The organism is Nostoc sp. DedVER02 (assembly GCF_034530675.2).
GTDB lineage: Bacteria > Cyanobacteriota > Cyanobacteriia > Cyanobacteriales > Nostocaceae > Nostoc.
Map to the genome: position 1 here is coordinate 57,672 of NZ_JAVRCP020000018.1, position 57,671 is coordinate 115,342.

A 57,671-nucleotide genomic window follows, 5' to 3' on the forward strand; every position below is an offset into this window, starting at 1 on the left:
AAGGACTCAACGGTAAGTTTAAATGCCAATGCCACTAAGGAAGCATCGGGGTTAGGGTAGACACTCACCGACTCTGCGGTTTTGACCACTTCTCTATCTATCGGAGATGGTAGATAAAACGTAACTGCATCCAATAAGTTTTGCACTCCTTTATTTTTGAATGCCGAACCCAGCAGTACAGGCGTGAATTCTAGACTCAAGGTTGCCTGTCGGATGGTTTGCCAAATTAATGCTTTGGGAATCTCCTCACCCGCCAGTAGCATCTCCGTCATCGGTTCTGAGAACAGCGACAAAGTATCTAGCAACTTCTCTCGTGCCTGTTGCGCCTCATCCCTAAGAGCTTCAGGAATCGACTTTTTGACGTGGTTTTCTCCGTTTTCACCCTCAAAGTAGTCAGCAGTCATTTCTACCAGGTCAATCACTCCCTGGAATTGGTCTTCACTGCCGATAGGATACTGGAGTAATACTGCATTGAGTTGCAAGCGATCGCGTATTCCCTGTACTACACGGAATGGATCTGCCCCCATCCGATCCATTTTGTTGATGAACGCCAAACGCGGCACACGGTAGCGCTTCATTTGCCGATCCACCGTAATGGACTGGGATTGTACACCCGCCACAGCGCACAGTACCATGACCGCCCCATCTAATACCCGCAGGGCGCGTTCAACTTCAATTGTGAAATCTACGTGTCCAGGTGTATCAATCAGGTTAATTTGGGTATCGTACCATTCGCAGGTAGTAGCAGCAGAGGTAATGGTAATGCCATGTAGTTTTTCCTCCGGCATAAAATCCATCGTTGCACCCTTACCGCCTCCCCGCACTTCCTCAATAGCGTGGATTCTGCCCGTGTAGAAGAGAATTCGCTCTGACAGCGTAGTTTTACCAGAGTCGATGTGGGCAGAGATACCAATATTTCGGATGCGTGTTCGGGGAATCATAAAATTTCCTTTTGTTCAAGCGACAAACAACCACCAGTTATGTGGTGATATATTTTGTATTATATATGTAGTATAAATAAAAGACAAGGTTGATAATACAGAAAAACCGTTGATTGTTGCCCTAGCTGACGTTTAAAATAGGTATTCAAGCGGAGGAAATAAAAGCTTGAAATTGATATTGGTAGCTCCCGGCTCTTTGTTGTGTGCAGCCTTTCAACAGAATTTTAATTATTTACCCAATGTAGAAATAGTGAATGACTATTTCGAGTGGTTGCCAGATTTTGATTGTATGGTCAGCCCTGCTAACTCTTTCGGCATGATGGATGATGGAATAGATGCGGCAATTATCCGTTTTTTCGTAAAATCTGAAACCTTGTGCGCTTCGCACATTCCCTTCTAATTTACGCTAACTGCTCCATTTGGAGATATCGCAAGTGGAGCAAGTAGTAATACAGCTGTGTTAAGCATTTCTTCATTCTCTTCCTTTGTGTCCTTTGCGTACTTTGCGGTATGCCTCCGGCACGCTACGCGAACGTTAAAAAATTGACTTTGACAAAGAGTTTTAGCCTTAACCCAAGCGTATTGGAGCAAGTGGCTTACTTTACAACGTATAAAAAAATGACTGGTCAAATTAGCGATCAATTAATTTATAAAAGTCAAATATTCTGTATTGCAGGTGTTGATGGTGTGGGATTATTTGAGCCAACGCAACACGGTTTTTCTCCTCAACTTGGGAGTACAACAGCTTGTTGGCGAGGCTATTATTGCACTTATCAGGTAATAAAAGAGACACTTTGCTTAAAAGAATTAATTATCTCTCTCAGCCTCAAAGAAAAACTTATGATAAAACACGGTAGAGGTAGAGCAAGAGATTTTATAGGTGTCTTCCCTTATCTTAGAGATACACTTTTAGACCATCCTAGTGCTATTTATGACGATCTCAATTATCTCGTGGAATTTACAGGAAGCTTATTAGTAGCCAATAATTTTATTAATAACCTATATGTTCATCTTGGCTTTCAAGCTGCTTATAAATATGAGGAAGTTCATGAACTTATCTTTGAGAGTGGTTATCTAATGCAAAGTATTGACCGCTCCCAAGAAATGGCAGAAATTCGCCAAAAGATTATTCCACCTTTTTATTTATATGACCAATGGCATCTTACATGGAAAGGTAAAAACGGTTCGTAAATAAGATAATCCAAAATCTAAAATTTAATGCCAAATCAACGCTTCTATCACATTGGCTTTGGACAAGATGATTTAGGTTCATCACCTCCCAGCATTGCCCTATTATCTGGCGACCCGGAGCGATCGCGCTTAATTGCCCAAACTTATTTACAAGATGTCCGCGTGTTGTCCGAAAATCGCGGACTCAATAGCTATGTGGGATACTTACCGAATGGTCGCACCATTTTATCAGCTACAAGTGGTATGGGTGCGCCTTCATTAAGTATTGTTGTCAACGAGTTAATCCAAGTAGGAATGCGGCAAATTATTCGCATTGGAACTTGCGGCTCAATTCAACCTTATATACCAGTCGGTAGCGTTGTTATTAGCAGTGCAGCATTGTGTCGCCAAGGTGCAGCTTATGACATTGCACCTGTGGAATATCCAGCCGCAGCCGATCCTTTTCTGACAGTTGCTTTAGTTAAAGCAGCGCGAGAATTAAAAGTTGAACATTACATCGGAATCACAGCATCAGTTGATACTTTTTATGAAGGACAAGAACGCACTGATTCCGCGAATCCAAATTTAATGCGATCGCTGCATGGTATTACAGAAGAATATCGGCGTTTAAACATCTTAAATTATGAGATGGAATGCGGCACATTATTTAAAATGGCAGGTGTGTATAATTTTGCGGCGGCTGCTGTTTGCGGTGTAGTTGCTTCGCGTATTGATAGTGAAAATATCATCTTAGAACAGAGGGATATTGCTGTGGAAAATGCGATCGCAATTGCTGTACATGCAGCAGCAACCTTTGAATAAGGTCAAAAATGTATCTTATCTAACTTCTGAGGATGCCAGATTTAATCTGCTCTAAGTAGTTTTATCATGTCTTTATCTAATCTTTAATTTCCCAATCAGTAATTCTAGGTAAGATATATTGAGTAAAATGCAATTTCATCTTCTGGAGAAACATAAATAAAAAACTTCACTAAATAAATTGAAAGTACAAGTATTGTGTACATAGACTCATCACAAATAATCCAATTTATTTGGAATTTTGTGAAATAAAAGTTTATAATAATTGTGTTTTTTATTAAAAACATGGGCTTGCAATACCAATTATTACAATAAATTTATCTATTAAAAAATATCAGCAAAATTGGAGATCAATATAAGATGAAGAATGCTTGTAGGCGTTGGATTAAAACCGTTAACCTAGCTGCAATGTCTACAACGGGCTACGCCTACGCACTAATTCCGACACTGATATTTTTAGCATCCTCTAATCAGGCAATAGCTAACGATCCAGGAGCATGTTACATGGTAACTTCCTCCGGTAAAACCGTTGGATTAGAAAGGCTTTGTGGCAATATCGCTGCACCTTCAGACGACAAAGTTTTTCGAGTTTCAATCAAACGCCGCTTTGGTGGAACTCCAGTCATTGACGTTACCTTCAATGACAAAAAAACCTTTGAAATGATTGTAGATACGGGTGCTAGTGGAACCATTATTACTCAAAGTATGGCAAATACACTTAAACTCCAGAATACAGGTACAATGCAAGCTCAAATTGCTGATGGTAGCGAAGTAGAATTTCCAACCAGTAAGGTAAAATCTGTAGCAGTAGGTGGAGTTACAGCTAATAATCTTCAAGTAGCGATCGCACCTAAAGCCAGCATCGGCTTACTAGGCCACGATTTCTTCGGTAGCTATGATATTAAGATTCTGGAGAAAGAGGTTGAATTTCATCACCGTTAATCATCACAGGACATTCCGAAATTGGTCTAATATTCGCTGTCGCGCTCGTTCTATAACTACTTCTTCCTCAGCAGATAGCCCATCAAATAACATTTCATATATGAATGGTACACCTAACTCTAACTCCGATAAAAGTGTGCGCTGGCTAAATACATCTTGTGGTTTACCTTCTACAATCAGTCGTCCTTTATCCATAACAAAAACCCAATCTGCCCACCGATAGACTAAATCTAAATCATGGGTTGCCATCAATAAAGTAGTTCCATCTTGATGAATTTTTTTCATCGTTGCTATCAAGTTCCGAGTATGTTTGATATCTAAATAAGCTGTTGGCTCATCCAGCACCAAAAGTTCTGGTCGCAGTACCATCACATCTGCTATAGAAACTCGCTTCTTTTGTCCTAAACTTAGATGATGTACTGGTCTTTCTGCTAAATTAGTCAGCCCAAATTCAATTAATGCTTGTTCTACTCGGTCTTTAATTTCGGCTTCTGGTAAACCCAAATTACACAACCCGTAAGAGATATCTTCTTCAACAATAGAAGCTACTAATTGTTGTTCTGGATCTTGAAATACTAGCCCAACCTTCTGCCGTAAGCTACTCAGATAATTTCGGTTATAAATTAACGGTTCACCGCGCCAACGGACAATACCAGAATTAGGTTTATATAGACCATTAGCTAATAAAAATAGTGTAGTTTTACCACAACCATTTTGTCCAATTAATGCACATCTTTTGCCAGATGGAATCTTTAGTGTTAGACCATTTAAAGCTGATTGTTGTGCTACTGGATAGGTATAATATACCTGCTCAAATTCGAGTAAATATTCCTGCATTCCGCCAAAAGTCCAATGCTATTAATACTACACAGCCGAAAATAGCTTCGATGATATATCGCCCTTGAGGATGATAACGGCGGGGATGCCAAACTCGAAATTCACTCACAAAACCCCGTGATTCCAGTCCGAGAGAGAACTGACTATACCGTTGTAAGGTTCGTTGTAATAGTTGTCCGATTAGTAGCGCTAAACTTTTCATCCCATTAGCAAGAGTGCGGTAGCCACCACGAGAATTTTGTGCTGTCAACAATTCACTAGCTGTATTTAGGAGGATGAAAATAAACCGATACATTAGTAATAACAAATCGCTTAAAAGCACAGGAAATCGTAAGTAACGTAGAGTTTGTAATATCTCCGTGAAAGGGACAGTTAACATGAGAAAATATAAACAAGAAACAGAAGCTAATGCTCTGGTTAAAATTCCCCATGCTTGGATACTGCCACTATGACTGATATAAATATAGAAGTGTCCGAGAGTTAATCCATACCACGAGTCTAATTGCACCTTGGGCAAATCCGTAATTGCTACTCCATTCACCATCAAGGCTGGTAAACTTGTCAAACAAAAAACTATGGTGAACATTAACAAGCGAAAATAAACACCAGCCGGAATTCTTGCATAAATAACTGTCCAAACGCCCAGCCAAAGCGCTATCAAAATTTGCACTAAGGGATGAGTAAAAAGGGAAATTGCAAGAGTAGTAAATGCAAAAATTATTTTATGTTCTGGTGGTAATCTTCGCAGTCGATTAGTGTAAGCTAAAGTGTCTAGTTGCAGGCTCATTCTTCACGTTTTTGTTGAGAACGTCCTTTGTACAAACCAATTGCATAACCAACTACTCCCGCACCTAAAGCTGCTTGGGAAGCAAATAATAAGCTTGCTACTTCACCACTAGGAGGTTCAAACAATGATTTAAACCAGGGTTGATATCCAGGTTGTATTTCAGTAATTGCTTTTTTAGCTTTGTCATCAGAACCAGCAAATTGCCCACCACGCACAAATATTAATGGTGCAACTGCTAAAGCTAAGACAGCTACTACCAACAGCCAGTTACTCAACCCTTTTTTAGATTGACTCATTACCATTTCCTCGCTTGATTAATTGCAACAGTTCCAATTCTTGAGGATTATAAGATTGCAGCCAGTTCCACACCAACACAGTTAGTAATCCTTCACTAATTGCTAAGGGAACTTGAGTTATAGCAAAAATTCCGGCGAACTTGATAAATGACGCAAGAAATCCACCAACGGGGGCAGGAAAAGCTAGGGCGAGTTGAATAGAAGTGATAATGTAGGTGAGTAAATCTGCGATCGCAGCTGCTAGAAATATAGCGATTTTTTGTTTACCACCCAACTTTATTGTTAGATTATATATCCAGTAGGCTGCAAACGGCCCTGCGATCGCCATCGAAAAAGCATTTGCACCTAGCGTAGTTAAGCCGCCATGCGCCAGTAACAAAGCTTGAAATAACAACACCAAGCTACCTAAAACCGTCATGGTGAGAGGGCCAAACAGCACAGCACCTAACCCTGTTCCTGTAGGATGAGAACAGCTACCTGTGACGGAAGGGATTTTCAACGCTGACAACACGAAAGTGAAAGCACCAGCCAAACCCAGTAGTAGTTTTAGTTCCGGGTTCGCTTGAGTAATGCGTGTCAGACTACGCAATCCTAATAAAAAAAATGGTAATGCCACAACCCACCAAAAAACTGCCCACTGGACTGGTAAAAAACCTTCCATAATGTGCATAGCATAAGCGGGTTTGGGGAAACCAACTACCAAGTAAAAACTGATAACTCCCATCAGGGTTAGACTAACTAACGCCTGTTTTTTTCTTTTCATAACCTGTACCTCGCAGATTTATGTAAACGACTTGGTTCCCATCGGCGGGCATCCTGACTCACCTAATTTTGGCTCACAGTTGCGGGACAGCGCCGGATTTACACCGGACTTTCCCCCTTGCGTCCGATGGCTGCTCCCCATCAGAACCGATTGGAGTAACTATATCACTATTGCTCAAGTATCAGTATCGCAAACAAAATAAACTATCAATCTAAATTGTATTTAACCAATAAACCTGAATTTCTCACTTGTGAGAAATCCAAGGAGTGTGGGGGGTAAGACTTCTTCCCCATCCTCCCACACCCTTGTGAGAAATCCGGGATAAAGGGGTCAAGTCCCCATCACCAGAGGGCATGATGGTTTTGTGTTGGTTTTGAAATCCCCATTACAAAACATAATTACGAATTACGAATTACGAATTACGAATTATTTAATATGCCCCCCCACTGGATTGAAGTTTTTAGAGAATACATGGTCTACTAGACAACTAGACTCTTAAATCAATCTGGCTGCAAAGGACACTTCTTAAATATGGAAACAATACCATTTATGGGTGCTTCGTCCTTCGGCTGGCTGTACTGGGTAATACAGCCGCATTTAGCTATGCACATTCCAGATGGCTTCTTAAATTTACCCGTTATTCTTGTCACCTGGATAATTGCTCTTGCCTTAATTACACTATCAATTAAGCGATCGCAGGCAGAATACGAAGAACGAGCCGTACCTTTAATGGGAGTTTGTGCAGCATTTATCTTCGCAGCGCAAATGATCAATTTCCCGATTCCAGGAGGCACTTCTGGACACCTTTTAGGCGGAACACTAGCCGGAGCTTTATTAGGGCCCTGGGCTGGATCGCTAGTTATGGTTGCAGTATTCATCGTGCAAGCTGTTTTATTTCAAGATGGTGGATTAACAGTTTTAGGGGCGAACATCTTTAATATGGGATTAATCGGTACCTTTGCTGGTTATTATCTCTATCGCACAATCAGATTTGCTATTGGGCGCGATACCTTGCGAGGTCTGACAATTGGTGCAGCGATCGCTGCTTGGACAAGCGTAGTAATAGCTTCACTTCTGTGTGCCTCAGAACTAGCTGTATCTGGGACGGTTCCTCTGACAGTAGGTTTGACAGCGATGGCCTCTTGGCATGTCGTAATTGGTATTGGGGAGGCGCTGATTACCGTGGTAGCACTCAGCTTTATTTGGCGGACTCGACCTGACTTATTTTATGATCCACCCCGTCAGATAAAATCACCTATGTCTCGTCCAGTCTCTCGTTATTAAAAGGTGTGATTAAATCAGGATTTAATACTTATGAGTAGCAACCTCTCGCGATCGCGCAACCGGGCTTTTGTTATCGCTGGCTTAGGTATTGCCCTGTTGATTGCAATTTTCCTTTCGCCACTAGCAAGTAAAAACCCAGATGGGCTAGATAGAGTTTCAGAAGACCTGAAGTTTAACAGCAAAGAACTTCAAGATAAACCCGCTCATAAATTACCCTTTTATGGGATTTTTGATGAGTATGCCCTTAGAGGTGTACCTGAAGCGATCGCTACTCCATTAGCTGGATTAATCGGAACATTAGCAACTTTCGGTTTAGCTTGGGGTATTGGCAAACTAGTTGTTCGCGGCTCTAGTTCACCTTCTACACAGTATGACGCTGATTCCGACTTAGATGCGCCAGATTAACAATTTGTAATTAGTATCAAATATACAAGTAGGAACTAAATATCATGCTGCTGCACGTTGGAGCATTTGTGTTAGATGTCGATAGCAAAGAGGCTACTCTCTGGCACAAACTCGCTCCCCGTACCCGAATACTTTGTACCTTGTTGTTTGTATTTGCCAATGTTCTAACACCAGATGGGCATTGGTGGACTTGGGCTATTTATGGATTAGCTTTACTCAGCCTAATATTGCTAAGTAAAGTCACCCTATCAGTACTAGTGAAACGGTTGGCAGTCGAGTTAACGTTTATTAGTGTCGTTCTCTTGGGGACTTTATTTCGGGGTGGTGGCGAGGTGTTATGGTCTTGGGGATCGTTGCAGATTACGACAGTGGGGCTAACTGTTTTAGGTAGTGTCACCCTCAAGGCTCTGTTATCGCTGCTAATACTAAACTTACTGACTTTAACAACTTCGGTAACAGCGCTACTTCATGCCCTGCTGGAATTGAGAACTCCACCACTATTAGTTGCAATTCTGGCATCTATGTATCGCTATATCAGCGTCTTGATTGGGGAGTTTAACGCTATGCGTCGGGCGGCAGAGTCTCGAAATCTGATGAACAGGAATCGCTCGATTCGGTTAATTGTGGGCAACATGATTGGAGCGCTGTTTATCCGCACTTATGATCGCGGAAATCTCGTTTATCAGGCGATGCTCTCACGAGGCTATCAAGGAGTACCACCAATGATGGAAAAAGTCTCGCCAGGGGGACGATCTGATGTTGTAGCTTTAAGCCTGACTGTAATTTTGGCACTGTTGGGTCAGGCTATTTACTGGCGGAATTGAAAAAGAATTCAGAAGTCAGAATTCAGAATTCAGGAGCAGAACCGGAGACGTTTCCGTTGCTTTGGTCAGAATCAATTCATTTGGGGATTCAGACCCGCCAGATCATTGTTGCACCACCAAATTTTCAACTTTGTGGGGGTCTTAAACCCACTTATTCATCCACCACTCGTACAGAATTCATGTCTATTTTCTGAATTCTGACTCCTGACTCCTGAATTCTGTTTGATAACTTTTTTTCACATTATCCCAATGCACCATAATCCAATATCAATTCAAAATCTTAGCTATACCTATCCTGATGGGACTCAAGCTTTAGATAAAATAAATTTGTCTATCAAGGCAACGGAGCGAGTGGCATTAATCGGAGCCAATGGTTCTGGGAAATCCACGCTGTTGTTACATCTAAATGGAATTATCATGCCGCAAGCGGGAGAACTGACCATTGGAGAGTGGTCGCTAAACTCGGAAAATTTGCAAAATATTCGGAATTTTGTGGGTTTGGTGTTTCAGAACCCAGATAATCAGTTATTCATGCCAACAGTTTGGGAAGATGTTGCTTTTGGGCCGTTGAATCTGGGTGTGAAAGGTGAAGAATTGAACCAGCGAATTCTGCAAGCTATGGCAGCAGTTGATATTGATCCCCAATGGTATGGGCAACGCTATACCAATAATTTATCTGGAGGTGAAAAGAAACGGATTGCGATCGCTGGAGTCTTAGCCATGAACCCACAGGTATTAGTATTGGATGAACCCTCTGCTCAGTTAGATCCCCGTTCTCGTCGGCAATTGATTGAATTGTTACAAACCTTACCTCTGACACAACTGATTGCAACCCATGATTTAGATTTAGCTTTGGATTTATGCGATCGCACAGTTGTTCTCAGCCAAGGTCAAATCGTATATGATGGCCCAACTGAACAGGTAATGAGTAATCCAGAGTTTTTAGATGGGCACGCTTTAGAGTCACCACTCTGCTATAGCCGCCCTTACTGTCAGTTAGAACATGCACCTGTTAAAGCATCTCGATACCGTGAATTTGCTTAATTTACCGAAGAGGGGAAAAGGGGAAGGGGAAAGGGGGAAAGGGCGCAGAATTTAGAACTTTTCCCCACAAGGTATAGAGCAAGTGTTTTTAAATATGGAGAACAAAAAAAGAAGATTTTTGAGACACGCAGAAGGTTAAAAATCAGCGTCCATACTTGAAACAAGAGCTTTGAAGTCACTGGTTCCCTTTCCCCTTTCCCCTTTCCCCTTTCCCCTTCTTCCATATTTCGTCTACATGGAGATTTCTATTGATGTCCCTTGCTTGTGCCGATCAACCCATTGATAAAAATCTCAAGGAGATTGTAAAGGAAATTGAAGCGAAAAGTTCTAGCTTATCAGTTTTAGCAGCGCGTCAATTTCGTTATAGCTTGCGCCAAACTCCTGTAGAAGTCAATATCAAGGAACCACGACAATTTAACATACTCGAAGAATTTATTATCCGTGCTGCTATTGAATTTCAACCCCCACCAACGGAGGATGAATTAGCCTCTATACTTGCACTAGATTCTGTATTTATTAAAACTACTACTGCAACTCTTCGTTCATTACAAACTCTATCAGCAACATCGCCAATTACAGTTACTCCTGAAGGTCGCTCATTTTATGAAAAAGGGTCTGTGCCACAGCCTCCATATCCTGTACAACTTAATGCTATTTCAGATCCTTTAAGCAACAGTATTATCTTTCAATTTGAATCCTTAAATGATACAATCGTCAACCTGCCTGATTTGGCAGATTTTATAAATCTTGATTGTAGAATTACTGATATTTCTTCATTACCTCTTGAGCAAATCCAAAAAATTATTCAAGACTCAGATTTAGCACTTCATTTGCCAGAAGAGGGAAAGATTGTCACTTCCTATAAAGTAGTAGCTTCGACTCAAAAAATTTGGCAAAAGATATCAGTCTTCGTTATTTTTGATGCTATTGAAGATAAGTTTAGCATTCAAATAAAAAGTGGCAAGCAAATTTTAGATTCAGCGTCAAATTTCTTAGAAGTGTTATATGCTGAAGGCAAAATCTCTTTAGAAACATTATGTCAACTGTCAACTGAAACTATCAAGTTGGAACGTGAAGCGATTCTGAAACAAAACAATCCTGAAATAGAAGCTAGGCTCGAAAATACTCATCAAAAAGCATTAGGAGCTACTAAAAAAATTAGTGAGCCAATATAGGAATCATATTTGATTTCTGAAAAATTTAAGTATTTGTAGGGTGTGTTAGGCGTAAGCCGTAACGCACCATTCTCAAGGCTTTGGTGTCGTACTATCAATACGGTTCGGTTAAAGAGGAAAGGTTTTGAATACATCCTTTACCCTTTACCTGCAAACCCATTCCCCAGACCACAAGGAAAATGAAAAATGCTTATCAGAACCGTATTGGCCGTACTCTCCGCGCTCACACCCTACGTATCTTTTCAAAAATCACAGGACTTACGCAAGAACCCTCTAAAACTCTTATTCCTTTGTGTCCTACCCTTCGGGAAGCCACTTCGTGTCTATGCGTCCTTTGCGGTTCGTTTTATCATGATTTTGCGTAAGTCCTAAATCAAATACTAGTCCTATAGATAATAATCCAGTTGAAGATGAAAGCCTATTATAAATAATTATAATATCTAATCAATTATATCCTCCTAAAGATTTAGAAGTTATTTATTTTTTATAACTAAAATATGCCTTTTGCTAGAAGGATAATCACTTTTTTATAGTTAGTGTTTATTTGTACTCGAAAATAAGTGAATTAGCATGATAAGTTTGATTTCTAGGACGATTGCTGAGATCAGTTCCTTACTTAAAGGACTTCAGGTAAAAGGTTTTGTGGCTGTTGTCCTAGTTGGTTTTCTAGTGCTGACAACGAATGTTACTTCTGGGCAAAATGACAAAGGCTTAAAAGAGAGAGTTCGTGAACAGATAGAGCAAAATGATGCTCAAAGACCCAAAACAACAGGACAGTGGAATAAAGAAGCTCGGGAAACGGAAGGCTCTCTTGGGAAAAGACTTCAGAAGATTGGAGGAGAGTCAGCAGAAGCCTTTAAAGAATTTGGCTCTGGCTATGTAGAGGGCGCTCAGAAAACTGCTGGTGATGTAGGAGATAGCGCAGTACAGACAGGCAGAAATATCTCTAACCAAGTTGGACGCTAAATGCGTTTCAATATTCTATTGCTATTAGCGCACCCATCCCTTCTAGGGGTGGGATTTCTAGGATAATAGATCAAGACCAAAGATAGATGATTTGAAAATAAATTTCCCGTGGGGTAGTACAGATGTGCTGCCCTAGCAATGTATTTGTATTAACTTTAAAGTGAAATAATATAAGTCAGTCCTAAAAATACTAGGTTTTTAGTAGGGTAGAACAGTTAGCTGTGCTACCCTACTGCGTGTTGTATCTAAAAGAAAATTGCTAATTTTGAGAAGCGTAGGCATAGATATCGCCTCCACCTTGTTGGATACAAAATCTAGATGAATATCAGATAATAAATAGTTTTAAGTAATATCTCAGTAATTTGGCAATAAATAAAGTGAACTATTGAGAGTTGTCATTTTTTATCTACAAATAGTCAAAAACACTTGATGTATAAGCATCAACGGCTTTCACTAGAGCGAGAAAAAATGACAATAAATATAGTTATGTTAGTTATGTTTATTTATACCCAATTAGATAATTTTTATTTATTTTTTATGTATTATTTTTTACAATTTGCCGAAATTAAATAACACGTAAGTAACTGTTGAATAACTGTTAGAAAACATGAAACAATGAGGAGATAGCTAAGGCAGTAAAGAAAAAAGCACACAGATAATTAGCGATATGAAGCAATCTAAGAGTACTCGGAAGCGGGGACTTGTCCTGACAATCGCTGGACTGAAGCGTTTACAAGCAGCGATTTTGGTGATGGAGAAGGCTCAAAACAATGGCACTCACTTCACTTTAGAAGATTTAGGCGATCGCATGAATGTTTCGACTAAAACCCTAAACCGATTGTGGTCGTTGAATACAGGCGTGGATCAAAAAACCCTGAAACTGTGCTTTGCCGCCTTTAACCTAGAATTGCACAAGGAAGACTATGCAATTTTGAGTGAGCCGAACAATACTGAAAGTTCTCAAACTAAACCAGTAAACTTAGATATAGATATAGAACGAGTATCACCGTCTTTACCCTTAGATTTATTTGTTACTCAGGAATATAATCACCTTGAAAACCTGTGGTCATACCCAGACGGCCCCGTACCTCTAGATTCACCCTTCTATGTCGAACGTTCTCCCATTGAGGAACTAGCTTATCGAGAAATAATTCAACCAGGCTGTGTGATCCGAATTCGAGCGCCAAGAGAGATGGGTAAAAGTTCTCTTGTGCTGCGCTTATTAGCCTTTGCTCAGATGCAAGGTTATCGCTCGGTAAATCTGAATTGCAAGCAAATCGATGCAAGTTGTCTGACAAGCCTAAATAAGCTTTTGCGTTCTTTTTGCTGGCAAATGGCAACAGAATTAGGCATAGACCCCAAGCTAGATGAAAACTGGGATGAGGAAATAGGTTGTAAGTTGAGTTGCAACTTATACTTGCAATCTTATTTACTCAAGCAGAGTACAAGTCCAGTAGTATTAGTGTTAAATGAGGTTGACCGCTTTTTTGAATATCCTGAAATTGCTCAGGAGTTCTTTGGTTTGTTGCGTTCTTGGTATGAAGAAGCACGACAGGATACCAACTCGCGTAAACTAAGGCTACTGGTTGTTTACTCCACAGAAGTGTATGTCTCTCTGGATATCAACCGTTCCCCATTTAATATTGGACTACCGATTCGTCTACCAGAATTTACTAAGCATCAAGTCGAATATTTGGCCCAACGGCATGGGCTAGACTGGACTTCTGGTAACGAGGTTACGCAACTGATGTCCCTTGTCGGCGGACATCCAGCCCTAATTCGGATTGCTCTGTATTATCTCTGCTGTCAAAAAATTACTTTACAAGAACTGATAGAGGAAGCGATCGCTAACGGTGGTATTTATCGTTATCATTTATGGCGACACTGGGCAATGTTGCAAGAAAATTCCAGTTTGGTAAAAGCGTATCTTGAAGTTGTTACCGCAAAGCAAAGCGTTTCTCTCAATCCTATTGATGCTCATAAGCTCGAAAGCTTGGGGTTGATCGCTTATGAAGGCGATCGCATCCTACCTCGTTGCCAACTCTACGGTGCTTACTTTAAAAAACAACTTAACATTGCTGAATTTGGATATAAGTAGAACGAGGTGAAAAAACTAAACTATATAAAGATAAGTAAATACATAGAATTTTTCTATAAAGGTAACAGGATATGGGCAGCCGTTTAACGGTATTTTTGACTAGAAAGTAAGATAAAACTCTTTTTAACCTGAGAACAGCAGATGTACCCCAGAAGGTAAAAGACAGAGCAGAGGTAATTAGACTGAGGGCACATGGTTGGTATGTAGAGAAGATAGCAGCACACTGTAACTGGACTGCCCAACAGTAAGAGAAGTGTTGCATAGATGGGAACATTTTGGCTTAGAGGGGCTTTGGGAGAAACCAGGGCGGGGAGGAAAATCAAGGTGGGCGGAAGCTGACATAGTTTTCTTAGAAGAATGTTTGGAGCTTGAGCCACGTACATATAACACTGTTCAGTTAGCTCAAAAATTAGAACAAGAACGTTCCGTAAAATTAAGTCCTGACAGGTTTTGACAGGTACTTAAAAAAAGGGGGTCATTTGGAAACGAACTTTAGATTTGCCATAAGAGAAAACAAGATCTGGTAGTACAGCAAATCAAACAAGCAGACCTAGAAATGCTGGAATTGTCTGCTGCATCTGGCGAAATAGATTTAAAGTATTTGGATGAATCAAGATTTTGTGCTTGGAGCCAACCAAGTTACAGTTATTACTTTCGAGGACAGCAAAAACGTTTAGAGCAGAGTAAACGTCGGGGTCGAAGGCTAAGTATTATTGGGTTTCTTCAACCCCTAATTAGTTTTGTGTATGGTTTGGTGATTGGCGGCGTTTCACGCAAATCTTATACAGGACTTACGCAGCTGGCACAGTGCGATCGCTTTAATAGTACACAAGTATTACTTTGACGCAGTTCTGAAAGCTTTGTATTCGGAATAAAAATGGTATTAGTGAAGTACTATTGAAATATTTATGAGAAAATCAGTATCTTAGTGTATTAAATAGGATTTGTTTGCGGTAATGAGATTTACTAAACTTAATTACTGCCAATACTTGCTAAGTAGCCAAATCAATTATACAATCACAAATTTGGCAGAGCATTTAGAGCAGATAAGTCATGATAAAATCAACCGTTATTTAACGAATGAAAAATTAACACCTCGGATTCTTTGGGATAATGTTAAAGATTTAATATAAATAAATAATAACGCTTACTTAATTTTTGATGACACAGTAATTGACAAACGATACGCTGTAGAGATAGAACCAAGTAAACGCCAATATAGTGGCAATGAACATGGTGTAATTAAAGGTATTGGGCTAGTAAATTGTATATATGTCAATTATGAAGTCGGAAAATTTTGGGTAGTTGATTATCGGATTTATGACCCAGATAAAGATGGGAAAACAAAGATAGACCATGTGATAGAGATGCTGCAAAACCTTTTTTATCATAAGGGTTTACCGTTCCAAGCCGTCTTGATGGACACTTGGTATGCAACAAATAAATTGATGTTATATATTGATGGGTTAGGGAAATATTATTATTGCCCTCTGAAACGTAATCGACTTGTTAATGATACCGCAGGTGAAAAAGATTATCAAAGAATTGAATTATTATCTTGGGATAAAGAGGAGTTGAAATCAGGTAAAATAGTTAAGATAAAAAAGTTCCCTCAAGCTAAAAAAGTGAAGCTTTTCCGGGTCACTGTCTCCACCGACAGAACGGATTTTATCGCTACAAACGATTTATCTCAAAATTCTACGGACGTTGTACAAAAAGTGTATAAGGTGCGATGGAAGGTTGAGGAGTTTCATAGAGAATTAAAACAATTGACTGGTATTGAATCGTGTCAATGTCGCAAGGGTCGTATTCAAAGAAATCATGAAAGCCTCGCGCTATTTTAGTCTGGCTTCTGCACCCGAATTGTATAATAGTCGGTCATTATGTGAAAATAATAACACCTTATTCTCGCTCTACTGCCCCAAGAGCTTTGAGTGTGTTCTTCTGAGGTGTTGTTAAACCGATTGCGTTTTTTATATTCATACCTTCATAGGGTCTATAAATTCTGATTGTTTTTACACATTCACCTGTTTCAACATCCCAAAGCCAGATAATATCCAATTGATATACCCATTCACTGTTCTCAAACATTGTCCTGTGCCGATATCCCATCACTTCATGCTTTGGTTTTCATTAATACTCAGTAAGGTTTGACCATCTGGATTAACAGTAACTAACCAAATGCGTGAAGCATCTCGCTCGCCTATAGGTGAATCACTATCTTCATACAAAGTTTGCAGACATTTGCCTGTCAGGACATCCCATGTTTTAACAGTTTTATCCTCACTCCCCGTAACCAGTGTTTTACCATCTGGACTGAAAGCAACTGCCCACACGTGACTGTTATAACCTGGTAGCGTATTTATGCACTCACCAGTAGCTAAATCCCAAAATTTTACAGTTGTGCGATCGCTTCCTGTGGCCAATGTTTGTCCGTCTGGGCTAAGAGCAATGGATAACATCCAATTAATGGGGATTTCTAATACTCGCACGCAAGAACCCGTGTTGACATCCCACAATCTTACAGTTTGGTCGTCGCTCCCAGTAACCAAAGTTTGTCCATTCAAGGTGAAAGTAATAAAAATTACCCGATTGCTATGTCCTAATAAAGTTTGCAGACATTGCCCAGTATGCACATTCCACAACTGCACCGTTTGGTCATTGCTACCACTAGCTAAAATTTCTCCATCTGGGCTAAAAGCCAGCGATTGCACCCAACTTGTATGACCTCGCAGAGTTAAGAGACATTGCCCAGTGTGGACGTTCCACAACCTTACCGTTTGGTCATTGCTACCACTGGCTAAAATTTCTCCATCAGGACTAAAAGCTAGCGATTGCACCCAACTTGTGTGACCAATGTATGTAATAATTTGTTTGATGTTTGTAACAGACCACAAGCAAATTTCATGATCAATGCTTGTTGCCATTAATTTCCCGTCTGGGCTAAAAGTTGCTGATAATACACCTCCTAAAGTTCGAGTTAAAGCAGACTTACTCAAATCTGCATTGGTAAAGTTAACTCGATGCAAGTTCATATCTTGTAAGTAAGCTTGCCAAACTGTTAACTTAGAAAAGTCATAGCCGCTCAGGTCAATATGAAGCTGCCAAAGTAAATTAAGAATATTGCCCCCCGCGTATCCTGGTTTTTGAGGAGTGTAAGATTTTAGCTTTAATAAAATTTGATTCAAAGAGTTCTGCACATTTTCTAGAGTACCAAACAGGTTGAGTAATTGCTCTGCAATAGGCTTCAGAATCAGCCGGATTTGTGCATTTCTCACATAATCTTTGGCTTGAGATTTAATTAATGCAATGTAGTATTGGTGGGATATTTCCTGTTTCCCACATTTGTGCGATCGCAAATAGCCTCGATTAGACGCTAACCTTAGTAACATATCTGCTTCGATATCCGCTGTTGCTGTCACAAATTTAGCGTTGCCGTAACCTCTGTCATAAGCAGCAAGTGGTCTTTTTTCTAACTGCCGACTCACTCCAGAAATGGTTGTGCTTCTGTTTTTACCTTCTCTACCAGCAGATTCATCAGTTTTCTTCTCTTGGGACGGCTGTCATGCAGTGCGGCATAAATACTCGGCCAAGACCGCCGAAACACTGGATTTTCGGATAAGCTGACAAATGAATCATTATTCAAATTACTACAAAAGGGGGATGAAGGGGCTGCCGACGGCAGCCCCTTCATCCCCCTTTAAAATGATTATCATTATTGTTGGTGGAATAGTTTATTTTCTGGAAGTCCCTTAATGGAAGCTTCTGCTGTATTTGATAACTTAATAAAAATTTGTCTAAATTGGACCCAATAGAAGTTGATTCAACGGAAATTCCATAATAAAGTGTATAGAAATAGTTCAGCAGTGAATGAAAAGCGATGCAATCAGGGAGATCAAAGTCAAGCTGTCAGAGCTTAATTTCTTTTCAGAACTGTCCGATTAAGTGCATTCATTGCTAAGTTTAATTAATTTTCATGAAGCCCATCGATCGCTCTATACCTTTATACTTTGATTTAGAAACAGCAATTAATGTAATCGATTGGCTAGTTTTTGTTAAAACAGGTAAGCATTTAAGCACCTTGCAGGTGGAAATCATCCAGGGAGTCTGGATTGGAAGAACCTATGAAGATATCTCTGCGGCTACTTGCTGGTCTGAGCCTCATATCAAAGCGATTGGGGCTGCTTTATGGGAACTGATGTCTGAGATACTTAATGAACGGGTGAGCAAGAAAAACTTTCGCTCTGTTATTGAGCGTCGCTACAAAGATTTGTCTTGTCTAAAGTCAGTTGAATTCTCTGCTTTGTTTGATACTGTGACATCTGAATCGCTGCCTTTAGAATTTCCTGATGGGCCTGTCAAACTTACCTCAATTTTATATTGCGATCGCCCGCCGATTGAATCTTGCTGTTATGAAGCGATCGCTCAACCTGGATCGCTGCTGCGTATCCGCGCACCCAAGCAAATGGGTAAAACTTCTTTGCTCTACCGCATCTTGAACCGCGCACAACAACAAGAATATTCTACTATTTTGCTGAATCTGCAACTAGTAGACAGTGCCATTCTGCAAGACCTCGATCGCTTTCTGCAATGGTTTTGTGCCAGAGTTACCCATGCGCTGAAACTTCCTTTGCAGTTAGCCGAATATTGGGACGATATATTTGGCAGTAAAACCAGTTGTAAAGACTACTTTGAAAATTACCTGCTACCGCAATGTCAGCAACCACTGGTGCTAGCATTGGATGAAGTCGATACCCTATTTGCCTATCCAGAAACCGCCGACGGCTTTTTTTCCCTGCTGCGAGCCTGGTATGAAGATGCCAAGAACAGCGAACTTTGGCCAACCCTGCGGCTGATTCTGGTGCATTCTACGGAAGCCTATGTTCCCCTTCATATCAACCAATCACCGTTTAATGTCGGCATTCCTATCGAACTGCCAGAGTTTAACGCCGCGCAGGTGAAAACTTTAGCTGATTGGCATCAGCTCAACTGGACAAACGCCGAGGTCGAACAACTAATGTTTCAGGTAGGAGGACACCCTTATCTAGTGCGCTTGGCACTTTATCATATCGTTCGCACGCGCATAAGCTTAGACGAACTGTTAGACTCAGCCCTTACTACGAGCAGCCCATTTTACCATCATTTGCAACGCCAGTTATCTACCTTGGAACAGCAACCCTCTTTAGTCACTGCCCTCAAAGCCATAATAAAAGCACAGCAGCCAGTTCGCCTCAACTCATTAGAACTCTTTCATTTAAATCGTATGGGGTTGATTGAGGTGCAGTCAGGGCAGGTGAAAATCCGGTGTGAATTATATCGTCGGTGCTTAGTTAATTGCGGTGATGGTGTTTAGTAGTTTAACAAACCAAAATTACTGTGTAGACCCAGCACGGGAGCAGGGGGGAATGAAGGTACTCTCTCCTCTGCCCCTCTGCCCCTCTGCTAGCCACCACGTAAAGTTGTCTTGGCAAACTACTATTCGAGGAGGCGAGTAACTTAGTGTCCAGTCCATCTGTTTATCAATATCAAGCAGGTGGCAGCCTTCCTGTGACTGCGCCCAGCTATGTAAAACGACAAGCGGATGATGAGTTATTTCAGGCATTGCTCAAGGGAGAGTTTTGTTATGTCCTGAATGCGAGACAGATGGGGAAGTCTAGCCTGCGTGTCCGGATTATGGATCGCCTGCAAGCTCAAGGGATGCGAACGGGTACGATCGACATGACTACCATTGGTAGCCAACAAATGACATCCGAACAGTGGTATGCCTCAGTCTTACAAAGTATTGTCAGCAGTTTTCGACTGAAGGTAAATTTGCGAACCTGGTGGCGAGAGCGATCGCATCTCTCCCCTGTAAAACGCTTTGATGATTTTTTCACCGCAATTTTACTGACTGAGATTCAGCAACCTGTAGTCATTTTTATCGATGAAATTGATAGTGTCCTGGGGTTAGACTTTCCCATTGATGACTTTTTTGCCTTGATTCGCGCCTGTTATAACAAGCGGGTGGAAGAACCGATTTACCAACGGCTCACCTTCACGCTATTGGGTGTAGCCACACCCAGCGATTTAATTGCAGACAAAAGCCGGACACCGTTTAATATCGGTCAGGCAATTGATTTACAAGGATTTCGCTTGTCTGAAGCCTTACCCTTGCTTCCCGGTTTGCAAGAAACAGTCAACCAACCGGAAATTATGCTGCGTCACATCATAGAGTGGACAAATGGACAACCATTTTTAACCCAAAAGCTTTGCCAATTGGTGCTGAATGCTTGGCAAAATGGCACGATCGCTATTCCTAGTGGAGAGGAAGCCAGTTGGCTAGAAAACCTAGTGCGATCGCGCTTAATCGACTACTGGGAACTCCAAGATGAGCCAGAACATTTGCGAACCATCGCTCATCGCCTACTTTATGACGAACAGCGTGCAGGACGATTATTAGGGTTGTATCAACAGATTTTAGATGTATGCAGTCTCCCTGTTCCTATCGATAATAGCCCCGAACAAACGGAGTTACTACTATCCGGCTTAGTCGTCAAAGAGCAAGGCTACTTGCGAGTTCGCAACCAGATATATGCAGAGGTATTTAACGCAGTCTGGGTTGAACAGCAATTAACAAATCTGCGTCCTTATGCAGTTAATTTAAAAGCATGGCTGAGTTCCGAACGATTAGATGAATCGCGCCTGCTGAAAGGACAAGCTTTAAGAGATGCCGAGGTTTGGGCTGAGGGCAAACGGATTGGCGATCGCGATTATCAGTTTTTAGCTGCCTCCCATGCCTTAGAAAAACGGGAACAACAGCAAGCCCTAGAAGCCGCCCGTACCAGGGAAATCGAAGCCCGCTTAGTGCAAGAGAAAAAAACGGCTCGACTGCAACGATACTTCTTAGGAATAATCAGTTTGGCACTCATCGCGGTATTAGGCTTAGGGTTAACGGCTTTCTGGCAATATCGCACTGCAAAAGTAAGTGAAATTCAAGCCCTCTCCCGGAGTTCTGAAGCTTTATTTGCCTCCGATCGACGCTTAGATGCTTTAATAGAAGCACTACGAGCAAAACAGCAATTGCGGCGGTTAAGCCACGTCAATGCTGCCACGATCGCTCAAGTAGAAGAAGTTCTGCGGCAAGCGGTTTACGGAGCAGTGGAATTTAACCGCTTGGTTGGGCATCAGGAGTACGTGTACAGTGTGGTTTTTAGTCCAGATGGGCAACAAATTGCCACAGGTAGCCGCGACAAAACCATCAAACTTTGGGCGAGGGATGGCAGATTATTGAAGACTTTAAATACCAGTGATTGGGTTTTTGATGTGGTTTTCAGCCCTAACGGTCAATTTTTAGCTGCATCAACTCAAGCAGGAGAAGTGAAATTCTGGAGACGGGACGGACGGTTGCTTTGGACTTGGAAACAGCAACCGGATTTACACAAGCAGATTCTCTTATTCAAGCTCATCTTTAGCCCCGATGGTCAGTCAATTGCGGTGACAAGTGACGATCGCACCGTCAAACTTTTGGATCTGAACGGTCGCTTGGTTCGCAGCCTCAAAGGGCATCAGGATGCGATCTGGAGCCTGGATTGGAGCCAAGATGGACAGACAATAGACCTTTTGCAAGAGGTGGGAAAAGGGAAAAGGTTAAAGGGGAAAGAGAAAATAACAAACCTTTCCCCCTTTCCCCTTCTCCTTTTCCCGACTTCTGCAAGAAGTCTAATTGCTTCTGCTAGCGAAGATCGCACCGTCAAGCTTTGGAGTAGCGATGGCAGCTTAATCAAAACTTTAGTAGGGCATCAGGGAGCAGTTTATGTGGTGAGATGGAGCCAAGATGGTCAACTGCTAGCATCTGGAGATATGCAAGGAGCGATCAAACTCTGGCATCGAGACGGCCGCCTAATGCAGACTTTGGCGGCACATAATACTGACATTTTTGGCATTAGCTTTAGTCCAGATGGACAACTGCTCGTTTCTGCAAGTGCCGATCAAACAGTGAAGGTGTGGCGGCGGGATGGTACGTTTTTATTAACACTGAAACAGGGAGATGCTGCTTGGAGAGTGGCGTTTAGCCCGGATGGGAAGCAGTTTGCCTCTTCTGGCTCTAATAATTTAGTCAAACTTTGGCAATTGCAAAACCCAGCGCTAACCCGTCTTTTGGGACATCGGGCCCAGGTTTTGCAGGTGGCGTTTAGCCCCGATAGCGATCGCGTTGCTTCAGCCAGTTGGGATCGGACAGTGAAACTGTGGACGCGGGACGGTCGCCTACTCACCACCTTTCGAGGACATAATGCGATCGCCAGTGGAGTTGCTTTTCATCCCGACGGTCAACGTTTGGCATCCAGCGATGGCAATGGCATTATTCACCTCTGGCAAGCCAATGGTAAGCAGTTAAAGACATTTTCCCTCGTTCAGCCAACTGGAACCATCGAGCCAAACGAAAACGGACAGCCATCAGCTGAAGCTAGTACCGTTGACTTTAGTCCTGATGGTCAACTATTGGCAGCCAGCAACACAACACAAAATATAGCTCGGATTTGGAAGTTAGACGGTAGCCTAGTTACTACCCTAACCGGACATCAAAATGCTATCAGCCACATCCGCTTTAGTCCCGATGGACGGCAGATTGCCACCAGCAGTTATGATGGCACTATTAAACTCTGGCATTTGGATGGCAGTTTGATTCGCACTTTTACAGGGCATAAAGCCGAAGTACAGGATCTCGCCTTTAGCCCAGATGGCAAACTCATTGTATCAGGAAGCCACGATCGCACCGTTAAACTCTGGACAGTGGAGGGGAAACTACTTCGCACCTTTAGCGGTCATAGCAGCAAAGTCTACGCAATTGCTTTCAGTCCCGATGGTAAAACCATAGCATCCGGGAGCCGCGATCGTACTATCAAGCTTTGGAAATCAGATGGCACCTTGTTGGCAACCCTCAAAGCCCATCAAGACGTTATTTTTGGGTTAGCCTTTAGCCAAGATGGGCGGTGGCTAACATCTGGTAGTTGGGATAAGAGTGCGATTATCTGGAATTTGCAACAAGCAATTGATATCAATCGAGTAGAACAGATTGGTTGCGATTGGGTGCGAGATTATTTACGAACCAATCCAGAAGCAAAACAAGACGCGGCTTTGTGCAAAAAGTAAATTTTACGTTTTTTGGATCGCACCCATCTGTGCCGAAACAGGAACTATGCCATTTGTTGGGTTGTGGAAATTCAATGCCGCAAAAGTTGTATCTTCAGCTAAAAAATAATCATTCGTAATATTTTTTACTGGGTTGCTGCTGCCTTTAGCGGCGATTCAGATGCCTTTGTCAAGAATCCAATGCTATCAGACAACTCTGGGAATTCGATCCTCAATTCTTTAGTTCAGCAGATAGCGATCGCCGATGTACTTTTGTCAATGAGATCCCACTCTAAAATAGGCAGATTAATACTAAATCATACTTTTTAGTTGCCAGCCGTCGAAAAAGTAGGCAACAAAATGAAAAATATCATACTTACAAATTAAGCATCAATACTTTTTGCTATAGATTAGTCTGAGGTTTTTCTATATATTTAGTAGAACTTACGTAATTCTCCTGATAGATCCATGCCAAACATATACTAACCATCTAACTGCTGGTTTTCAGTCGTTGCCTTTGTTAACAATGCCCTGCTACCCCTATCAACAAAGCTATGTCTTTACTCAATTCAACAGGCTATGAATTTAACTAGATTAGCCTGAGATTTGTAGACTAAAGCAATCTTTCAGTACTAGCAAATAATTTCCTAAGAATTAAACATACAAAAATACTTAGTCATCTTTCTTAAGAATTATTTCTGAAAAAAATGAGGGTTCTTATCGATAAACCCTAGTACCAGTGAATAAAAGCTTTCGCGCTTATTAATATAGTCAAGCCTAATACATCAGTGTCAATGCCAAGAGACACAATAGATATTCGTGCATCTTCTTGGCTAATTTTAGCTTGCTGAGGAAAAATTACTATGTCTTCTATATCTGTTAAACTCGCTACAGTATTTGACCTTTTAGCTGATTTTGCTAACTCGAAAGATTTCTGGCACAACTTTAATACCATTTTTGGCAGCCAATACAACTTCGCCCTTGGCGAAAATTTAAGAAGCAGATGGCAAAACCGCGACTTTAGCCAACTACCGCCCATCCAAATCTTAGACAGTGGCATGGACGGAATCGCTGGAGCCTATGCCAGTTCTACTAATACCATCTATCTATCTCAATCTTTTTTAGACACGGCCTCCTCGTCTGAAATTGTAGCTGTGCTTCTAGAAGAAATTGGCCACAGCATTGACGCTCAAATTAACACCAAAGACAGCAAAGGGGATGAAGGCGAATTATTTTCTGACCTAGTGCGCGGTGTCTCCCTAACTTCAGAGCAAATTCAAGCTATTCAAACTCAAAATGACTCTGCCACAATTACTGTACAAGGTCAGCCTGTATCCGTAGAGACTGCTGTTTCGCTTGGTGTTGGCATCCGTAACTTTGTGGCGCAAACAGGCAGTGCTAATCCTCTGGGTACGGTTGATGTGGGCGACTTTAGTAAACCCATCTTCGCCGATATCAATGGTGATGGTCGCTTGGATGTAATTGTCGGCAAGAGTAACGGAACCATCGCTTCATTCCAAAACTATCCCAGTGGTACTGGGTTTGCCTATGCCGAACAAGGAGCTACTAGCAGAAATATAACTACATTTGTCCCAGTCCAAAACACAGGCTTAACCTTTCCTCTAGTTGTCACTGTAAATGCTAATCCCTTTAATGGTATCGATGTGGGAGATTTGAGCAGTCCCGCCCTAGTCGATATTGACGGAGATGGCGACCTAGACCTGATTGTAGGTTCGGCAGATGGCACACTCAAATACTACAAAAATACAGGCTCTGCCACCAGCCCGATCTATACAGCCCAAACCGGAACAGGCAACCCCTTTAACAATATTGATGTCGGTCTTTTAAGCAGTCCTGTCTTTGCCGACCTCGACGGTGATGGCGATCGCGACTTAGTTGTGGGCGACTGGGAAGGCAACCTCAAATATTATCGCAATACAGGTAGTGCCACCAACCCGATCTATGCAGCCCAAACAGGGACAGCCAACCCCTTCAATAGTGCGGCTGTGGGTGCAACGGCTGTTCCCACGTTATTTGATGTAGATGGCGATGGCGACTTCGATTTACTTGTAGGAGAAAGAAATGGCAGTTTTACTTACTACAGAAATACAGGGAGTCCCACAAATCCCGTCTTTACGCGCCAAAGCGATAGTCTTTTCTATGGAATTAATGGCGGAACTTATATCAGTCCAGCTTTAGTAGACTTGAATGGAGATGGTGTTGTAGATGCGATCGCCGGAAGCAGTGATGGCACTCTCAAGTATTTTGTCAACGCTCCCGTTGTTCCAACTGCCGACCAAACCGTTAGCTTCAATGGAACGGAACTCAATATTGCTTTAAATAAAACCCCTCAAGCAACAACACCCACTACTGTTAGCCCTTCCCCGGAAATAGTTCTAGACTCTACAGGTAATCTGAGTGTTCCTAACACGAATACTAACCCTAACTTTGTCATTAATATTATACCAATCGATTTGAATGACGTGAAGTTAGTGGTTACTCAAGGCACCATTAACACTACAGGCATCATTAACAATGACAATTCTATTGTTAATAAAGACAATTCCATTGTTAATGATGATAACTTTGGTATTCGGAATTTTTACCCAAACAGTTTTTCTTTTTCATTAGAGCTTATCTATAAACAGGGTAACTCTAATCAAGGTTACACCGACGAGTATCGAGACTTTAAAGCTCTGGCGGCACAGGCAAAAAATATAACTTCGTCTAATGATTTGACCACAGTCCGCTCTACCTTTTTCGGTTTATTATTGCAGGCTATTAACAAACCTGAAGCAGAACAAACTGATACTGAAAAAGGTGCGTTATCTTTCCTGGCAAAACTAATTCGGTTCAATCGCATTCAAGAAAAGAACCTAGCTCTAAATCGATATAACTATTGGGAGCAAAACCCTGATTATCAAACTCCCCAAGGTTTTGGCTTTGCGAACTATTACAACCCCCCGCGTTCAAATGCAGGCTCTATTTTCAGTCTGCCCAACCCCCCTGATATTCGTCGGGATGCCAAAGCAGATTATTACCGAGATTTGTTGATTACTCCTGCGGGTCAAGTTGCTTCAGAAACAACAACTAAAGGTCTTGCCCGCTACCAACAAAATTTATTTGATGCTTCCACAGCCTTTCAATCTTTACAAGCATCGGGAGCAAGTGCTGGGCAAGTGGCTGCAACAATCGTAGGAGCTGGGCTGGCAACGGGTTTAACTACAGTCGCAGCAGCATCTGGTGTAACGACCGCGATAGTGGCAACAACAGTGGTTGCTGAAGCAAGTGTTCTCACAGTAATACCATTTGTATCTAAACTTGTAACCGCAACAACACAAATATTGACACTTGCCGCTATTGAGGCTAGTTCTGGGACTGCTGTTGCAAGTGTTGGGACAAATACTCTAGCAATAGCAGGGAGTACGATCGGTCAAGCTTTTAGTACAATTGCCTTGTATGGTGGGTCTGTTTTGGCTGTTGTTGGCGCAGCAGCAGTAGGGGCAGGCTATGGCGTGCTACTCTTTGGCTCCAAAGAGTTTGGTGTGGAAGGAGTAGCTAATGTCAAGAATAATTTAACCAATGAATTGAATGCAGCCAGAAATTCTTCTCCCCCAAACCTAAAAACTCTCCTCCAAAGCCAAGAGGGAGGGAATGAAATATATACCGCCCTCCTCCAAGCAACGCTGCAAAAGTCAGGAACTTATCTTAATAGTGGGAACAATACCTATGAAGGAACCACTGGCAATGACCAAGTTTATGGCTTAGGTGGAAACGATATCCTCAACGGGAGTGACGGAGACGATTTCCTCGATGGCGGTCAGGGTAATAACACCCTCTCTGGCGGAGCAGGCAACGATGTTTTAGATGCAGGAGATGGCAACGATCTTCTTGACGGCGGTAATGGCAACGATGTGATTCAAGGCTGGAAAGGCAATGATACCCTTGGAGGAGGGAATGGAGATGATATCCTTGATGGCGAGGAGGGCGATGACAGTCTCACGGGCGGTTTAGGAAACGATGTTCTCAAAGGGGGAGCCGGAAATGATACGGCTACCTATAGCGGTAATTACACAGATTATAGAATCCATAAGTTATTAAGCGGACTGATTGAGATTAAGGATACCGTTACGAGTAACGGTGATGATGGCACAGATACTATCCAAGGAATTGAAAGGCTACAGTTTGCAAACGGTATCTTTCAGGTGAAAAACCTGGGCTTCCCTACCTTTGCCTTGCTGACTGATAACTTTACAGCCACGGGCAATCCTAATACCAGCAATCTCAATTACAACCTTGCAACGCGGCAAACTGGCCCCCAAGAAACGAAAAACTGGGTTGGCAGAGTTAACGCCCAGGTTGGAAACACTGGTACTGCTGCTATTGATTCAGGTAACTATCTACTGGTAGCTGATGGTGGGAATGCTGCTCTAGACTATAACTTAAATCTTACAGCGTCTCGCGGCGGGCTAAAAATCAGCTTTGATATGGCCCCGAATGCCACAGGTGCAGACTCAGCTGTTTGGGGCAGTTTTAGCTTGGGGTTATCTGCAACTAACAAAACTGCCTACATTACAGACAATGTACCCCACTTTGGCATTCTCTTGCGTGGGAATGGCGGGATTCAAGCCTTTGATGGCAACGTCGATATCACCAGTGCCAATCTTGTAGCAAATACTACTAATAAATGGGGTAGCAGTGGCAATGATGCAACTCTGCAAGCGTTTAATGTCGTACTCACAGACCCTACTGACAATAATCCTTTTGATGGTGTTGGTCAAACCAATGTCGATGTTTATGCCAATGGCTCTCTTGTCTACAGCTATGTGAAGGGCAATGGAGGCTATCGGGACAACTATATCAATTTTGGAAGTAACAGTCGGACAGGGATCGACAACCTGGCAATAGAAAACCTCAATCTCAGTAATACGGCTGTCAATCTTTTATCTGACAGTTTTACAACGATCGCCAACCCCAATACTTCTAACTTGAATTATGAGATAGCTACGCGACAAACAGGCACATTGAAAACTACAAACTGGGTTGGCACCATTAATGCACAACTCGGTAACACAGCAGTGGGGATTGATTCAGGGAAGTTTCTTCTCGTCGCCGATCGCGGAACGGCTGCTCTCGATCGCAATTTCAATAGCACGATCTCCAAGGGGGGATTGAAAATCAATTTTAGTCTAGCCCCGAATCCCACAAATAATGCCGATCGAAGTGTCTGGGGAAGTTTCAGTCTCGGTCTATCGGCTACCAATAAGAATGCGATCGTCAATGCAAATGTGTCGCACTTTGGCATTCTCTTCCGTGGTAATGGGGGGATTCAAGCCTTTGATGGCAGCACCGATATCACCAGCGCCAATCTCGTCACTAACCCGAACAACCAATGGGGCGGCACAGGTAACGATCCAACTTTGTACCCCTTCTCGGTAGTACTCACTGACCGCACAGATAACAATCCTTTCAATGGCGTTGGTGAGACGAAAATCGATGTCTTTGCCTCTGGCTCGCTGATCTATAGTTATATCAAAGGAAATGGTGGTTATAGCGATAACTACCTAAATTTCGGGAGTCTCTGGCGATCGGCGGTAGATAATGTCAGCATTCAACAACTCAACCTCGGCACAGGTACCATTAACTTTGCTGAAAATAGCACTGGAACAGTTTTTGCTGCGGCGGCGAGAGATCCAGAGGGGTCTGCCATTACCTATAGCCTTGCTCCTGGTTTTGATAGTAACTTTTTTAACATTAATAGTACTACGGGAGTTGTTACCTTTAAAAATGCTCCTAACTATGAAGCACCTCAAGACCTCGATCGCGATAACGTTTACGACCTGATCGTTACCGCCAGCGATGGCATATTGCAAACGGATAAAACCTATAGCGTTAGCGTCACCAATGTTAACAATGAAGCACCGAAGGACATCTCTTTAAGTTCGGCGGCGATCGTAGAAAAATCTCCAGTTGGCACATTAGTGGGAACCTTAAGCAGCACCGACGAAGATTTGGGCGATACCTTCACCTATGCACTTGTCAGTGGTACAGGCTCAAGCGAGAATGCAGCTTTTACTATCAGTGGCAATCAACTTAAAATCAACACCTCCACTACCAACGCGATCGCAAAACCCAGCTACAGCATTCGCGTCCAAACTACCGATAAAAATGGCTTAAGCTATCAAAAAGCCCTCACCATTAACGTTACCGACTTAAATGAAACCCCCACCAATATTTTCCTGAATACGAGTGCCATTAATGAAAATATTCCTGCTGGTGGGATTATTGGCACTTTAAACACTACCGACCCCGATCTCAACAATACTTTTACTTACTCTCTTGTCAGTGGCACTGGTGCAACTGATAATTCCTTGTTTACAATTAATGGCAATCAACTGAGATTCAACGCCTCTCCCAACTTTGAAACTAAATCAAGTTACAGCATTCGGGTTAAAACCATCGACCAAGGTGGATTGTCTTTGGAAAAAGCTTTAACTCTGAACGTTGCTAACCGTAACGAAGCCCCTACCTTTGCGTTACTCACCGATAACTTCTTTGCCACGGGCAATCCCTCCATCAATGGCGTTAACTCCGATCTCAACTACAATCTTACCGGGCGCAGAGGCGGTTCTTTGTCCGCTGTTAAATGGGTTCGGTCTGGAAATGCTCAAGTTGGTAATTCCACCGCCGGGATAGATTCTGGTAACTATTTGCTGACTGCTTATGGCGGAACGGCTGCCTTAGATTACAACTTCAACGGAGCAAGTTCCCAAGGCGGGCTAAAAATTAGCTTCAATTTAGCGCCAAACTCGACAAACTTACTCGACCAAACCCGATGGGCTAGTTTGAATCTGGGGTTATCTGCTGCCGATAAAAACACGCTTATCTACAATAGCGCTCCCCATTTTGGGATTGTCTTCAGTGGAGATGGTCGCATTCAAGCTTTTGATGGTACACGAGATGTAACTGGTTCCTATAGCAAATGGGGCGGAACTGGCAATGGTGCAACACTTTATCCCTTTACCCTGATTGCTACTGACCCCACGGATGGAAATCCCTTTAATGGGGTGGGACAAACCAATCTTTATGTTTATGCCGATACAACCCTCATCTACAAATATGTCAAAGGTAGCGGGGGATACACCAATAACTATCTCAACTTCGGCAGTAATGGAATTTCGGCAGTTGACGATCTCAAAATTGAGAAATTGGGGTTAGTGACCTTTGCCGAAAAAGGTACAGGTACAGTTTATACCGCTACAGCTACAGACCCAGATGCCGGAACGACTCTCAGCTATAGCTTGTCAGGAACAGATAGCAATCTGTTTAATATCAACAGTGCTACAGGGGCTGTGACGTTTAAAACACCACCCAACTATAATACCCCTGCGGATAATGGCGGCAATAACATTTATGATTTGATTGTGACTGCCTTTGATGGCGACTTAAGTGCCTCTCAAACTGTCACGGTTCTCGTCACAGAAACCAACGAAGCACCAACTAATTTAGCCCTCAGCGCCCTCAGCGTTAACGAAAAAGTTCCTGCTAACACAGTTGTCGGTACATTCTCCACCACCGACCCAGATCTCGGCAATCCCTTTACCTATACCTTAGTTGCGGGAACGGGTGCAGAAGATAACAGCGCCTTTACCATTGTTGGCAATCAACTACAAATTAATACATCTCCGAATCTAGCAACCAAATCGAGTTACAATATTCGAGTCAGGACAACAGACCAAGGCGGCTTATTTGTTGAGAAAGCCTTGACTATTGGGGTGAATGAAATCAACGAAGCCCCGACAGATATTGCTCTAAGTACAACGCTAATCAATGAAACTATTGCGGCGAATACTGCGATCGCCACTTTCAGCAGTACCGATCCTGATTCCAACAATACGTTTACTTATAGCCTAGTTGAGGGTGCTGGCTCAACGGATAATGGGCTATTTAGCATTAATGGCAACCAGTTGCAAATCAACAATTCTCCCAGTCTTGATAATAAGTTAAATTACAGCATTAGGGTGCAAACAAAGGATGGAGGGGGACTAACCTTTGAAAAAATCCTCTCAATTAACGTTAATAAAACACCCACGGATTTTGCCGTTAGCACTACAAGCATTGACGAAAATGTTGCAGCGAATACAGTTATTGGAACGTTTACCACAAACGATCCAAATACAAATGACAGTTTTACCTATAGCTTAGTGAATGGCATAGGTGCAGATGACAATAGCGCCTTTACGATTACAGATAATCAACTCATCATCAGTAACACATCAAATTTAGCAACACAACCCAGTTACAGCGTGCGAGTTAGGACAACCGATCCCAATGCATTGTTCTTTGAGAAAGTCCTCAACCTAAATGTTGGCAGCGTTCCGATATCAAGTGGCGGTGCGGCCATCTTTAACTTTTTAGAAAACGGGACGGGGGCGGCTTATGTGATTCCTAATGGTGAAACTTTTACCAGCTTGGTAGGGCCTGATGCAGACTTGTTTAATGTTGACACCAGTACAGGGATAGTTGCGTTTAAAAACATACCTGATTTTGAAGTCCCTGCCGATAGCGATGCTAACAATAGTTATAACATCACTGTGATTACCAGTAATGGGACTGCGACCAAATCTCAGGACTTGCAAATCACAATTGTAGATGTTGCAGAGGATATCTTAGTTCCAAGTCCGATTACCAATGCTGCACCGACTCTAGAAAATGCGATCGCTGACCAAACAGCTACAGCAAATAAAACCTTTAGCTTCATCATTCCCGAAAGTACTTTTTCTGATGCTGACCCTGGCGATATTCTTACCTATAGTGCTACCCTCGAAAATGCCAATCCTTTACCAAGCTGGTTGCAATTTAATACCAATACTCGTACTTTTAGCGGTCAGCCCACAACTGGCGATACTGGTGTTTTGAATATTAAAATTACAGCCACCGATACCCAAGGCGCTATTGCTAAAGACATTTTTGCCCTGACAGTGACAACCTTTAACGTCATCAACGGCAATAATACCGATAATTCCCTTTCTGGAACTTCCAAATCAGACATTATCAATGGCTTTGGTGGCAATGATTACATAGAAGGTCTAAATGGGAATGACAGTATCGATGGTGGTGCTGGTAACGATACTCTCAGTGGCAATAATGGTGATGATAATCTAGTTGGTGGTGCTGGTAACGATATTGTCAGTGGCAATAATGGGAACGATATTCTAGTTGGTGGTGCTGGTAACGATATTCTCACTGGTGGAAATGGAAAAGATATCTTTAGTTTCTCTTCACCAATTAGTGATGGACTTGACACCATTGAAGACTTTAATTCTGCTAACGATCTGATTCGTGTTGACACGGCGAGTTTTGGTGGCGGACTTGTAGCAGGTATTCTACAAGAGACTCAGTTTGTCTTAGGTACAGCAGCCAAGGACGAAAGCGATCGCTTTATTTATAATAAATCCATCGGCGCTCTATTCTTTGATGTTGACGGTACAGGCTCTAGCAGTCAAGTTCAAATTGCTAATCTTTCAACAAAACCTGTGATTAGCTTTGGAAACATTGTTGTGATTTGAGTGAAAGTCAGTAGACCGAAAAGTTCTGCGATCGCCAAAAAATAGTAGCCTGTGATCCCGTTTTTAAATAAAAGTGCAAAAGCTGATTGCTTGGGATAAATGATAATTTAAACTTATCTATTAACTCCTAAAATCAACTGAAATTAACCAGATGGCAAGTACACTTCACAGGCTACCCCATAGTTGCGGTCTACTGCTTGACGTAAAAATTCATGCATTTGTTTGAGTGTAAATAGATGAGGAAAAACTTGTCCTTTGCTTCTTTTTAAGCGGCTGAGATCATGCCAGACAAGATAAATCCAGATGTTAATAATTAAAAAAGATAAAGCTACAAATAGAAACCGAATGGTAGGGTTTTTAATAGTAGTTTTAATCCGGCACTGGTTTTTCATCCGGTAGCTGCTTTCAATTCCAAAACGGAGACGATAGTCGTCATGTATTGAATGTGAGGAAGGAAAATCTTATCGATTAGATTGGTGATTGTAAAAATTAGTATAAATAGTTACAATAAATACACTAACTATGAAAGCCAAAACTGACGGCACTAGCGGTATCCAGGCTCCCTGGATCAATAGACATAAGGATACACCATATAAAACGCAAATAGCTGTGACTCCTGCCAATCCTAATCTCAACCATAGCCGAAATTGCCAAACAATTATGCCACCAATCACTGACCAACCCCATACCCAAATGAATTCACCCCATTTCGGTAACATCCACACTAGTGGACGACGATCTAAAACAGCACTGAGAATCTGACTCACCATGTGTGCTTGAAGCATTACCCCTGATATTTGCTCATACGGCCATTGACTGGCGCTATAGGGTGTAGACCAATAATCACGAAAACTTTCAGCACTGGTACCAATGAGGACGATCCGATTTTTCACTAAATCAGAGGTGAGTTTATTGTTTAGAATATCTGCAAGAGTTATTTGTGTAGCAACTTGATGGGAAGAGCGATAATTAAGTAGTACTTGGTGACCTAGATTATCGATTCTGTGATAACCACCACTGCTTTCCTCCAAATTTTTAAAGATAACATTACCAAACTGCCAGTTTTTCTCTGCGGTAAGTTTAGACTGAATACCTTGAGCAAGTAAGTAACGGTTTGCTAATTGAAAGCTAAAAGATTTATCAGTGTTACAGGGGGATGCAGGAGTCATCGCCAATATTTGACGGCGGATAATGCCATCGGGATCGGGTATAACGTCACTAAAACCTAAGTTTTGCTCTGGAACTTCTGGTGGTGGTGAAACGCCACTGTTTTTGTTTTCTTCACTAACTTTACAGATGGCAATGAAGCGATCGCTGTTTTGCATGAATCTAGATAATTTCTGATACTCTGACCCTACGTGATTCTCCCGGTAAATATCTAAGCCAATGACTCGCGGTTGAAACTGCTCTAATTTTTCTACAGCTTCAGCTAGTGCGCGGTCTGATAGTGAGGCTCCCCCTCTTTCTTTAGCTGGTTGCGATCGCACGTCAGCTTCGGTGATATTAACTACTAAAATGCGTCGATCTTGTCCTTCATCGGGGCGCGATCGCATCATTGCATCAAAAGCCATCAGTTCCCATGATTGCAATATGCCAAGTGAGCGTATCCCCATTATGGAGACAGTTGCAACTATACTGACCTTGAAAATTGTCTCAATAATATTACGTCGGTCGTGCAAGCTAGTAGATTTAGGGCCGATTTTGTTCAACACCAACGACATAGCTGTTGGATTTTGACAAATCACTGGTAACCAACTAGCACAGGGAAAACTGGTTTCTAGACCCTGCAACTTTTCTGTGGCTTCCCGCATTGCCAAATGGCAAGATTCTCCATTAGCAAAAGCTTCTAGAAAGTGCTTTAAAAATTCTTGAGCAACTCGATCTAGTACTGCTTCCCGCATGACAATCATTTGGGGAATATGCAGAGATGCCAATTCTCGTACTAATCCTAATCCATCACAGCAGTTAAAAATCGCCAGTTGTAACCCTCTAGCGATCGCTGTTTTTAAACCATTTTTTAACTGAGAAATTGTTAAACTCTCAGTTTGATTAATACAAATTTCACCTATTTCATAATCGGTTTGACTCGAACCATGTCCCGCAAAAAAAAGAATATCCCAGCCCTGCTTGTCCCACAGCCATCGATCTAATTCTGTGCGCTGTGGCTCAATTAAAAAAACAGTCTCTGTTCCTGGTAGTTTTTCAAGTATTGCTCGGTCTTCTTGAATATCAATTCCTTCGCTATTACCAAGAATAGCTAATATTCTAACTTTGTCTCTAACAAATTTCCCTAATAGTTTAACTTCATCTACTTCAGGATTGCTTAAACCAAATACTGCCTTTTGGTAATCCTCAAAAAAATCCCATAAATGCCAAGGTAGCCGTCGAACTTGGTTATCTTCCGTTTCCAGAATTACCCGAATTTCTTCTTGGGGATCTAACTTCGTGCGTAATTTCTGGTCAATATTACGAAATAGTTCTGATTTTAACCAAACATTAATTTTATCTTGTAAATTGTTACATAAATTACTAAATTCCACAGAGGAAATATTAGTTATATCTTCTGTATCAATTTCAATACCTGCATCACTTAGTATATTTCTCTGCCAACGTTGACTAGGAGAAAGAGTTTCATGCAGCAACAAATAAAGCAACTGCCAACGTTTGTAGAGTTCTATAAGTTCTGGTGCCGCAGGCAAGCTACCCGTAAATTGTATGGGTATAGGATTGCTATAGTTGTACAGCTGAGCTGTAACAGTAGCAAATCCCTGTTTTAAGTTACCCTTACCTAAGTTCAACACGACTAATTTAGTCATGGCTATCAGTCGTCAGCTACTTCCAGTACAAAATCTTCTTTTATACTGACATCATTAAGGGCAACTTGTATACTGAAGCGAATTCCAGGGGAAGATTTAAACTTTTTGAGCTGAATATAATGATCGTGACACCTAGAAGTGACTTCCTGAAGAATTGTCCCTGTGTGTGAAAGTAAAACTAATCTGAGATTGGGTATTAAATAGGTTTCTCCATTGGCTGGATGTAACTGTACGCGCAGACCGATTTTGCTATCAACCTCTGTTCTTACAGCAATTAACAAAACAACTGTACTACCTCCAAGTTGTATCCCTAAATCAATTAGCTTTGCTCGTTTGATATATCCTTCATTTAACCCAAAATCGTTTCTGAATTGAACAGCTAAAGCCTTTGGTTGTGCGGTCAATAAAGTATCTAAATTTTGCCAGCCTATACTAAAAATATTTTTAAACCATAAACTCAGGTTGCTACTTAAAGAGTCGTTGGCTTCAACTTGATTATTTTTTTGTTTTTCTATCCGTCGCTGATAAAGATGCTGCCGAAATTCATCCACCGCCAGCAATGCTGCCCATTTTTCAAAAGGGATGTTGAGTCTAGGAGAAGAAAAATTCCACTTACTCAAATGTTCCAATAATTGTTCTGCTTCTACTTTTGACAATGTAGGTAAAGATTTAATCTCTGTTGTACTGGGAGGACAAAGTTCTTGTGCTACCCACATGATATTTAAGTCTGCAATCAAATCATCTGTATCTAAACAATAAGTTCGATCCATTGGATCGTAAGTAGCTTGCTTTCGGATTTGCTGAGAGTTAGCATAACCCCAGATCCGCAGCCAACATTCATCTAAATTTAATTGCACCGCTATATAGTAATCAGCCGACCAACTAGGGATATCAACCCATTCTTGGGGAATCCGAAACTCTCCAAGGTAGCTTTTATCGCTTGGAATTAACACTAATCGAGTCTCACCGACTGTTAACGCAAACCCATTTACTACTTCCCAGATACTTGGTAGTTCAGCTTTTTGAAACCATAATTTTGGTATTGTTTGTAAATCTGGGTCTTCTTGCAAGAAACTTAAAAAAGTATTTAAAGATAAACGATTTAGATAGGCATTCCAGCGAGCAGCCGTGTTAGAGTAAGGGTCTTGTATAGTTTGCTTCCATGCAATTTCTTGCTCTCGGATTGATAGCTCCAAACATAAATGTTCGGGATAAATTAGAGTTAAATCATTTAAGTTAATTGTCATCATATTAATTCCTATTTATATTAGAAAATTTATCTGTCAGCCATTCATCTACAAAATCAGCTAGCTTATTATTGACTACTGTCAAAGAATCTGTAGATAAACCCGTATATATTGCTATTCGAGATACGAACGCTTCTTTTAATGTACGCTGTAAATTACTGACTCTACCCTCAAATTGTAATTCTTGGCTAATTTTTTTTAAAAAAGATGCACATAATTTTTGACAGTGTGATTGTAAGCATTCATTCAATGAAGTTTTTATAATTTCGATATCTTTGTCTTCTTTTAAACAAATTTCAGGATAAATTTTCTGAGATTCATTAATAAATTCTTTTAAAAGTATTTTATTATATCTTGCTAACTGTCGAGCTACTTGATATTGTTTTTGTAGCTCAGGATATTTATTTTTCAAAACTGTTGCCATCTCTGTTTGAGTTAAGTTTAATCCCAGCCATAGTATTAACATTATTTGACCTGTCTTTGGTAAAGCTGAAAATAAACTTGAAACAAGTGAGCTTACTTGCTGCCACTCTTCTTCTTGGACAAGATTTTCTAAGGCAGTATGCTGACCATCAGTTAAGTTATTGTAGTCTTCTAAAGGCAGAAAATTTTTTGTTCGATAATCACGCGCTGCTTGAATACAAATTTCTAATATTTCTTGAATTCTCTCCTTTGAAACTGGTGTGTCTAGAAATCCTAATTGATTGCAGCGTTCATTATATAATAATGTAATATCCTGAAAACATTCTGTACTAGGCGTTTCTAAACTACGACTTCCTTGCCTTTGATTAGGTTGATAAATTTGATTTAAACATTGCCAAACTAGACAGTATGAGTTAATCCGGTTCTGATTTATTCCTTTGCTAGTTAGAGCTTCCTGTATTTCTTTTTTAGTTAAATCTTTTAAAAGACCGTAGTTGGAAAATTTCTCTCTTTTACCTTCTAAGTCTTTTTGATAAATGGTATTACTAATAAAACGGACAACCGCTGTTTTAGCATAACCCTCTATATTGTTTTGAGGATGGTCAAAATTAAAACTTTTGAGAAGTTTAGCTGGAGGATAAATAGCTGAATTAGCTATTTGAAAGTATTCTTCTAGCGGATATTTATGCTGGATGAATTTAAATCTTTGATAGCTTTTTCTAGCAGCCCAAAGACAAGCTTCCTGTAAGTATGCACACAAATGTCTCTCTGCTCTTAAAGAAGACTTTGACAGTTTTACTGGTGATGATACAGAAACATACAGCTTTTCTTTTGTCTCTGTTTCTGAACAAACTCTAAGTAACTCTTCCTGTGATATGTCTTTAATATTTTTTAGAAAATAACGCGCCCAATCTTCCTCTTTAGCATCTGTTTTTGATTGTGCTAGGTAACTTATATGACGTTCTAATTCTACATCTGCTTGCCACACAAAATTGAAAGTTTTCCTATCATTTCTCAAGCTGAGAAAAGTTGAAAATTGTTCTATGAGACTTTCACGTTTTTTCATAATTTGTATTGGATTTTACATAAATTACTGAGAAAATTTTTAGTTATATGTAAAAATAATCTTTAAGGTCTATTGTTTTTTCATCTTGAAAGTGATATTAAAAGTTAAAATCAATCTGATATTTGGAGGCAACCTGTTGTAATTGACTATTTGAGCAGAAGTTTAACTGTATTATCCCTCTATACTTAAAGTGGGTGTTACCTGGCTCAAATTATGCAATTTTCATTTAGGATTACATATTTTATTCACAATTATTGGTAGTCTTGCCAAGATAAGCCATTTAATTTAGCGACGCAAATATTGACAGGTATAGACCGGGAAAAGGGAAAGCTTTGAATTACCCTTTTTCTTTTTCTCGCCTGTTAAAAAGATTTTGGCAGACTAGTAGTTCGTCACTGCATAATTGGATTCTTGTTCTACCCATTAATAATATAGAAAATTAGTAAACAAGCTTAATCTTAGAGAAAAAACTGTGCTGTGTCTATTCGAGAAAAATTTCGTATCTTATACAGTACATCAGTATCAGCAGTTTAAAATCCTCAACAAGCATTAATATTAAGTATTTATAACTGAGTATGAAAATGAAAAATCTACAAAAAATATTTTCATGTTCTCAAAGTAAATTTATTATTATTTTACTTTTGGCACTGTTTAGCTGTACTAGCTTTCCGTTTACATTGAGAGCAAAGTCTCAACAGCCAACTAGTAGTACGCCAAGGGAACTTGGCGGGGTAAAGGGTAAAGGGGAAGGGGGAAAGGGTTTAAATCCCTTACCCTTTTCCCTTTCCCCTTTCCCCAGCCCTCACTTAGCATTTTTGGGTTGGCAGACTACTAGTGGTAATCAACCACCACAAGATGGGTCGAGTAGAGGTAGACCTTCTCAACGAGGAGGAGCGGGAAGTCGGGGTAACTGTCCATCTGTGCAAGTACCGCTTATAGCCTTAATACCTGAAAAAAAAGTCGGCTTAGTTGTTGAAGGGAATCCCACCTTTTGGGTGTTTGTACCCTATCAACCTAATGATGTACCTAGCGGAGAATTTGTCTTACAAGATGAAGCAAATAACGATGTTTATAGGGCTTCTTTTACTTTGCCCAATATACCAGGTATTGTTAGTCTTAGTTTACCATCAACCGTATCACTAGAAGTTAATAAAGCTTACCAATGGTACTTTAAAGTTTATTGTAATCAACAACAATTCGATCCAGTTTTTGTCCGGGGATGGGTGCAACGTATAGCCTTAACATCTAACTTGGAAAGGCAGTTAAAAGCTACTAATACAGTAGGCGATCGCATTCAATTATATACCCAAAATGATATTTGGTATTCAGCCCTCGCAGAATTAGCAAAACTCCGTATTACTGAACCCCAAAATGCGGCTTTAAATAATGAATGGATTAGCCTCTTGAGAGATATTGAGCTAGAAAATTTAGCCCAAAAACCTCTTGTTGGAGAAGTCAAAATTAAACAGTAAAAGAAGTTAGGAGACAAAATTAGAGTATTATTTCCTATTTTTTGACTTTTGCAAGCAGTCCAGCCTTTAATTACGTAGCTTGCTTCTCGCTGTTCGCGTAGCGTCTCGTAGAGAAAGCGAGTATTACGAATTATGAATTACGAATTACGAATTACAAATTATTTTAAAGCCAGTTTCCTACTAAAATATAAGGTGCCCATGAATAGGGAATTTCATAATCAGTCAACAGTTTAAGTTGAGCGCGGCGGAGAGCTTCGGCTTTAGTGACTTTGTTATTTTCTAATTCTTGATAAAACTGACTCATAAATTGAGCAGTAGACTCATCATCTACTGACCACAAAGTTGCTAATGTACTCCGCGCACCTGCGCGTACCGCTATGCCAGCAAGTCCTAAAGTAGCTCGATTATCTCCTTGAGCAGTTTCGCAAGCACTAAGGACAAGTAATTCAATAGCACTAGATTCTCTTTGTCCACCGAGTCGAATTAAATTATCAAAATCCTTAACTTTTAACAGTTGCTCCCAAGTTAATATAAACGTTTTATCAGGATTAGAACTAAACTCGCCATGAGTTGCTATGTGAACTACTGTATATGGCACTTGTTTAATTTGATTTTGTAAATTTTTTTTAGTAAATGTTTGATTCACCAGTTCTGTATTTTTAGATATAGTTGACTGGATTTGTTGTAACTCGATTTCTACATTTTTAAGTGGGGGAAACAAACGTCCTTCGATTTGACGTTCTTCACTTACTCCGGCAATTAATCCATTAAGTTGAACTTTTTCTAAAGTTTTTGGCTCAATTAATTGTAAACCTGGAGCTAAAGATATAGCATATTTTTGGATTAAATATTTTTTGTTTGTATTATCATATAAAACTGCCATTGGGATATTTCGTAATTCCCCATCTAGTACAAATACTAGGGTTTTTATATTCTTGCTTTCTAGTTCAGATTCTAACGGTTTAATTAGCCAGCTATAGACTCGATCGGATAACTCCTGAACATTCTTTATCCGGTCTGGTTGTCTCAAATATTGTTGTAATTTATCTAAAATACTTTCAACTTCTTTGGCTTTTTTATTAATTGTATAATGAGATAATTCCGCTTGATTTGGTAACTTGAGAATTATATCTAAATGGTCTGATAGAATAATCGGATAAATCACTGCTGCTGTAGCATCTGTTTTATCAACTATTTCATCAATTTGTTCTGGTGCGGCTTTTAAACAAGCTTCTCTGAAAAAGTTTTCTAATTCAGCTAGTTGCAGTGTTTCCAGTATGCTACGAGCTTGCTTTAAATTATTTTGACTAATACTTTTACTTTCTTGTTTACTTGCCAGAGATGAAGGTTGTAAAAGTAAGTCAATTAATTGTCGGTAAACAGGTTCTATATTATCTCGAAAGGAAAACTGTACATCTGGATTGAGAGAAATTAAGTCATTGCGGAGATATTTAAGAGTATTTACTGCTTCAGTGTAGGAGGCGATCGCTCCAGCCACATCTCCTTGTATTCTCAATATGTACCCTAGTTGCCATTGCCATAGATAAGCTATATCTCCAGCGCTAATAGCTTGGGCTAACATTAAAGCTTCCTGGGTCAGTTTTTGAGCATTAAGTAAGTCTTGATTTTCTAAATATAATCCACCCAATGCGCCTAAAGCATAAGCAACCGAACGTCGATCGTCCATGCTTTTAGCTTGTTGTACAGATGTGGCTAAAATTTGAGCAATTTCTTTCCAAGAAGGAATATTTGCGTTGGTAGCTTGCTTCAAGCACACTAAGTTCTGAGCAAAATGAATTTGTGCGTAATTTGCTGTGTGGCTTGGAGGTATTTTAGTTAGTTTTCCCTGGATTTGAGAAGATAAAATCTTGGCTTGTGACCATTGCTGAAGGTTCAATAATACACTTAAATGATTGAGTTGGGCTTGGATTTGTGAGAGTGGTGATGTTGCTGTAGTGGCAGCTTCTTTGTAGAATTGCGCTGCTTGTTGATAAAATTTGACAGATTCTGTAGAGACAGGTCTATTTATACAATGCAAGGGGGTATAGTTTTCAAAACTGATACTATTTGGCTGCGAGATTTGGCTATTACCTAGAGCAAAGGTGGTATTACCTAAACTCAGCAAACTAGCACTAATTTGTGAAAGAGATTGGAATTTTTTGGCGATATTTAGACTTTGCTGTAGAACTTTGAAGGATAGTTCTAAATCACCAACTAGTTGCAAAACATCACCAAAGCTACGTAAAGCAGTAGCTTTAACAAGCGAGTCTGGTTGTTTTTCAAGACGGGGTTGCAACTTTTCTAAAGTGGTACGAGATTGACGGTAAAATCCTAAAGCTTGCTGTGCCATGCTTTGGTTAATCAAACTGCGAGTGATACCAACTTCATCACCTGCTTGAGCATAGCTATCAGCAGATTGTTTCCAGGAGTCTAAAGCTTGTTCAGTTCTACCTAGTTCTAATTGCAGATTTCCTTGAACGTCTAGGGTTTGTGCCAAGATTAGTGCTGAGTTTTGAGTGCTGAGTTCTGAGTTATTTAAGAGATTTAAGCTTTGTGTAATTGCTATTTCTGCTTTTTGTAACTGTCCAAGTTGCTTATATACTAACGACAGATTGCTTAATGCGATCGCCTTTCCGAGTTCGTCTTTTTGCAGATTAAAAGTATCTATTGCTTGTTGTAAAACTGTCACTGCTTCCGATAACTGTCCAAATTCATAGAGTTTTTGACCTTGTTCAAGCAACTGTTGGGCATTTGGTTGAGTCTGAGTAAATTGAGATAAAGCTGGAACTGAAATTCCCGAAACGCTTAACAAGGTAGCCAAAACAGCTATCGTAATTCTTCTTAACCATTTTTTAGAAAAAAAGCGATTTTTGCAAGTCACAACAATACTTTTTAGAAAACACTGCTTCACGTTGTTAGTCAAAAATGAATTCCTAGTGTACACAGCTGTATACAGGTAAAGTACTACTTCTCCGTAACGCTGTTGTACAGTACAGTTACCCTTGTATGGTTGATCGGCAAAAATGGCTATGGTACTTGCCAAATCTTGATATTCTTGTCTTTACCAGCACTAACCAACGTTTTTCCGTCTGGACTAAAAGCAACAGCATAAACTGAGGCAGTATGCCCTTCAAAGGTGTGTATTACCTGTCCTGTATACAAATTCCAGACTTTTACAGTCGTGTCATCGCTACCAGTAACAATATTTTCACCGTTTGGGCTGAAGGCCACAGCATTCACATCGGCGGAATGTCCCACAAAAGTGCGTAGTTTTTTACCTGTGTTCAAATTCCATAGTTTAACGGTTGTGTCATCACTGGCACTGACCATCAAATGACCATTCGGGCTAATAGCAATGGCATTCACATCACTTGAATGGGCTAAGAAAGTGCGTATTTCCTTGCCTGTGTTCAAATTCCAGATTTTGATAGTCTCATCTGTACTGCCACTGACAAGAGTTTGACCATCTGGGCTGATAGCAACAGACAAAATCTCTCCTTCGTGACCCAAGAGAGTGCGTATTTCTTTCCCTGTATTTAAATTCCAGATTTTGATAGTTTTGTCATAACTACCACTGATTATACTTTGACCATCTGGACTAATGGCAACAGAATTCACATAACTGGAATGACCCAAAAGAGTGCGTATTTCCTTACCTGTGTTCAAATTCCAGACTTTGATAGTTTTGTCTTTACTGCCACTAACAAGAGTTTGACCATCGGGACTGATAGCTATTGCATAAACCCAATCTGAATGTCCCTGAAGATTGGCAATTTGCCTTCGAGCGTTTAAATTCCAAATTTTAATCGTTTTGTCATCACTGCCACTGGCCAATATTCTCTTTTGGGAGAACTTGCTCCTAATTGGTCTAAAGGCAAGAGAATTAACTTCCCCTGAATGTCCAGTTAGGGGCAAGCTTTGCTGCCAATAAAAATATCCTCCTAACCCTGAAAGCAAGATTACACAAGCACTCCAGACTAGAAGTTTATTTGGCAGTGGGATTTGAGCCTGAATCAAAGTTTTGGGAGAAACTGCCTTTTTGAGACTAATTTTTGACCACAAAGGGTTGCCAGTAAGCGACTGTGGAATTGCTGTGACTGGTAGCTGAGACTGCACATCTTGTAAAACTTCATTTGCTGACTGGTAGCGATGCTCAATATCTTTTTGCAACAGCTTGTCTAACAACCGTTCTAGTTTTGCAGATATGGGAGATGTCAAATGTTTGCGCCAGTGCGCTACCCAATCATAACCGGACTCCATATACAGATGATACGGAGAAATTGCCGTCAAAAGATAAAAGCAAGTCGCGCCTAGACTGAATAAATCGCTAGCCGGATATGCCAAGCCTAACTTCATCTGTTCTACAGGTGCATAGCCATAGGAACCAATGCTCGTTCCTGTTTGCTCTATCTCTATTGTTGTTAACTGCTTGGCCACACCAAAATCAATCAATACCAGACTTGCTCCAAATCTTGTTGGATAAAGGGAATTAGTATTTGGCTGGGAGCGACGGATAATATTTTCTGGCTTGACATCGCGGTGAATTACCTGATGTTTGTAGATAAATTTCAGCACGGGTAATAATTCGCGCAAAATTTCCCAGATTTGCTCTTCGCTGAAAGTTCCCTGTTGTTTCAATTCTTCTCCCAAAGTTTGTCCCTGGATGAACTGCTGTACCAGATACAGATAGTCGTCCTCTCTAAAATAGGCATACAAAGTCGGAATTTGAGGATGCTCTCCTAGCTGTTGCAGACGGTACGCTTCTTGTTTAAATAGTTCAGTCGCCTTATTCAAGGCGCTAGTTCCACGGGCAAGAGGTGCTAACTGCTTGACAACGCAAATTTCGTTGAGCTTGTCTTCATCCTCTGCCAAAAAAGTTCTGCCAAATCCTCCACCTCCTAACGCACGAATAATTCGATAGCGATTTCGCAGCAGTGATATCAGTTTTGCCCCACAATTAAGGCACAATTGTGTGCCATCAGGATTAAGGGGCTTATTGCAAGCAGGATTTAGACAGTAGCTCATAGTGATATATCTATCAGCTGTGTAATCTATGATGAATAATTACTTTGCATTAGTTTATATTTGCACTTGCTTAATTATTAGTTTTTCTCTTCAACCTCAATTAAAGGCATTTTACTCATGAGTATTATCTCACGCTCCTGTTTTCTGTAACCCCTCACACTTATTAAACTGACATACAGTTCTATACCAGAATCTGATAATGGGGTTTTGGCAATACGGTTCGGTTAAAGGGGAAAGGGGAAAGGGACTCATGTTTTGAATACATCCTTTCCCTTTACCCGAATGGCACGCTTGTTAAAGGCAAAGCCATGAACCTATCCCACTAATGCCAGGTTGTGGTAATCTATTTCTGAATTGAGTTGGGTGTATCCGTTGATGGCTGGACGTTTTGAGGGCTTGAGCGACCTGGAATGGAAGTTATTTGAGGATATATTTCCTAAGCAGGCATCAAACGAGTCTGGAAAACCAAGAAAAACACTCGGTTGACCCATCAAAATTTCTGTTCCTAGATTTCAGCAAGAGCGGTGTTTTGCTTGGTATCAACGCAAATACCGCCGTCTTGTTGTCAGATGGGAACGTCAAAAAGTTTACTCTGACGCATTCATTGACCTTGCTACTGTCCACATTTGGATTAAAAAAATATTATTAGTGGGATAGATTCAAAGAAAAACTTATAAAAAATAAAGCTTTAGAAAACTTAGAGTAGCGATTGCAAATGTACCTGTTTCAGTGTCAAATTAGCGATCGCCCCTCAATTAAAATAAAACTATGGAAATCCCTGAATTATTACTTGATTCCATGCTACCCTGCACAAAGATGGCCTGCACCAACGAACTGACACGGCTCAAAGCAGTGTATCAGTTTCAGGGTTTGGATGCTATACCCAATCGGGGATTAGATGACTTAACAGCACTGGCAGCCGATTTGTGCCAAACTCCAATGGCACTGGTGAGTTTTATCGGAGCCGATCGCCAGTTGGTTAAGTCTAAGGTGGGAATCACATTAACAGAAATTCGCCGAGATTTCGCATTTTGTAACTATACCATTCGCCAGTCAGATGTATTTGTGATTCCAGATACCCTGGCCGATCCCCGCTTTGCCACCAATCCCTTCGTTATAAATGCTCCCAATATCCGGTTTTATGCCGGAGTCCCCCTAGTAATAACTGGCGGTTGTGTTCTGGGTACACTCTGTGTCATGGACTTTGAACCGCGCGATCTGAGCCAGAAACAACAAAAAGGATTGCAGACACTCAGCCACCAAGTAATAGCGCAATTGGAGCTAAAGCGCAACACTACAAAGCTGCGTCAAACGATCCCGGAAATCAAACAACTAAAACAGCAATTGATTACTCAGGAATTGGTTGGTCAACAAGATTCAATTCTGTTTAATCTGGCAAATCAAATCCGTAATTCTCTGGATCTGGACACGATTTTACAAACGGCAGTGAATGAGATTCATAGTCTGTTGCAAGTCGATCGCTGTGACTTTGTGTGGTGTCTGCCCAACAAAGATCGGTTCAATTTTATGGTGACTCACGAAGCAACTAGCCCAGAGATTCAGATGGCGTTGGGGGAACTTTCCCTTGGGCCAGGCTCCGTTCTGGCAGAAACTATCTTAAATCTAGATATGCTAAGGATTGAGGATGTTTCCACTACCTCAGAGGCACTCACCCCGGAGGATCGCGCCCTGCTGCATCAACTGGCAGTAACCTCGGTGCTGTTGCTGCCACTGAGAACCCATTCTGGTCAATTGGGTGCTATTATTTGCCATTACTGTCGCGGTTCGCGCCAATGGACTGATAGCGAAGTCCGATTACTCAAAGCTGTCACCGATCAAGTAGCGATCGCTCTCGATCAGGCAGAACTGCTTGCCCAAACACGAGCAACCGCCTTTGCCGCTCAAACTCAAGCCACCTATCTAGGAAACGCCCTGAGCCAGTTGCAGCAAACCCAAATGCAACTGATACAGCAAGAGAAGATGTCGAGCCTGGGACAATTGGTAGCCGGAGTTGCCCACGAAATCAACAACCCGGTCAACTTTATTAACGGTAATATTGCTTATGCAACCAACTATGTTCGGGATTTGCTGGAATTATTGCATCTTTATCAGGCAACCTATGCCAATGGAACTGATGCTATTCAGGAAAAGATAGAGTCCATCGATCTTGATTTCTTGATGCAAGATTTGCCTAATCTATTGTCGTCGATGCAAATGGGTGGAGAACGAATTCGGCAAATTGTCCTATCTCTGCGGAACTTCTCGCGCCTCGATGAAGCCGAGATGAAACCCGTGGATATCCATGAAGGGATTGACAACACGTTGTTAATTTTGAAGAGTCGGTTGAAATTAACTAGTGCCAAGTTTGAGATTCAAGTGATTAAAGCATACGACAATTTACCGCCTGTTGATTGTTATGCGGGGCAATTGAATCAAGTATTTATGAATCTTTTGGGTAACGCGATCGATGCCTTAGATGAAACGCCTAATCCGATCATTACCATTCAAACAGAACTCATTAGTAGAGAAGAATCGGGTAGTTCCGATTTATCCCAACTCTCCCACGCAGATAGTGTAGTGATTCGGATTCGAGATAACGGTTCTGGCATGACAGAAACAACCCAGCAAAAACTGTTCAATCCATTCTTCACCACCAAACCCATCGGCAAGGGAACCGGTCTAGGACTGTCCATCAGCTACCAAATTGTGGTTGAAAAACATGGCGGCATTTTAAAATGCTCCTCAGAACTGGGGAAAGGCAGCGAGTTCTTGATTCAAATTCCGGTTGAGCCTCTGGTTAAAAGTACTTGAAGTGTGTATAAAATTATCACAATATCAATTATTCAAGTCTTCCTTTGGGAATGCTAGGCTAAACGCCAACGATGATTGACTCATCGACTTGTAAAGTATGTCAAATGGTACGACAAGCTCACGGATTGTTCTCGCACTTGATGACAGCCCTGTGATTCATCAAATGATTAAACGAGCGTTAGAACCGGGTTATCAAGTAATAACAGCCGCTAACGCGGTTGATGCCCTGTCGATCATTTATCATCAACCGATTTCAGTCTTGCTATTGGATGTGCAAATGCCGGATGTAAACGGGTTGGAGTTTTGCCGCACGGTGCGGAGCTTGCCCCAGTTTCAGCATTTGCCCGTGATTATGGTGACTTCTCAAGATTCCCCCTTCGACCGGGTGAAGGGTCATCTGGCGGGTGCAACAGAATATCTGATCAAACCTTTTGATGCTGAACAATTGCGAGAAGCTGTACGAAAATTTATTGGCTCCTGATCCAATACGGTTCGGATAAGCATTTTAAACTCAGAATAGGGTCTGGGGAAAAGGGTAAAGGTTAAAGGTTTTTTATTCCCCTTTCCCCTTTAACCGAACCGATAACTGGAAATTCGATTCAATAGCATGGGGGCAATTTCGCCGATCGCCAAAATATGTTGGGCGGCTCCCAGAGCGATCGCTTCTTTAGGCATCCCGAAGACAACGCAGGTTTGTTCATCCTGGGCAATGGTAGTACCTCCGGCTTGAGCGATCGCTTGTAATCCATCTGCACCATCTCGTCCCATACCAGTCAGCAAAATACCAACCGCCGATCGTGGGTAGCAGGTGGCAACGGCTTGAAACAAAGCTGTGACGGAGGGACGATGCCCGGAAACGGCAGGGGTGCTGACGGTGGTTAATCGCCCTTGAGTATCGAGTTGCAGGTGTTGTCGTTCGGGAGCGAAGTAGACAGTACCCGGTTGGGGAAATTCTCCCGGTTGGGCGATCGTCACCCGCAGGAAACATTCTGCTGCCAGCCAATCTACCAGTCCTTGCAGAAATCCTTCGCTGATATGTTGGACGCACAGAATGGGTACGGGAAAGTTGGCAGGCAGTTGTTTTAGGATCGCGTACAATGCCTGGGGGCCGCCTGTAGAGGCTCCGATCGCCACGACTTTGGGCAGGGAAAACGGGGAATTACGAATGGGGAACTGCGAGTTACTGACAGCTTTTGGGCTGAATGGTTCTGGCTTACTTTTAGGGCTAACAAGATGCGTTCTAGGTTCTACCGTCGCAGTTCGGGAAGTGTGGCGAGTAAAGACTGTAACCCCTGCCAGAACTTTGATCCGGTTGATTAATTCGTGCTTGATGTGTTCATAGTCTGAAAGTGAGTCAATGTTCGGTTTGGGAAAAACATCCAAAGCACCCGCTTGCAGCAGTTTAAAAACATTGCGGGAATCTTCTTGAGTGTTGACGGAGGCGCTGATTACCAGAATGGGACGGGGATAGTCTCTCATAATCCGGTGGGTTAGTTCCAGTCCATCCATTTTGGGCATGTGTAAATCGGTGCAGATTACCTGCGGCTGTGCAGCTGGAATTCGCTCCAATGCTTCCACGCCATTGGGAGCAGTTCCCACCACATCCACTTCCGGGGAACTCGCCAGAATTCGCTTGAGGATGGTTAAGGCGACGAGCGAATCCTCCACCAGAAAGACGCGAATTGGGGCAGAGTTTTTCATGAATTGACAGTAAGTTGAGATTTTATAGCAGGAGGCAGGAGGCAGGAGGCAGGAGGCAGAAGGCAAGAGGCAGAAGGCAGGAGGCAGAAGGCAGGAGGCAGGAGGTAAAACTATTACTAATTCCTAGCATTCACGTTTTCCAAATGTCCTAACCTATGTGACTACGGCTATACGAGAAAATTATTCTTCATTCATCTGAAAACCTCTACACTAACCGTTTGAGGGCTGACAGCAAGGCTTCTTGATTAAAGCTGCCTTTGATAATGTAGGCATTGGCTCCGGCTTCCGCACCCCGACGTTTATCTTCATCGCTGGCAAGCGAAGTAACCAGGATAATTGGAAGTTCGCTATATTCTTGATATTGGCGGATTTTGGCAGTTAACCCCAAGCCATCGAGATTTGGCATTTGCACATCGCTAACAACGGCATCAACGGTGTGCGATCGCAGTTTGTTCAATCCATCCAAACCATCCACAGCAGTAATTACTTGATAACCTGCGGTTTCTAAAATTCGCTTTTCTTGCGTGCGTGTGGCAATAGAATCTTCCACTAATAGGACGGTTGGTTTTGTAGGCGCAAGTTGACGAGTGTGGGTAGAAGAGAGAGATTGCGATCGCGATCGGGCTGACTTCACCAAATCCTGGGGATTCAGCACCATACACACATCTCCAGTGCCTAAAATTGTTGCCCCGGAAACATTGCGGACTCGTTTAAGTAAGTGACTTTGGGGTTTAATCAATACATCTTGCTCATCCACTAAGGCATCTACCACTACACCCAGTTGTGCTTGCCCAACCTGAAGAATAATACAGGAAAGTGCCGTTTCTTGAGTTAATCCAGATGGCATCGGGGGCAGTTCTAATAGATCGGCCAACTGCACAATTGAAATCGGTTGGCTATCCCGAATGATTGTGTCACGTCCCTCTAAGGGAAAAATCTCTTCTGACTTGATTAAGCAAGCGGTTTGCACAAACTCCACTGGGATAGCATAGGGCATTTGATTCACTTGCACAATCAAGACATGGGCGGTTGCCAAGGTGATACCGAGATTGACGCGCAGCGTACATCCCTGTCCAGGAAACGATTCTACCTGAATCGTACCTTTCAATTTCTCGACATTGGTTTGCACTACATCCAGCCCCACACCCCGGCCTGATACTTCTGTAAGCAGGGGAGCTGTTGAAAATCCCGGTGCGAAAATCAACGCTTGGATCTGGCTAGGAGTCATTGCTGCCGATTCTTCTTCCCCGCAAATGCCCCGTTTCACCGCTATTTGTTTGATTCTATCCAGGTCAAGCCCCCGCCCATCATCACTGATTTCCAGCACAATGTTAGTGGGAGTTTGGTAAGCTCTAAGCCGAATCGTTGCCGTTGTTGGTTTTCCTAGCCGTTCCCGTTCCTGTGGTGACTCAATCCCGTGATCGATCGCATTCCGCAAAATGTGCATTAGCGGATCTTTCATTTCTTCCAACAGGCGTTTGTCGGCAAGGGTGTCTTTGCCTTCGAGGATCAACTCCACTAATTTTCCCTGCTGCTGCGCCAGATCGCGCACCATCCGGGGGAAGAGATTGAAAATCGTTGCAAAGGGTAGCAATCGCAGGGTACGAATACCTTCTTCTAAATCGCTACTTAGTTGTTCCAGTCGGGTTGTGTCTTCTGAAAGGGAACTCTGCAAGGTTTTCACCAAATGACCCAATTCCTCTAATCGTTTTTCCGAGTGATGATGAAAAGTTTCTAGACGTTGCAGGGCGACATCACCTTGTTGCTCTCGGCTGAACGCAAACCGATTAGTGAATAAATCTCGATTCCATTCTTCCCACAAATTAGCGATCGCCTCAATTTCTCCCAGCCGATGAGCAATCCGAATTTTGGTGACAGTTAACTCCCCTGCTTGCGTCATCAACGTATCTAGGTGGCGAGTACCAACGCGGATGGTTTCGATACGGTAGCTATTGGTGGGGGATTTTGGATTTTGGACTTCGGCTTCGCTCAGTCGAACGATTTTGGATACTTCGACTTCGCTCAGTACAAGTTTTGGATTTTGGATTGCTCCGTTTTCCTTTGACTCTCGCTCCTTATCAAAAGTATTTTGTTTTACTGTATTTATTACTTCAGTACTGTTGACTTCTAGCTCTTGATTTAGATTATCTTCCCTTTTTACCGGCTGCGCTCCCATCAATTCTGCCAGAACAGAAAAGGTATCAACCCTGGCAGGTTCTCCGGTGACGGCTTCATGAACGAGTTTGCGGATAGCAGCGATCGCATGAGCAAGGCGTTCATAGGGTGAGTCTGTTGTAGCATTGCCCAACGAGGATGCAGGATTTTCTTGTTGCTTGAGTTGAGTCAAAATATGCTCAATTTGATGTGCCAGAGTGCCTACATCTTTGACTCCCAGCATATTAGCATCGCCTTTGAGGGAATGCGCCTCTCGCATCAAGGCTTCCAGGACAGTCAGATCGTCGGGATGGTTTTCCAAATGCAGTAATCCATCATCCAGGTTTTGCAGGTGTTCTTCGCTGGCTACTTTGAAAACGTCTCTCAGTTCTTCATCATCGATCATCATAGTTTTAAGTAGTTAAAGGTTAAGCGACTAAATGGTTGCCTTGAGTGCTTGCGCTGACTCGTTTAGTTGTTGAGTACCAGAGCGGATCTGGGTAATGCCACTGGCAGTTTCACGCGCAGCAATATTCAGGTCATTCATGGCAGAGACAATTTGCTGAATGGCGATCGCTTGCTGGTTGATATTGAGTGAAATCTGTTGACTGTTGATGACAATGTTATTCACTGCACCTTCTACACCTGCAAAGGATTCTGATGTTTCCTGGGCAATTCGCGTCCCTTCTTCTACAGTTTTAGTGCCTTCATGGGTGACAACGACAGTGATGCTGATGGCAGATTGAATGTCCCCTACCAAGGTACCGATCTTTTCAGTTGATTTTTTGCTCTGGTCTGCTAATTTGCGAATTTCCGCAGCGACAACGGCAAAACCTTTACCATGCTCTCCTGCGCGAACTGCTTCTACAGCCGCATTTAACGCCAGCATATTAGTCTGACTTGCCAACTCGCCCACCAAACCAGAGATACTGCCAATTTGCTTGGTTTGTTCATTTAAACGTGTGATCTGGTCGGCGATCGCTGCGACTTTCTGCTGTAGGGTTTCCATGCCCTTGAGAGTACGTTTTACAGCATCAGCACCGTTACCTGCAAGGATCAACGCCTGCCGTGCGCCTGTTACCGCCGATTCTGCTTGTTCGGCTGACTGCTGCGATGAGGCTCCCAATTCATCGATGGTGATAGTGGTTTGATTGACAGAACTTGCCTGCCGAGTCGCAGTCCGTTCTTGCTGCTCAACGGCAGCGGCGATTTCATTGGTGGAGGCAGCCATTGTTTGAACAATTTGAGCAATTTTGCTTGTCAACGGTTTAGCAAGAAAAAATCCTAGTAAGATTGCCCCCAGAGGCCCAGCAATAATCCCAGTAACCACCCAACCTGTGGTCAAGTGGGTATCGTCACTGGCGGCTTTATTTGCATCTTCAGCAGTATCTTGATTAATTTTGATCAGTTGCAACAATGAGTTAGTTGCAGCCGCAAAGGAAACATCATTTTTGACAACAGCGTTTTGTCTGAGTTGTGTCAGTCGATCGGCAGCAGCGATCGCCACCTTCATTTCTGGAGAATTTTCTCGCTTCTGGCTGGTCAATTCCAGCTGTCTGGCAGTGGGGTTTACAACACCTAACCGAGTAAAATCCTGGTAAGCCTGAAGATAGGCAGCATGATCTTGCTTCCACGCCTGCCACTGTTGCTTAAATGTTTGATAGAGTTTGTCCTCGTCGGGGCCGCGGGGCGTGGTTTCATATTCCTCAAGACCTGCGTCAATTTGCTTCCAGGCTGCCTGCATTCGATTTAACTCAGACTGTTTGGCTGCTGCGGGTAATTCGGGGTTGAGAATTGCTCGCTCTGCCGACTGGATCTGAGTCTGCCCTTCATTAACTCTCCACAATCCGTCGATGCTGGGGAGACTGTTATTACTGAGAGTGTCGATATGGCTGCTTAATTGATGAGTACCCCGCCAGCCGAAAAACCCAACGACCAAAACAACACCGCCCATCAGCAAAAACGATCCCATCAATCGTCCACGCAGAGACATATTTTTTAACATAGCTGTAACTCCAATACATTTTTAGACAACGGCTTTTAGTTCTTGGGCGGCATCATTCAGTCGTTGGGTGCCGGCTTTAATTTGACTAATACCAGAGGCGGTTTCCCTAGCGGAAATATTCAGCGAGTTCATGGCTTCTACCACCTGTAGCACCGCGATCGCCTGTTGATTGGAAGTAAGGGAAATTTGTTGACCATTTAGGGCGATCGTTTTGATCGCATCCACAATTTTTTCTACGGTTTTCGTGCCTTCATCTGTCACCATAACGGTGGAATTGGTCGATTTTTGAATGTCTAAAACCAGTAGATTAATTTTTTCAGCCGATCGCTTACTCTGGTCTGCCAGTTTGCGAATTTCGGCAGCAACAACCGCAAAGCCTTTGCCATGTTCCCCGGCTCGCACGGCTTCTACTGCCGCGTTGAGCGCTAGCATATTAGTTTGACTTGCTAAGTCACTAACCAGGGTGGAGATCGTGCCGATTTGATTGGTTTGTTCGCTTAGATGGAGAATTTGGGTGGCAATATCGCCTACTTTCTCGCGTAGACTCGATTGGTTGAACTGACCCTCTTGAGTGCGACCATCTACCAGCAACAACACCTGCCGCGCTCCTGCGGCTGAGGCTTCTGCTTGTTCGGCAGACTGGCGCGAGGAAGCCGCCAATTCATCCATTGTTGTGGTAGTTTGGTTGACAGAAGTGGCTTGTTGGATGGTGGCGCGTTCTTGCTGCTCAATCGTCGTGGCAATTTCGGTTGTAGAAGTTGCGATCGCGCTAGCAGAAGCGTTCATCTGGCGGGAAGTGCGGTTAATGACCCAGATGCCAATCAAAACAGATATCAGCAGAGAGAGTCCACTACTTAATATCACCGTGAACCTGAGGGCATTGAGCGCCTCTTGTTGCTCTTTGGCGGCAATTGCAAAAGTCTGATCTTCTCGCTGCTGCATTTCGCCAATCATGTCTACCACATCCTGCCCTTGATTGCGGGAATTTCCTTGACTCCAGCTTGCAACGGCTTCTTTGACTTTGCCCCGATCCACTCTTGCCATCAGGTTATCGTCAAAAGCAATCTGTTTATTCAGCAGTTCTTCTAGTTTGGTTAAAGACTGTCGTTCCTCTGGCGATCGGGCAAGTGTTATCAGTTTTGCTAGAAATTCCTTGGAATTCTTTTGAGCCTTTTGGTAGCTCTCAAACGATTGCTGATTTTTTTCTAACAAATAGCTTCGATTTGCCTTAGAACTACTTTGCACGCTAACAGAAAGATCGTCGAGTATTGAGTTAATGTCATAAGAAGACAATAAATTTTCTGACCGTTGGTTCACCGTGTTGATATTGACAATCGTTGCTCCGGCAGAAATTAACAATGCCAGCACGGGAACTGCATACCCGCCAATAATCCAGTATCTTAGTCTCCAGTTTCGTTTGCTTTCCATCTTGCGATCTCCTGTAAGTGAATAAGTTCGAGAATTTCCAGATATTGCTAAGGGGAAGGAGGCAGGGGGCAGGGGGCAGGGGGCAGGGGGCAGGGGGAAAGGGGGAAAGGGGAAAGGGGGAAAGGGTAAAGGGTAAAGGGTAAAGGGTAAAGGTGAAAGAAAAGCTTTTAACCCAAACCTAGTAACTTTTCCCAAAGCCCAATTTCGAGTTAAAAATGCTTAACCGAACAGTATTGCGGTATACACACAAATCTCTTAATCTGCACCTTTGTTACATCGACCTGCACCTTTGTTGCATCGACCTGCACCTTTGTTACATCGACCTGCACCTTTGTTGCATCGACCTGCACCTTTGTTGCATCGACCTGCATCTTTGTTGCATTGACCTGCATCTTTGTTGCATTGACCTGCACCTTTGTTGCATTGCCCCCTTCCCCTTTACCCCTTCCCCTTTACCCTTTCCCCCTTCCCCTTTTCCCCTTCCCCCTGCCCCCGATTACACAACACTCTGTAGCTTATAAGCTGCATCATTGAGTTGGTGAGTGCTAACGCGAGTCTGACTGATGCCGATGGCTGTCTCTCTAGCAGAGTTATTAAGTGCATTCATTGCTTGTAAAATTTGCTGAACCGCAATAGATTGCTGGCTAGCGTTTAGCGAGATTTGCTGAATATTCAACACCATCCGGTTGACGGCATCGGTGACATTGATAAAGACCTCCACCGTTTGCTTAGTTATTGCCGCGCCCTGTTGAGCAGTTTTTGTACTTTCATCTGTCATCACAACGGTTGAGTGGATGGCGGATTGAATGTCATTCACCAGCACATTAATTTTTTCAGCCGATCGCTTACTCCGATCTGCCAGTTTGCGAATTTCGGCGGCGACGATTGCAAAGCCCTTGCCTTGTTCCCCTGCGCGGACTGCTTCTACTGCCGCATTTAGCGCTAGCATATTGGTTTGATTTGCTAAGTCGCTCACCAACCCGGAAATATTGCCAATTTGCTTAGTTTGTTCGTTCAGGCGCAGCATTTGGTCTGCTACTGCACTAACTCTGTGGCTCAAGGCTGCCATTCCTTCCAAGGTGCGGTTCAGTGATTGATTGCCTTGCTCTGCCAAATTTAAGACTTGTTGAGCGCTGGTTGAGGCAGTGGAGGCTTGCTGGGCAGACTGTTGAGCAGAGGCGCTGAGTTCGTCCATTGTAGTGGTAGTTTCGCTGACCGAGGCTGCCTGTTGGTTAGCAGTGCGTTCTTGTTCCTCGATTGTGGCGGCAATTTCAGCCGTTGAGGTAGCGATCGCACTGGCTGATTCATTTATTTGTCGAGCAGTGCGGCTAATTATCCAAATGCCAGTCAAAACCGACAACAGCAAGGAGAGTCCAGTTGCGGACAGGATGGTTAGCTTGAGCGTATCGAGCGCTGCTTGTTGTTCCTTGGCAGCCAAAATTACATTCTGGTCTTCTCGGCGCTGAACTTCATCGATCGCACTTGTCAGGCGATCGACCATACTGCGGGCATTTTCGTGACTCCAGGTTTCAACAGCTTCCTGAAGCTTACCTTGATTCACTTTGCCAATCAAATCATCCTCGACAACCATTAAGTTATTCAGCAGTCCCTCTAGTCTGGTTAATGACTGTTGCTCTTGCTCTGTTCTGGCAAGCGACATGAGCTTTGACAAAAGCTCGTTGAAGCTTCTTTGAGATTTTTGATATTCGTCAAAAGATGTCTGATTTTTTTCTAGCAAATAGCCTCGAACTGACTTAGAACCGCTCTGCACATTCGTGGCAAGGGCATTAATCGCTGAATTAACGTTATAGGAAGAAACTAAATCTTGCGATCGCTGACTCACCAGGTTGATATTAAGAAATATCAGCCCCGCAGAAATTATTAACGCCAGAATGGGAACTCCATAGCTGCCCATAATCCAGTATCTCAGTTTCCAATTTCGCTTACTTTGCATCTTGTTATTTCTTGTGAATGAATGAGTTCAAGGATTTTTCAATATTTCTATCATTTGTAATCTTTGCGATCGGATTTTTGAATCAACGGAAGATTGCACAAGTTCGTAGTAAGGACTTTAGTCCTTGATTTGAGCGATAAATCGCTCACTACAAACCTGGGCATTACTAATGGGACAGACCACTAGTAGTCTGCCAACCCAAAAATGCTGGGTGAGGGCTGGGTAAAGGGGAAGGGGTAAGGGCTAAGGGATTTAAAACCTTTCCCCCTTCCCCTTTACCCTTTACCCCGCCAAGTTCACTTGGCGAACTACTAGTGCTTCTGTCAACCTAACAATGTGCTTGTGAGGGCTGGGTAAAGGGTAAGGAATTTAAAACCTTTCCCCCACCAAGTTCCTTGGCGAACTACTAAATTTATGGGCGTTAGACTTCTTCATTGACAACTAACACCTCTGAAGTGAGCAATTTAGATAAATTGATGATGCTCATCATCCGATCGCGATAAGGTGCGACACCCTGGAGATAGTCGTCTTTGGCAGAATT

The 57,671-nt window shown here is 42.1% G+C and carries 41 protein-coding genes, 1 pseudogene and 1 riboswitch (2 of these 43 cut by a window edge); of the genes and pseudogenes, 21 read left to right on the forward strand and 21 right to left on the reverse strand.

Translation table 11 applies throughout. The features are described from left to right. Positions 1-941, reverse strand: the beginning of a protein-coding gene (gene fusA, locus RMZ41_RS18830) for an elongation factor G (RefSeq protein ID WP_322643379.1). It extends 1,063 nt beyond the left edge of the window; 941 of the gene's 2,004 nt are visible here — the first part of the coding sequence; its start codon is at positions 939-941; its stop codon lies beyond the left edge, outside the window. Positions 942-1,107: 166 nt separating this feature from the next. On the opposite strand from fusA, the gene RMZ41_RS18835 reads away from it, so the two are divergent. The 4 genes from RMZ41_RS18835 (at position 1,108) to RMZ41_RS18850 (ending at position 3,872) form a co-directional block, all read left to right on the forward strand. Then, entirely contained in the window at positions 1,108-1,341 is a 234-nt protein-coding gene (locus RMZ41_RS18835) for a hypothetical protein (RefSeq protein ID WP_322643378.1), read from the forward strand. 149 nt (positions 1,342-1,490) lie between these two features. Further along, complete coding sequence (locus tag RMZ41_RS18840; RefSeq protein WP_322643377.1) at positions 1,491-2,132, forward strand: hypothetical protein; 642 nt, start codon at positions 1,491-1,493, stop codon at positions 2,130-2,132. Between the two features lie 27 nt (positions 2,133-2,159). Continuing rightward, a complete protein-coding gene (locus tag RMZ41_RS18845; RefSeq protein WP_322643376.1) occupies positions 2,160-2,933 on the forward strand; it encodes a nucleoside phosphorylase in 774 nt (257 codons plus the stop codon). 357 nt (positions 2,934-3,290) lie between these two features. Beyond that, positions 3,291-3,872 carry a retropepsin-like aspartic protease gene (locus RMZ41_RS18850; RefSeq protein ID WP_322643375.1) on the forward strand — a complete coding sequence of 194 codons (582 nt, stop codon included), beginning with the start codon at positions 3,291-3,293 and terminating at the stop codon, positions 3,870-3,872. A gap of 3 nt (positions 3,873-3,875) precedes the next feature. Here RMZ41_RS18850 and RMZ41_RS18855 read toward each other — a convergent pair whose 3' ends face one another. The 4 genes from RMZ41_RS18855 to RMZ41_RS18870 are packed head-to-tail and all read right to left on the reverse strand — an operon-like array spanning position 3,876 to position 6,555. After that, positions 3,876-4,709 (reverse strand): ABC transporter ATP-binding protein, encoded by an 834-nt coding sequence (locus tag RMZ41_RS18855; protein WP_322643374.1) that lies wholly within the window; start codon positions 4,707-4,709, stop codon positions 3,876-3,878. Continuing rightward, complete coding sequence (gene cbiQ, locus RMZ41_RS18860) at positions 4,684-5,496, reverse strand: cobalt ECF transporter T component CbiQ (protein ID WP_322643373.1); 813 nt, start codon at positions 5,494-5,496, stop codon at positions 4,684-4,686. The genes RMZ41_RS18855 and cbiQ (RMZ41_RS18860) overlap by 26 nt, the downstream gene beginning before the upstream one ends. Further along, positions 5,493-5,792 carry an energy-coupling factor ABC transporter substrate-binding protein gene (locus tag RMZ41_RS18865; RefSeq protein ID WP_322643372.1) on the reverse strand — a complete coding sequence of 100 codons (300 nt, stop codon included), beginning with the start codon at positions 5,790-5,792 and terminating at the stop codon, positions 5,493-5,495. The genes cbiQ (RMZ41_RS18860) and RMZ41_RS18865 overlap by 4 nt, the downstream gene beginning before the upstream one ends. Continuing rightward, a complete protein-coding gene (locus RMZ41_RS18870; protein WP_322643371.1) occupies positions 5,779-6,555 on the reverse strand; it encodes an energy-coupling factor ABC transporter permease in 777 nt (258 codons plus the stop codon). The genes RMZ41_RS18865 and RMZ41_RS18870 overlap by 14 nt, the downstream gene beginning before the upstream one ends. A gap of 25 nt (positions 6,556-6,580) precedes the next feature. After that, a riboswitch (cobalamin riboswitch) is annotated at positions 6,581-6,721 on the reverse strand. A gap of 365 nt (positions 6,722-7,086) precedes the next feature. Here RMZ41_RS18870 and cbiM point away from each other — a divergent pair. From cbiM to RMZ41_RS18925, 11 genes and pseudogenes are all read left to right on the forward strand, one after another. Then, a complete protein-coding gene (cbiM, locus tag RMZ41_RS18875) occupies positions 7,087-7,839 on the forward strand; it encodes a cobalt transporter CbiM (RefSeq protein ID WP_322643370.1) in 753 nt (250 codons plus the stop codon). 30 nt (positions 7,840-7,869) lie between these two features. After that, positions 7,870-8,244, forward strand: a complete 375-nt coding sequence (locus RMZ41_RS18880) for a PDGLE domain-containing protein (protein ID WP_322643369.1) — start codon at positions 7,870-7,872, stop codon at positions 8,242-8,244. Between the two features lie 44 nt (positions 8,245-8,288). Then, the gene (gene cbiQ / locus RMZ41_RS18885) at positions 8,289-9,068 is read left to right on the forward strand and encodes a cobalt ECF transporter T component CbiQ (protein WP_322643368.1); all 780 of its coding nucleotides are present in this window, start codon (positions 8,289-8,291) and stop codon (positions 9,066-9,068) included. Between the two features lie 249 nt (positions 9,069-9,317). After that, positions 9,318-10,112 (forward strand): energy-coupling factor ABC transporter ATP-binding protein, encoded by a 795-nt coding sequence (locus RMZ41_RS18890; protein WP_322643367.1) that lies wholly within the window; start codon positions 9,318-9,320, stop codon positions 10,110-10,112. 251 nt (positions 10,113-10,363) lie between these two features. Further along, positions 10,364-11,287: a hypothetical protein gene (locus tag RMZ41_RS18895; protein ID WP_322643422.1), complete on the forward strand. Its 924-nt coding sequence runs from the start codon at positions 10,364-10,366 to the stop codon at positions 11,285-11,287. Positions 11,288-11,857: 570 nt separating this feature from the next. Then, on the forward strand, positions 11,858-12,253 hold the full coding sequence (locus RMZ41_RS18900; RefSeq protein ID WP_322643366.1) for a hypothetical protein: 396 nt from the start codon (positions 11,858-11,860) through the stop codon (positions 12,251-12,253). A gap of 667 nt (positions 12,254-12,920) precedes the next feature. Beyond that, positions 12,921-14,351, forward strand: a complete 1,431-nt coding sequence (locus RMZ41_RS18905) for an AAA-like domain-containing protein (RefSeq protein WP_322643365.1) — start codon at positions 12,921-12,923, stop codon at positions 14,349-14,351. A gap of 128 nt (positions 14,352-14,479) precedes the next feature. Beyond that, positions 14,480-14,599, forward strand: coding sequence for a helix-turn-helix domain-containing protein (locus RMZ41_RS18910; protein WP_409875623.1), 120 nt, complete (start codon positions 14,480-14,482; stop codon positions 14,597-14,599). A 5-nt stretch (positions 14,600-14,604) separates the two neighbouring features. Then, a complete protein-coding gene (locus tag RMZ41_RS18915) occupies positions 14,605-14,805 on the forward strand; it encodes a helix-turn-helix domain-containing protein (RefSeq protein WP_409875609.1) in 201 nt (66 codons plus the stop codon). Positions 14,806-14,907: 102 nt separating this feature from the next. Continuing rightward, entirely contained in the window at positions 14,908-15,195 is a 288-nt protein-coding gene (locus RMZ41_RS18920) for a hypothetical protein (protein ID WP_322643364.1), read from the forward strand. Positions 15,196-15,307: 112 nt separating this feature from the next. Beyond that, positions 15,308-16,189: pseudogene (locus RMZ41_RS18925) on the forward strand (transposase); the annotation flags it as partial. Between the two features lie 64 nt (positions 16,190-16,253). Here the strand turns inward: RMZ41_RS18925 and RMZ41_RS18930 are convergent. The 3 genes from RMZ41_RS18930 to RMZ41_RS18940 are packed head-to-tail and all read right to left on the reverse strand — an operon-like array spanning position 16,254 to position 17,997. After that, complete coding sequence (locus RMZ41_RS18930) at positions 16,254-16,442, reverse strand: hypothetical protein (protein ID WP_322643363.1); 189 nt, start codon at positions 16,440-16,442, stop codon at positions 16,254-16,256. 20 nt (positions 16,443-16,462) lie between these two features. Beyond that, positions 16,463-17,839: a WD40 repeat domain-containing protein gene (locus tag RMZ41_RS18935; RefSeq protein ID WP_322643362.1), complete on the reverse strand. Its 1,377-nt coding sequence runs from the start codon at positions 17,837-17,839 to the stop codon at positions 16,463-16,465. Next, positions 17,836-17,997 carry a hypothetical protein gene (locus tag RMZ41_RS18940; protein ID WP_322643361.1) on the reverse strand — a complete coding sequence of 54 codons (162 nt, stop codon included), beginning with the start codon at positions 17,995-17,997 and terminating at the stop codon, positions 17,836-17,838. The genes RMZ41_RS18935 and RMZ41_RS18940 overlap by 4 nt, the downstream gene beginning before the upstream one ends. A gap of 330 nt (positions 17,998-18,327) precedes the next feature. Here RMZ41_RS18940 and RMZ41_RS18945 point away from each other — a divergent pair, with 330 nt between their 5' ends. The 3 genes from RMZ41_RS18945 to RMZ41_RS18955 all read left to right on the forward strand — a co-directional run bounded on the left by RMZ41_RS18945 (position 18,328) and on the right by RMZ41_RS18955 (position 33,028). Next, positions 18,328-19,704: an AAA-like domain-containing protein gene (locus RMZ41_RS18945; RefSeq protein ID WP_322643360.1), complete on the forward strand. Its 1,377-nt coding sequence runs from the start codon at positions 18,328-18,330 to the stop codon at positions 19,702-19,704. A gap of 146 nt (positions 19,705-19,850) precedes the next feature. Next, positions 19,851-23,480, forward strand: coding sequence for an AAA-like domain-containing protein (locus tag RMZ41_RS18950; protein WP_322643359.1), 3,630 nt, complete (start codon positions 19,851-19,853; stop codon positions 23,478-23,480). A gap of 842 nt (positions 23,481-24,322) precedes the next feature. Continuing rightward, complete coding sequence (locus tag RMZ41_RS18955; protein WP_322643358.1) at positions 24,323-33,028, forward strand: putative Ig domain-containing protein; 8,706 nt, start codon at positions 24,323-24,325, stop codon at positions 33,026-33,028. 143 nt (positions 33,029-33,171) lie between these two features. Here RMZ41_RS18955 and RMZ41_RS18960 read toward each other — a convergent pair whose 3' ends face one another. From RMZ41_RS18960 to RMZ41_RS18975, 4 genes are all read right to left on the reverse strand, one after another. After that, positions 33,172-33,420 (reverse strand): hypothetical protein, encoded by a 249-nt coding sequence (locus RMZ41_RS18960; protein WP_322643357.1) that lies wholly within the window; start codon positions 33,418-33,420, stop codon positions 33,172-33,174. Between the two features lie 69 nt (positions 33,421-33,489). After that, positions 33,490-35,844 carry a CHASE2 domain-containing protein gene (locus RMZ41_RS18965; RefSeq protein ID WP_322643356.1) on the reverse strand — a complete coding sequence of 785 codons (2,355 nt, stop codon included), beginning with the start codon at positions 35,842-35,844 and terminating at the stop codon, positions 33,490-33,492. 5 nt (positions 35,845-35,849) lie between these two features. After that, positions 35,850-37,094, reverse strand: coding sequence for a DUF1822 family protein (locus RMZ41_RS18970; protein ID WP_322643355.1), 1,245 nt, complete (start codon positions 37,092-37,094; stop codon positions 35,850-35,852). A 1-nt stretch (position 37,095) separates the two neighbouring features. Further along, a complete protein-coding gene (locus RMZ41_RS18975; RefSeq protein WP_322643354.1) occupies positions 37,096-38,580 on the reverse strand; it encodes a sigma-70 family RNA polymerase sigma factor in 1,485 nt (494 codons plus the stop codon). A gap of 581 nt (positions 38,581-39,161) precedes the next feature. Between RMZ41_RS18975 and RMZ41_RS18980 the strand changes: the two genes are divergently transcribed. Then, a complete protein-coding gene (locus RMZ41_RS18980) occupies positions 39,162-40,052 on the forward strand; it encodes a DUF928 domain-containing protein (protein WP_322643353.1) in 891 nt (296 codons plus the stop codon). Between the two features lie 163 nt (positions 40,053-40,215). On the opposite strand, the gene RMZ41_RS18985 is transcribed toward RMZ41_RS18980, so the two are convergent. Together RMZ41_RS18985 and RMZ41_RS18990 are read right to left on the reverse strand one after the other, a co-directional pair. Beyond that, entirely contained in the window at positions 40,216-43,095 is a 2,880-nt protein-coding gene (locus tag RMZ41_RS18985; RefSeq protein ID WP_322734481.1) for a CHAT domain-containing protein, read from the reverse strand. Then, positions 43,080-45,077, reverse strand: a complete 1,998-nt coding sequence (locus RMZ41_RS18990) for a serine/threonine-protein kinase (RefSeq protein WP_322643351.1) — start codon at positions 45,075-45,077, stop codon at positions 43,080-43,082. The genes RMZ41_RS18985 and RMZ41_RS18990 overlap by 16 nt, the downstream gene beginning before the upstream one ends. A 768-nt stretch (positions 45,078-45,845) precedes the next feature. On the opposite strand from RMZ41_RS18990, the gene RMZ41_RS18995 reads away from it, so the two are divergent. Together RMZ41_RS18995 and RMZ41_RS19000 are read left to right on the forward strand one after the other, a co-directional pair. Next, a complete protein-coding gene (locus tag RMZ41_RS18995) occupies positions 45,846-47,888 on the forward strand; it encodes a GAF domain-containing protein (RefSeq protein ID WP_322643350.1) in 2,043 nt (680 codons plus the stop codon). A 97-nt stretch (positions 47,889-47,985) separates the two neighbouring features. Further along, positions 47,986-48,369, forward strand: a complete 384-nt coding sequence (locus RMZ41_RS19000; RefSeq protein ID WP_322643349.1) for a response regulator — start codon at positions 47,986-47,988, stop codon at positions 48,367-48,369. A gap of 89 nt (positions 48,370-48,458) precedes the next feature. Here RMZ41_RS19000 and cheB read toward each other — a convergent pair whose 3' ends face one another. The 7 genes from cheB to RMZ41_RS19035 form a co-directional block, all read right to left on the reverse strand. After that, positions 48,459-49,589: a chemotaxis-specific protein-glutamate methyltransferase CheB gene (cheB, locus tag RMZ41_RS19005; RefSeq protein WP_322643348.1), complete on the reverse strand. Its 1,131-nt coding sequence runs from the start codon at positions 49,587-49,589 to the stop codon at positions 48,459-48,461. 205 nt (positions 49,590-49,794) lie between these two features. Beyond that, complete coding sequence (locus tag RMZ41_RS19010) at positions 49,795-52,152, reverse strand: hybrid sensor histidine kinase/response regulator (RefSeq protein WP_322643347.1); 2,358 nt, start codon at positions 52,150-52,152, stop codon at positions 49,795-49,797. Positions 52,153-52,179: 27 nt separating this feature from the next. Continuing rightward, a complete protein-coding gene (locus RMZ41_RS19015) occupies positions 52,180-53,748 on the reverse strand; it encodes a methyl-accepting chemotaxis protein (protein ID WP_322643346.1) in 1,569 nt (522 codons plus the stop codon). Between the two features lie 21 nt (positions 53,749-53,769). After that, complete coding sequence (locus tag RMZ41_RS19020; protein ID WP_322643345.1) at positions 53,770-55,176, reverse strand: methyl-accepting chemotaxis protein; 1,407 nt, start codon at positions 55,174-55,176, stop codon at positions 53,770-53,772. A 209-nt stretch (positions 55,177-55,385) separates the two neighbouring features. Next, positions 55,386-55,589 carry a hypothetical protein gene (locus RMZ41_RS19025; protein ID WP_322734480.1) on the reverse strand — a complete coding sequence of 68 codons (204 nt, stop codon included), beginning with the start codon at positions 55,587-55,589 and terminating at the stop codon, positions 55,386-55,388. An 83-nt stretch (positions 55,590-55,672) separates the two neighbouring features. Beyond that, positions 55,673-57,130 carry a methyl-accepting chemotaxis protein gene (locus RMZ41_RS19030; RefSeq protein ID WP_322643344.1) on the reverse strand — a complete coding sequence of 486 codons (1,458 nt, stop codon included), beginning with the start codon at positions 57,128-57,130 and terminating at the stop codon, positions 55,673-55,675. Positions 57,131-57,551: 421 nt separating this feature from the next. Continuing rightward, positions 57,552-57,671, reverse strand: partial view of a chemotaxis protein CheW gene (locus RMZ41_RS19035; protein WP_322643343.1) — the end only. Its footprint extends 924 nt past the window's final position; the window shows 120 of its 1,044 coding nt (coding positions 925-1,044); the start codon falls outside the window, past its right edge; it ends in the stop codon at positions 57,552-57,554.

Coding starts and splice junctions, on each gene's coding strand:
- RMZ41_RS19010 (WP_322643347.1), bottom strand. CDS start 52,152: ATGATGATCGATGATGAAGAACTGAGAGACGTTTTCAAAGTAGCCAGC.
- RMZ41_RS18905 (WP_322643365.1), top strand. CDS start 12,921: ATGAAGCAATCTAAGAGTACTCGGAAGCGGGGACTTGTCCTGACAATC.
- RMZ41_RS18980 (WP_322643353.1), top strand. CDS start 39,162: ATGAAAAATCTACAAAAAATATTTTCATGTTCTCAAAGTAAATTTATT.
- RMZ41_RS18870 (WP_322643371.1), bottom strand. CDS start 6,555: ATGAAAAGAAAAAAACAGGCGTTAGTTAGTCTAACCCTGATGGGAGTT.
- RMZ41_RS19020 (WP_322643345.1), bottom strand. CDS start 55,176: ATGGAAAGCAAACGAAACTGGAGACTAAGATACTGGATTATTGGCGGG.
- RMZ41_RS18920 (WP_322643364.1), top strand. CDS start 14,908: ATGCTGGAATTGTCTGCTGCATCTGGCGAAATAGATTTAAAGTATTTG.
- cbiQ (WP_322643373.1), bottom strand. CDS start 5,496: ATGAGCCTGCAACTAGACACTTTAGCTTACACTAATCGACTGCGAAGA.
- RMZ41_RS18890 (WP_322643367.1), top strand. CDS start 9,318: ATGCACCATAATCCAATATCAATTCAAAATCTTAGCTATACCTATCCT.
- RMZ41_RS18975 (WP_322643354.1), bottom strand. CDS start 38,580: ATGAAAAAACGTGAAAGTCTCATAGAACAATTTTCAACTTTTCTCAGC.
- RMZ41_RS18850 (WP_322643375.1), top strand. CDS start 3,291: ATGAAGAATGCTTGTAGGCGTTGGATTAAAACCGTTAACCTAGCTGCA.
- RMZ41_RS18970 (WP_322643355.1), bottom strand. CDS start 37,094: ATGATGACAATTAACTTAAATGATTTAACTCTAATTTATCCCGAACAT.
- cheB (WP_322643348.1), bottom strand. CDS start 49,589: ATGAAAAACTCTGCCCCAATTCGCGTCTTTCTGGTGGAGGATTCGCTC.
- RMZ41_RS18990 (WP_322643351.1), bottom strand. CDS start 45,077: ATGAGCTACTGTCTAAATCCTGCTTGCAATAAGCCCCTTAATCCTGAT.
- RMZ41_RS18865 (WP_322643372.1), bottom strand. CDS start 5,792: ATGAGTCAATCTAAAAAAGGGTTGAGTAACTGGCTGTTGGTAGTAGCT.
- RMZ41_RS18955 (WP_322643358.1), top strand. CDS start 24,323: ATGTCTTCTATATCTGTTAAACTCGCTACAGTATTTGACCTTTTAGCT.
- cbiM (WP_322643370.1), top strand. CDS start 7,087: ATGGAAACAATACCATTTATGGGTGCTTCGTCCTTCGGCTGGCTGTAC.
- RMZ41_RS18965 (WP_322643356.1), bottom strand. CDS start 35,844: ATGACTAAATTAGTCGTGTTGAACTTAGGTAAGGGTAACTTAAAACAG.
- RMZ41_RS18845 (WP_322643376.1), top strand. CDS start 2,160: ATGCCAAATCAACGCTTCTATCACATTGGCTTTGGACAAGATGATTTA.
- RMZ41_RS18900 (WP_322643366.1), top strand. CDS start 11,858: ATGATAAGTTTGATTTCTAGGACGATTGCTGAGATCAGTTCCTTACTT.
- RMZ41_RS18855 (WP_322643374.1), bottom strand. CDS start 4,709: ATGCAGGAATATTTACTCGAATTTGAGCAGGTATATTATACCTATCCA.
- RMZ41_RS18895 (WP_322643422.1), top strand. CDS start 10,364: ATGTCCCTTGCTTGTGCCGATCAACCCATTGATAAAAATCTCAAGGAG.
- RMZ41_RS18880 (WP_322643369.1), top strand. CDS start 7,870: ATGAGTAGCAACCTCTCGCGATCGCGCAACCGGGCTTTTGTTATCGCT.
- RMZ41_RS18960 (WP_322643357.1), bottom strand. CDS start 33,420: ATGAAAAACCAGTGCCGGATTAAAACTACTATTAAAAACCCTACCATT.
- RMZ41_RS18995 (WP_322643350.1), top strand. CDS start 45,846: ATGGAAATCCCTGAATTATTACTTGATTCCATGCTACCCTGCACAAAG.
- RMZ41_RS19000 (WP_322643349.1), top strand. CDS start 47,986: ATGTCAAATGGTACGACAAGCTCACGGATTGTTCTCGCACTTGATGAC.
- cbiQ (WP_322643368.1), top strand. CDS start 8,289: ATGCTGCTGCACGTTGGAGCATTTGTGTTAGATGTCGATAGCAAAGAG.
- RMZ41_RS18945 (WP_322643360.1), top strand. CDS start 18,328: ATGAAGCCCATCGATCGCTCTATACCTTTATACTTTGATTTAGAAACA.
- RMZ41_RS19015 (WP_322643346.1), bottom strand. CDS start 53,748: ATGTTAAAAAATATGTCTCTGCGTGGACGATTGATGGGATCGTTTTTG.
- RMZ41_RS19030 (WP_322643344.1), bottom strand. CDS start 57,130: ATGCAAAGTAAGCGAAATTGGAAACTGAGATACTGGATTATGGGCAGC.
- RMZ41_RS18930 (WP_322643363.1), bottom strand. CDS start 16,442: ATGTTTGAGAACAGTGAATGGGTATATCAATTGGATATTATCTGGCTT.